Source organism: Levilinea saccharolytica, from assembly GCF_001306035.1.
In the GTDB taxonomy this organism is placed as follows: Bacteria; Chloroflexota; Anaerolineae; order Anaerolineales; family Anaerolineaceae; genus Levilinea; species Levilinea saccharolytica.
This window is the reverse complement of record NZ_LGCM01000058.1, coordinates 1-55,610: the sequence shown is the minus strand read 5'-3', so window position 1 is coordinate 55,610 and position 55,610 is coordinate 1. Positions and strand designations below refer to the sequence as shown.

General features: G+C 61.5%; 57 protein-coding genes (1 of these 57 running past the window's edge). 34 read left to right on the top strand and 23 right to left on the bottom strand.

The genetic code is table 11. From position 1 onward, the window contains the following. Nucleotides 1–2, bottom strand: a 2-nt sliver of a protein-coding gene (locus ADN01_RS15665) for a methylated-DNA--[protein]-cysteine S-methyltransferase (protein ID WP_062416819.1). 541 nt of this gene lie to the left of the window's left edge; only 2 of the gene's 543 nt are visible here; the start codon is cut by the window's left edge — 2 of its three bases fall inside, at nt 1–2; its stop codon lies beyond the left edge, outside the window. A gap of 293 nt (nt 3–295) precedes the next feature. Continuing rightward, the gene (locus ADN01_RS15660) at nt 296–1,168 is read right to left on the bottom strand and encodes a DegV family protein (protein ID WP_062416818.1); all 873 of its coding nucleotides are present in this window, start codon (nt 1,166–1,168) and stop codon (nt 296–298) included. Between the two features lie 187 nt (nt 1,169–1,355). Between ADN01_RS15660 and tyrS the strand changes: the two genes are divergently transcribed. Continuing rightward, entirely contained in the window at nt 1,356–2,636 is a 1,281-nt protein-coding gene (gene tyrS / locus ADN01_RS15655) for a tyrosine--tRNA ligase (protein WP_062416817.1), read from the top strand. Nucleotides 2,637–2,720: 84 nt separating this feature from the next. On the opposite strand, the gene ADN01_RS15650 is transcribed toward tyrS, so the two are convergent. From ADN01_RS15650 to ADN01_RS15635, 4 genes are all read right to left on the bottom strand, one after another. Beyond that, a complete protein-coding gene (locus ADN01_RS15650; protein ID WP_062416816.1) occupies nt 2,721–3,185 on the bottom strand; it encodes a GNAT family N-acetyltransferase in 465 nt (154 codons plus the stop codon). 9 nt (nt 3,186–3,194) lie between these two features. Further along, entirely contained in the window at nt 3,195–3,602 is a 408-nt protein-coding gene (locus tag ADN01_RS15645; protein ID WP_062416815.1) for a GNAT family N-acetyltransferase, read from the bottom strand. Between the two features lie 75 nt (nt 3,603–3,677). Next, a complete protein-coding gene (locus ADN01_RS15640; protein ID WP_082142571.1) occupies nt 3,678–6,128 on the bottom strand; it encodes a diguanylate cyclase in 2,451 nt (816 codons plus the stop codon). A gap of 59 nt (nt 6,129–6,187) precedes the next feature. Beyond that, nucleotides 6,188–7,564, bottom strand: a complete 1,377-nt coding sequence (locus tag ADN01_RS15635) for a tetratricopeptide repeat protein (protein ID WP_075071269.1) — start codon at nt 7,562–7,564, stop codon at nt 6,188–6,190. A 128-nt stretch (nt 7,565–7,692) separates the two neighbouring features. Between ADN01_RS15635 and hpt the strand changes: the two genes are divergently transcribed. Genes hpt through ADN01_RS15610 form a run of 5 tightly spaced genes read left to right on the top strand, consistent with a single transcriptional unit; the run spans nt 7,693 to nt 10,802 of the window. Beyond that, nucleotides 7,693–8,259, top strand: coding sequence for a hypoxanthine phosphoribosyltransferase (gene hpt, locus ADN01_RS15630; protein ID WP_062416811.1), 567 nt, complete (start codon nt 7,693–7,695; stop codon nt 8,257–8,259). An 18-nt stretch (nt 8,260–8,277) separates the two neighbouring features. Next, the gene (locus tag ADN01_RS15625) at nt 8,278–9,273 is read left to right on the top strand and encodes a hypothetical protein (RefSeq protein ID WP_062416810.1); all 996 of its coding nucleotides are present in this window, start codon (nt 8,278–8,280) and stop codon (nt 9,271–9,273) included. Between the two features lie 40 nt (nt 9,274–9,313). Beyond that, complete coding sequence (locus ADN01_RS15620; RefSeq protein ID WP_062416809.1) at nt 9,314–10,270, top strand: aldo/keto reductase; 957 nt, start codon at nt 9,314–9,316, stop codon at nt 10,268–10,270. 32 nt (nt 10,271–10,302) lie between these two features. Continuing rightward, a complete protein-coding gene (locus ADN01_RS15615) occupies nt 10,303–10,599 on the top strand; it encodes a DUF1232 domain-containing protein (RefSeq protein WP_062416808.1) in 297 nt (98 codons plus the stop codon). After that, on the top strand, nt 10,596–10,802 hold the full coding sequence (locus ADN01_RS15610) for a dodecin (RefSeq protein ID WP_062416807.1): 207 nt from the start codon (nt 10,596–10,598) through the stop codon (nt 10,800–10,802). The genes ADN01_RS15615 and ADN01_RS15610 overlap by 4 nt, the downstream gene beginning before the upstream one ends. Before the next feature lie 74 nt (nt 10,803–10,876). Here the strand turns inward: ADN01_RS15610 and ppk2 are convergent, their stop codons facing one another. Further along, nucleotides 10,877–11,761 carry a polyphosphate kinase 2 gene (ppk2, locus tag ADN01_RS15605; RefSeq protein WP_082142570.1) on the bottom strand — a complete coding sequence of 295 codons (885 nt, stop codon included), beginning with the start codon at nt 11,759–11,761 and terminating at the stop codon, nt 10,877–10,879. 264 nt (nt 11,762–12,025) lie between these two features. On the opposite strand from ppk2, the gene ADN01_RS15600 reads away from it, so the two are divergent. The 10 genes from ADN01_RS15600 (at nt 12,026) to ADN01_RS15555 (ending at nt 23,838) form a co-directional block, all read left to right on the top strand. Next, the gene (locus tag ADN01_RS15600; protein WP_062416806.1) at nt 12,026–12,535 is read left to right on the top strand and encodes a MarR family winged helix-turn-helix transcriptional regulator; all 510 of its coding nucleotides are present in this window, start codon (nt 12,026–12,028) and stop codon (nt 12,533–12,535) included. A gap of 11 nt (nt 12,536–12,546) precedes the next feature. Then, nucleotides 12,547–14,322 carry an ABC transporter ATP-binding protein gene (locus ADN01_RS15595; protein ID WP_062416805.1) on the top strand — a complete coding sequence of 592 codons (1,776 nt, stop codon included), beginning with the start codon at nt 12,547–12,549 and terminating at the stop codon, nt 14,320–14,322. Further along, on the top strand, nt 14,319–16,151 hold the full coding sequence (locus ADN01_RS15590; protein ID WP_075071268.1) for an ABC transporter ATP-binding protein: 1,833 nt from the start codon (nt 14,319–14,321) through the stop codon (nt 16,149–16,151). Before ADN01_RS15595 ends, ADN01_RS15590 begins: the two co-directional genes overlap by 4 nt. A gap of 628 nt (nt 16,152–16,779) precedes the next feature. Continuing rightward, nucleotides 16,780–17,403: a MerR family transcriptional regulator gene (locus tag ADN01_RS15585; RefSeq protein WP_075071267.1), complete on the top strand. Its 624-nt coding sequence runs from the start codon at nt 16,780–16,782 to the stop codon at nt 17,401–17,403. A gap of 3 nt (nt 17,404–17,406) precedes the next feature. Further along, the gene (locus ADN01_RS15580; RefSeq protein WP_075071266.1) at nt 17,407–19,347 is read left to right on the top strand and encodes a vWA domain-containing protein; all 1,941 of its coding nucleotides are present in this window, start codon (nt 17,407–17,409) and stop codon (nt 19,345–19,347) included. A 74-nt stretch (nt 19,348–19,421) separates the two neighbouring features. Then, entirely contained in the window at nt 19,422–20,450 is a 1,029-nt protein-coding gene (locus tag ADN01_RS15575) for a hypothetical protein (protein WP_062416802.1), read from the top strand. A gap of 25 nt (nt 20,451–20,475) precedes the next feature. Continuing rightward, nucleotides 20,476–20,766, top strand: coding sequence for a hypothetical protein (locus tag ADN01_RS15570; RefSeq protein WP_062416801.1), 291 nt, complete (start codon nt 20,476–20,478; stop codon nt 20,764–20,766). A 539-nt stretch (nt 20,767–21,305) separates the two neighbouring features. Then, nucleotides 21,306–22,202, top strand: coding sequence for a hypothetical protein (locus tag ADN01_RS15565; protein ID WP_147238951.1), 897 nt, complete (start codon nt 21,306–21,308; stop codon nt 22,200–22,202). A 4-nt stretch (nt 22,203–22,206) separates the two neighbouring features. Beyond that, entirely contained in the window at nt 22,207–22,941 is a 735-nt protein-coding gene (locus ADN01_RS15560; protein ID WP_075071265.1) for a hypothetical protein, read from the top strand. Between the two features lie 27 nt (nt 22,942–22,968). Then, nucleotides 22,969–23,838, top strand: coding sequence for a GNAT family N-acetyltransferase (locus ADN01_RS15555; protein ID WP_062416799.1), 870 nt, complete (start codon nt 22,969–22,971; stop codon nt 23,836–23,838). On the opposite strand, the gene ADN01_RS15550 is transcribed toward ADN01_RS15555, so the two are convergent. Genes ADN01_RS15550 through ADN01_RS15540 form a run of 3 tightly spaced genes read right to left on the bottom strand, consistent with a single transcriptional unit; the run spans nt 23,835 to nt 25,676 of the window. Next, nucleotides 23,835–24,344, bottom strand: a complete 510-nt coding sequence (locus ADN01_RS15550) for a hypothetical protein (RefSeq protein WP_075071264.1) — start codon at nt 24,342–24,344, stop codon at nt 23,835–23,837. The two genes, ADN01_RS15555 and ADN01_RS15550, sit on opposite strands and share 4 nt — an antisense overlap. Next, a complete protein-coding gene (locus tag ADN01_RS15545; RefSeq protein ID WP_062416797.1) occupies nt 24,344–25,168 on the bottom strand; it encodes a hypothetical protein in 825 nt (274 codons plus the stop codon). Before ADN01_RS15545 ends, ADN01_RS15550 begins: the two co-directional genes overlap by 1 nt. 34 nt (nt 25,169–25,202) lie before the next feature. Continuing rightward, nucleotides 25,203–25,676, bottom strand: coding sequence for a nucleoside deaminase (locus ADN01_RS15540; RefSeq protein ID WP_201778696.1), 474 nt, complete (start codon nt 25,674–25,676; stop codon nt 25,203–25,205). A 371-nt stretch (nt 25,677–26,047) separates the two neighbouring features. Between ADN01_RS15540 and hisG the strand changes: the two genes are divergently transcribed. From hisG to ADN01_RS19815, 9 genes are read left to right on the top strand one after another with little or no spacing between them, the layout of a single operon-like run. After that, on the top strand, nt 26,048–27,061 hold the full coding sequence (hisG, locus tag ADN01_RS15535; RefSeq protein ID WP_062416796.1) for an ATP phosphoribosyltransferase: 1,014 nt from the start codon (nt 26,048–26,050) through the stop codon (nt 27,059–27,061). Nucleotides 27,062–27,075: 14 nt separating this feature from the next. Further along, nucleotides 27,076–28,404, top strand: a complete 1,329-nt coding sequence (hisD, locus tag ADN01_RS15530) for a histidinol dehydrogenase (RefSeq protein ID WP_062416795.1) — start codon at nt 27,076–27,078, stop codon at nt 28,402–28,404. Beyond that, nucleotides 28,401–29,498, top strand: coding sequence for a histidinol-phosphate transaminase (gene hisC, locus ADN01_RS15525; protein ID WP_062416794.1), 1,098 nt, complete (start codon nt 28,401–28,403; stop codon nt 29,496–29,498). Before hisD ends, hisC begins: the two co-directional genes overlap by 4 nt. Further along, nucleotides 29,495–30,106 carry an imidazoleglycerol-phosphate dehydratase HisB gene (hisB, locus tag ADN01_RS15520; RefSeq protein ID WP_062416793.1) on the top strand — a complete coding sequence of 204 codons (612 nt, stop codon included), beginning with the start codon at nt 29,495–29,497 and terminating at the stop codon, nt 30,104–30,106. The genes hisC and hisB overlap by 4 nt, the downstream gene beginning before the upstream one ends. Then, on the top strand, nt 30,103–30,720 hold the full coding sequence (gene hisH / locus ADN01_RS15515) for an imidazole glycerol phosphate synthase subunit HisH (protein ID WP_062416792.1): 618 nt from the start codon (nt 30,103–30,105) through the stop codon (nt 30,718–30,720). The genes hisB and hisH overlap by 4 nt, the downstream gene beginning before the upstream one ends. An 8-nt stretch (nt 30,721–30,728) precedes the next feature. After that, on the top strand, nt 30,729–31,475 hold the full coding sequence (locus tag ADN01_RS15510) for a 1-(5-phosphoribosyl)-5-[(5-phosphoribosylamino)methylideneamino]imidazole-4-carboxamide isomerase (protein WP_062416791.1): 747 nt from the start codon (nt 30,729–30,731) through the stop codon (nt 31,473–31,475). After that, a complete protein-coding gene (gene hisF / locus ADN01_RS15505; RefSeq protein ID WP_062416790.1) occupies nt 31,469–32,236 on the top strand; it encodes an imidazole glycerol phosphate synthase subunit HisF in 768 nt (255 codons plus the stop codon). Before ADN01_RS15510 ends, hisF begins: the two co-directional genes overlap by 7 nt. Then, nucleotides 32,236–32,568, top strand: a complete 333-nt coding sequence (hisI, locus tag ADN01_RS19820) for a phosphoribosyl-AMP cyclohydrolase (protein WP_062416789.1) — start codon at nt 32,236–32,238, stop codon at nt 32,566–32,568. Before hisF ends, hisI begins: the two co-directional genes overlap by 1 nt. 2 nt (nt 32,569–32,570) lie before the next feature. After that, nucleotides 32,571–32,849, top strand: coding sequence for a phosphoribosyl-ATP diphosphatase (locus ADN01_RS19815; protein ID WP_201778695.1), 279 nt, complete (start codon nt 32,571–32,573; stop codon nt 32,847–32,849). On the opposite strand, the gene ADN01_RS15490 is transcribed toward ADN01_RS19815, so the two are convergent. Then, on the bottom strand, nt 32,846–33,214 hold the full coding sequence (locus ADN01_RS15490; protein WP_062416787.1) for a DUF3592 domain-containing protein: 369 nt from the start codon (nt 33,212–33,214) through the stop codon (nt 32,846–32,848). The two genes, ADN01_RS19815 and ADN01_RS15490, sit on opposite strands and share 4 nt — an antisense overlap. 179 nt (nt 33,215–33,393) lie before the next feature. Between ADN01_RS15490 and ADN01_RS15485 the strand changes: the two genes are divergently transcribed. Next, on the top strand, nt 33,394–34,968 hold the full coding sequence (locus ADN01_RS15485) for a M50 family metallopeptidase (RefSeq protein WP_062416786.1): 1,575 nt from the start codon (nt 33,394–33,396) through the stop codon (nt 34,966–34,968). Nucleotides 34,969–35,085: 117 nt separating this feature from the next. On the opposite strand, the gene ADN01_RS15480 is transcribed toward ADN01_RS15485, so the two are convergent. From ADN01_RS15480 to ADN01_RS15460, 5 genes are all read right to left on the bottom strand, one after another. Next, nucleotides 35,086–36,309, bottom strand: coding sequence for a carbohydrate ABC transporter permease (locus ADN01_RS15480; protein ID WP_062416785.1), 1,224 nt, complete (start codon nt 36,307–36,309; stop codon nt 35,086–35,088). Between the two features lie 9 nt (nt 36,310–36,318). After that, nucleotides 36,319–38,001, bottom strand: a complete 1,683-nt coding sequence (locus ADN01_RS15475; protein ID WP_062416784.1) for a carbohydrate ABC transporter permease — start codon at nt 37,999–38,001, stop codon at nt 36,319–36,321. A 146-nt stretch (nt 38,002–38,147) separates the two neighbouring features. Continuing rightward, a complete protein-coding gene (locus ADN01_RS15470; RefSeq protein ID WP_075071263.1) occupies nt 38,148–39,548 on the bottom strand; it encodes an ABC transporter substrate-binding protein in 1,401 nt (466 codons plus the stop codon). 109 nt (nt 39,549–39,657) lie between these two features. Further along, nucleotides 39,658–40,665 (bottom strand): LacI family DNA-binding transcriptional regulator, encoded by a 1,008-nt coding sequence (locus ADN01_RS15465; protein WP_062416780.1) that lies wholly within the window; start codon nt 40,663–40,665, stop codon nt 39,658–39,660. Between the two features lie 150 nt (nt 40,666–40,815). Further along, the gene (locus ADN01_RS15460; RefSeq protein ID WP_062416779.1) at nt 40,816–42,876 is read right to left on the bottom strand and encodes a hypothetical protein; all 2,061 of its coding nucleotides are present in this window, start codon (nt 42,874–42,876) and stop codon (nt 40,816–40,818) included. Between the two features lie 137 nt (nt 42,877–43,013). On the opposite strand from ADN01_RS15460, the gene ADN01_RS15455 reads away from it, so the two are divergent. From ADN01_RS15455 to ADN01_RS15445, 3 genes are read left to right on the top strand one after another with little or no spacing between them, the layout of a single operon-like run. Beyond that, complete coding sequence (locus tag ADN01_RS15455) at nt 43,014–43,250, top strand: hypothetical protein (RefSeq protein WP_062416778.1); 237 nt, start codon at nt 43,014–43,016, stop codon at nt 43,248–43,250. Between the two features lie 30 nt (nt 43,251–43,280). Further along, entirely contained in the window at nt 43,281–43,754 is a 474-nt protein-coding gene (locus tag ADN01_RS15450; protein ID WP_062416777.1) for a nuclear transport factor 2 family protein, read from the top strand. A 45-nt stretch (nt 43,755–43,799) separates the two neighbouring features. Beyond that, complete coding sequence (locus tag ADN01_RS15445; RefSeq protein ID WP_062416776.1) at nt 43,800–45,734, top strand: DUF5671 domain-containing protein; 1,935 nt, start codon at nt 43,800–43,802, stop codon at nt 45,732–45,734. Here ADN01_RS15445 and ADN01_RS15440 read toward each other — a convergent pair. The 3 genes from ADN01_RS15440 to ADN01_RS15430 all read right to left on the bottom strand — a co-directional run bounded on the left by ADN01_RS15440 (nt 45,731) and on the right by ADN01_RS15430 (nt 47,917). Further along, nucleotides 45,731–46,504, bottom strand: coding sequence for an ABC transporter permease (locus tag ADN01_RS15440; protein WP_082142566.1), 774 nt, complete (start codon nt 46,502–46,504; stop codon nt 45,731–45,733). The genes ADN01_RS15445 and ADN01_RS15440 overlap by 4 nt on opposite strands. Next, nucleotides 46,482–47,381 (bottom strand): ABC transporter ATP-binding protein, encoded by a 900-nt coding sequence (locus ADN01_RS15435; protein WP_062416774.1) that lies wholly within the window; start codon nt 47,379–47,381, stop codon nt 46,482–46,484. The genes ADN01_RS15440 and ADN01_RS15435 overlap by 23 nt, the downstream gene beginning before the upstream one ends. A gap of 98 nt (nt 47,382–47,479) precedes the next feature. Further along, nucleotides 47,480–47,917 (bottom strand): GbsR/MarR family transcriptional regulator, encoded by a 438-nt coding sequence (locus ADN01_RS15430; protein WP_062416773.1) that lies wholly within the window; start codon nt 47,915–47,917, stop codon nt 47,480–47,482. Nucleotides 47,918–48,223: 306 nt separating this feature from the next. Between ADN01_RS15430 and ADN01_RS15425 the strand changes: the two genes are divergently transcribed. Further along, on the top strand, nt 48,224–48,568 hold the full coding sequence (locus ADN01_RS15425; protein WP_062416772.1) for a protease inhibitor I42 family protein: 345 nt from the start codon (nt 48,224–48,226) through the stop codon (nt 48,566–48,568). A gap of 59 nt (nt 48,569–48,627) precedes the next feature. Here the strand turns inward: ADN01_RS15425 and glpX are convergent, their stop codons facing one another. From glpX to frr, 4 genes are all read right to left on the bottom strand, one after another. Further along, nucleotides 48,628–49,614, bottom strand: a complete 987-nt coding sequence (gene glpX / locus ADN01_RS15420) for a class II fructose-bisphosphatase (protein WP_062416771.1) — start codon at nt 49,612–49,614, stop codon at nt 48,628–48,630. A 116-nt stretch (nt 49,615–49,730) separates the two neighbouring features. Next, nucleotides 49,731–50,537, bottom strand: coding sequence for a phosphatidate cytidylyltransferase (locus ADN01_RS15415; RefSeq protein WP_062416770.1), 807 nt, complete (start codon nt 50,535–50,537; stop codon nt 49,731–49,733). Then, nucleotides 50,518–51,276, bottom strand: a complete 759-nt coding sequence (locus ADN01_RS15410) for an isoprenyl transferase (protein WP_062416769.1) — start codon at nt 51,274–51,276, stop codon at nt 50,518–50,520. Before ADN01_RS15410 ends, ADN01_RS15415 begins: the two co-directional genes overlap by 20 nt. A 13-nt stretch (nt 51,277–51,289) precedes the next feature. Further along, complete coding sequence (gene frr / locus ADN01_RS15405; protein ID WP_062416768.1) at nt 51,290–51,847, bottom strand: ribosome recycling factor; 558 nt, start codon at nt 51,845–51,847, stop codon at nt 51,290–51,292. Between the two features lie 156 nt (nt 51,848–52,003). Here frr and ADN01_RS15400 point away from each other — a divergent pair, with 156 nt between their 5' ends. The 4 genes from ADN01_RS15400 to ADN01_RS15385 all read left to right on the top strand — a co-directional run bounded on the left by ADN01_RS15400 (nt 52,004) and on the right by ADN01_RS15385 (nt 55,474). Further along, nucleotides 52,004–53,188 (top strand): sensor histidine kinase, encoded by a 1,185-nt coding sequence (locus ADN01_RS15400; protein ID WP_062416767.1) that lies wholly within the window; start codon nt 52,004–52,006, stop codon nt 53,186–53,188. Continuing rightward, a complete protein-coding gene (locus tag ADN01_RS15395; protein WP_062416766.1) occupies nt 53,185–53,844 on the top strand; it encodes a response regulator in 660 nt (219 codons plus the stop codon). Before ADN01_RS15400 ends, ADN01_RS15395 begins: the two co-directional genes overlap by 4 nt. Nucleotides 53,845–53,955: 111 nt before the next feature. Continuing rightward, nucleotides 53,956–54,825 carry a hypothetical protein gene (locus ADN01_RS15390; RefSeq protein ID WP_062416765.1) on the top strand — a complete coding sequence of 290 codons (870 nt, stop codon included), beginning with the start codon at nt 53,956–53,958 and terminating at the stop codon, nt 54,823–54,825. Between the two features lie 7 nt (nt 54,826–54,832). Next, nucleotides 54,833–55,474, top strand: a complete 642-nt coding sequence (locus tag ADN01_RS15385) for a ribonuclease HII (protein WP_062416764.1) — start codon at nt 54,833–54,835, stop codon at nt 55,472–55,474. Nucleotides 55,475–55,610 lie beyond the last annotated feature (136 nt).

Here is a 55,610-nt window from a genome sequence, read left to right as displayed (position 1 = left end):
ATATGCCGTCCCTCCGTGCTGAGGGTAAGTATATCAGAGACCCCCACAGCGCACACCCGGCGGTGGGGGGAGTTTTTGGCGCGGCATCCGGCCGAATCTGGCAGTTGTTTGCAGAATTGTTGGGAGGGCGTAGGGTAAACGTAGGGTAAACGTCATGCAGGAATCTGATGGTATTGGTAATATATTTGCAAGGGCGACTTCTCTTCTTCTCCTCCTTAAGAGAGCGCCGGGGTCGGCGTCCCCGGCGCTCGCTAATTTAACCGATAAAAATCAACCCCTTCGGGGGCTGATTTTTTTAAGCGCCGCCCGCCTCTTCGCAGTACCCCGCCAAAGCCAGGGCGCGCGGGCCGGTGTGAATGCCCAGCACCGGGCCGGTGGTGTTGACGATGATCTCCACGGGGTGAAAATCCGCGGTGATGCGCTCCGCCAGCTGCTGGGCTTCCTCGGCCACGCCGCCGTGCAGCACGGCGATGCGCATGGGCAGCGAGGTATCCAGGCGGCTGAAGAACTTCTCGTAAAACACTTCCACAGCCTTGCGGTGGGTGCGCGCCACGGCGATGGGCTCTACCACCCCGCTTTCGTGATTGACCTGGATAATCGGCTTGATGTCGAGCATATTGGCCAGCAAGCCAATGGCTTTGCCAATCCGCCCGCCCTTGCGCAGATATTCGACTGTGTCCATGCACACATACTGCACCAATGAACGGCGCACTTTTTCTGCAACGGCCAGCATGCCCTGCACATTCACCCCCGCCAGCCGCGCCCGCGCCACCGCCAGCACCTGCCACCCCAGGGTCATGGTAGGCCCTTTGGTGTCAATCACATGCACCGGCAGCGAAACCTGTTGGGCGGCCTGCAAGGCGGTTTGGTAGGTGCCGCTCATGCCGGAACTGAGGGTCAGGGTCACAATTTCCTCGGCGCCCTCGGCCTGCGCCCGCTGGTACAGCTCCACAAATTCCAGCACGCTGGGCTGAGAGGAGGTGGGGATGGGGTAGCCCTGGGCCAGCCGGTCGTAGAACTCCTGGGGTTGAATGTCGATGCGGTCCCGCAGCTGCTCTTCGCCCCAAATGACCCGCAGCGGTTGGACGTAAATGCCGTACTGATCAATCATCTCCTGCGGTAAGTCGCAGGTGCTGTCGGTAATAATTGCCACGCGAGAGTCGTGCATGCCGTTCCCTTCCTGTTTCGCCGGATCTAATGTTAATGAGACCATTATACGACCTTTGACCGCCCTGCGCGAAGTGGGCAGTTTAAAACCTGGCCGGATAGCGGGTTTCAGGCGCGGGAAACCGTGTTAAAATCAAACGATATTCCGGCCAGCCCTGCCCCGGGCGGCCCATCGTAGGAAGGGAAACATGTTTGCAAACGCTTTTGAAGATTTGAAGTGGCGCGGTATGGTGTATGACCATGTCGAAGGCGTCCAGCAGCTGCTGGACAGCCAAAAGATCACGGTCTACAACGGCTTTGACCCTACGGGCGACAGTCTGCACGTCGGCCATATGGTCCCGTTGATCGCCCTGGCGCGCCTGCAGCGCTATGGGCACCATCCCATCGCGCTGGCCGGGGGCGGAACCGGCATGATCGGCGATCCCAGCGGGAAGGCGCAGGAACGTCAGCTGCTCAGTCTGGAGCAGTTGGCCGCCAATGTGGAGTCCATCAAGGGCCAGTTGGCGCATTTCCTGGATTTCGAAGTGAAATCGAACCCTGCCCGCCTGTGGAACAACGCCGATTGGCTCGTACCGCTCAATCTGGTATCGTTCCTGCGCGACGTTGGAAAGCACTTCACTGTCAACTACATGCTGGCCAAAGATTCCGTGCGCACTCGCCTGGAACGGGAGGACGGTTTGTCCTTCACCGAATTCTCTTACATGTTGATGCAGTCCTACGATTTCCTCTATCTGTACGACCGCGCCGGCTGCGTGCTGCAGACCGGCGGGAGCGACCAATGGGGCAACATCACCGCGGGTGTGGAGCTGATCCGGCGCATGCGCGGTGGGCAGGCTTTCGGCATGGTGTATCCGCTGATCACCAAATCCGACGGCAGCAAGTTTGGCAAGACTGAATCGGGCAGTGTGTGGCTTTCGGCGGAACGCACCTCACCCTACCGTTTCTACCAATTCTGGCTGAATACGGACGACCGGGATGTGGTGAACTACCTGAAGTACTTCACCTTCCTGCCCAAGGGTGAGGTTGAAGCCCTGGCCGAGGCCACCGCGCAGCGCCCCGAACAGCGCGAAGCCCAGCGCAGCCTGGCGCGGGTGATGACGGATACCGTCCACGGCCCCAGCGCCCTGGCGCGCGCCGAACAGGCCACCCAGGCCCTGTTTGGGGGCGACATCAGCAGCCTGGATGCCGCGGATATCGCCGACGTGTTCGCCGAGGTGCCCGCCAGCGAGCTGCCCAAGAGCCAGTTGGAAGGCGAAGGGCTGGCCGTTGTGGACCTGTTGGCCGGAACCAGCCTGGTCAAATCCAAGGGCGATGCCCGCCGCAGCATCAGCGAGGGCGGTTTGTCCATCAACAACGTGCGCATTCAAGATCCGCTGCAGATGGTGACGGTCAGCGATCTGTTGGCCGGGCAGTTCATCGTCCTGCGCAAGGGCAAAAAGAACTACCATCTGGTGCGCGTGCTGTCTTAGGCGCATCCCTGCTGAAACCATTCGCCAGCCCGCGGCAGAGAACACCGCGGGCTGGCGTTTTTTTAACTTTTCGTCCGGCAGGGCTTAATCTGAATGGCGCACGAACACGTTCAGGGTGCGCCCATCCACTTCGATGCTGTGATCCCAATGAAACCCCAGGCGGGGGGTGGCGGCCAGGGAGAGATGGTTAAAAGCCCCCACCCAGGCTTCCACTGTCAGGCCGGGGGGCAGCTTTTCAAAGGCCTGTTCCACCAAAGACCGCCCCAACCCGCGCAGGCGGTACTCTTTGTGCACCAGAATGGACGCATAGGGGTTTCCCTCGGAACGGTAAATGCCCACATACCCGATTAACTGGCCTTGCGCGCTTTCGGCCACCACCACCGAGAGGGCCTGTTCACCGAACAAGCGCTGGTGCGCCTTTTCCAGGGTGTCAATTTGCCCGATGGGGATGGTGCTGGCCCAATCGGATTCACTGGCAAAATGGAGCGAAAGATCCACTAATGCAGCTTCATCCTGCGGCTCTGGAGTGCGGATACGAAACATGTTCATAGGGCGCGGTCACTCCGTGAAGGGATAGCGGTAATAATTGGTCTGCGGTTGGGTAAACCCCAGGCGCTGGTACAGGCGGTTGGCCGCGGCGCGGGCGGGGCGCGAGGTCAGCTCCACCGATTTTGCACCGCGTTCGGCCGCCAGGGCCAAAGCCCAGCGCGTGAGGGCCTCGCCAATGCCGCGCCCGCGCGCCGCCTGATCCACGACCACATCCTCCACCCAGGCGCGCACACCGGTAGGCGCGGGGAACACCGCCAGGGTCAGCACGCCCACGATCCTGCCCTCCAGGCGGGCTGCCAGCAGGCTCACCGCGGGGGAAGAAAGGATGGAGGCCAGCGCAGCCGCATCCGGCGCGGGCAGGCTGGGGTTCAATTGCGGCATCAAGATTTGAAAAGCCGAAACCAATTCATCATCCATCGCAGATAGGATTGAAATGGTTACATCCGAGGGGAGGGTTGGGTAGGGGTAGCGCGGCATCGCTAAGCCCTTTCTTTACAATAATGATCCATCCACCATCACATCCGTGCCCCCGCCCACCTCCACCGAAACCGCGTTGCGCCCGGCGCGTTTTGCACGGTACAGGGCGGCGTCGGCGCGCTGCAGAAGCTGATCGAGGGTTTCGCCGTGCAGATTCAAGGCGGCAACCCCCAGGCTGGCCGTCACTGCAGCCGTGCCCTTGAGGGTGGGGATTTGCAGGTTAAAGACTTCCTGCCGCAGCCGTTCGGCGGCCGTGCGCCCTTCTTCCAAATCAATTTCGGGCAGCAGCACGCAGAATTCTTCGCCGCCGTAACGCCCGATCAGATCGCTTTTGCGCAGGGCCGACGACAGCGCCCGCGCCACCTCGCGCAGCACATGATCCCCCGCGGAGTGGCCGAAGGTATCGTTGATGTCTTTAAAGTGGTCCAGGTCAATCATCACCGCCGAAAGGGGCGAGCCGTAACGCTGGGCGCGGATCACCAGGCTCTCCGCCTGATAGAAAAAGTGACGGCGGTTAAACAGGCCGGTGAGGGTGTCGGTGACCGCCAGGTCGTTCAGCTGCTCAAACAGGCGTGCGTTATGAATGGCCAACGATGCCTGCTGCACATACAGATTCAGCAAATCCATGCTGGCCGCGTCAAAGGTGCTCGGCCGGTAGCTGCCCAATGCCACCGCGCCCAACAGCACCCCGCCCGACAGCATGGGCGCGCCGACTGCCTCTTCCAGCGCGATGGTGGCGTAGCGTGGAGAACGGTTCTCCCAGCCTTGGTAACCTTTCACCAAGAGCGGCTGTTTGGTTTTCGCGGCAAGCCCCATCAACCCTTCGCCCATTTCCACAATATCGCCGCTGGTGTCCTTCTCTAGACCGCAAGAAGAAACCACCCGCAGATGGTCGGCTTCCGGCTCATATAAAACCAGCTCACCAGTGTCAGCAGAAAGCAGGCTGCGGGCGTTTTCCAGGATTTTTGAAAGGAGAGATTTCAGGTCAAATTCTGTGGCCAGCTCCACCCAGATCATGCGCAGCGCGTCCAGCTGCTTCACGCGGATGCGTTCAGCTTTGAGCAGTCCTTCCAACTGTTTATCCACCCGAACGCGCTCGCTGATGTCGCGGATGGCGGCGGCATGTACCATGCGTCCCTTCCATTCAAAAGCCTTCCCGATGATCTCCACCGGAAACACCGTTCCGTCTTTGCGGCGGTGGTAACGCACGGGAACCAGCACCTGGCCGATTTCGGTGCTGTGTGTGGCGGTGCGGGTTTCTTGCGGCTGAGCGGAGACATCCGTGTTTTTCAGGCTGAGCAGCTCTTCGCGCGTGTACCCATACATGGGCGGGCCGGCTTCGTTCACATCCAGTATCTGACCGGTTTCATTGTCAATGATAAAGATGGCGTCGGAGCTGACCTGCACCAGGGTGCGGAACTTGAGTTCGCTGTCCTGCAGGGCCAGTTCGGCCTGCTTGCGCTTGGAGATATCGCGCAGCAAGATCAAATGCCCCACAAAAGCGCTGCGATTTTTCAGCGGGATGGTGCGCGCTTCCACAAACCGCCCGGGGGAAAGCTCAATTTCGCTTTGCGGCACGGGGTTGGCCACCAATGAGTCCAAAAACGGCAGGGCGGCGCCTACTGGCCGGCTGATGACTTCTTCTTTGGGGTTTGAAAGCATAGAGCGTGCCGCCGGGTTGATATCCAAAATGCGGTTCGCGGCGTCCATCACCACCACGCCGTCCTGCAAGGCTTCAATCAGCGCAGCGCGCGCCACCGGCAGCAGCACATAGCTGCTGTCCCAGGCCACCGCCAGGCCGTACACCAGGGCAGCCAGCCCCAAACCCGCGGGGGTCAGATCCAGGCCGTTGAGCTGCTGGCGAAAGATCAGGTAAGCCAGGTTGGCCGCCACCGGCAGCGTGCTGATGCCCAGCAGCAAAGTCACCTGGCGGCGGTGAACGCTGAGCGGGCGGCGCAGCTCCTGCACCATCCACACCCAGGAAAGGGCCACCAAAAAATAGGTGTAAAACACGTTCAGCCAGAACCAGGGACCGTGTTCAAAGTGCAGAGGCCCGGTGGCGCCGCCCGCCGAAAGAGTCACCCGGCTCCAAACCAAACCGTGAGCGTCATTGGTCCAGGTCAGGATCAAGGTCACCATGGGCAGCACCGCCAGCCAGCGGATGCGGGGGAGCTGCAGCCAATTGCTTTGATGGGTGGCTTCGGCCACCAGCAGCGCCCACAGCAAAGGCACCCACACAATGCCAAGATACTGCACCTGTGCCCAAAACAGCTTTTGGGTGAAAACCTGTGTGCCCCACTCCAGGCTGTAACCCACCTGCCAGGCGATGAGCGCCACCAACAGCATGCAAAATTGCGGCCGGGCCAACATGGCCGGGCGCAGGCGAGCCAGCACCAGCAAACCTAGCGGGATGACGGCTGCCAGCAGGATCAATCCTGAGAGAGGCGTGAGGTGCCAGTTCATCATTTTTTATTGTAGCACGGCGCACAAAAAAACCAACTGGTTGACACGCCGCGCAGACGCTTCTAGATGGGCCGAACTTTTCGCCCGCGCCCCCACAGCATCACCGCGGCCGCCGGCAGGGCCAGGGCGGATGCGCAGCCCGGCAGACGCGGACCTTTGGCGCTGGGCGGCACGGGCGGGGTGGGGCTGGCCAGCAGGGCCTCAATGGGGATCTCGGTCGGTTTGGCTGTGGGCGTGGCCGTCAGAATCAAATAATCCGCGCGGGAACCGTCCCACCGCACCAGATCGGGGGCCGAAAGCCCCACCTCCTGCAGCAGATCCAGCGCCTGGGTCAGTTTGGGGTCAATTTCCAGCGCGCGGCGCAGTTCCAGAACCGCACGGCGGGCGTCACTGTACTGCGAAGCGAAAATGCCCTGGTCGCTCCAATAGGCCCGCAGCCACAGCAAATCGGCAAAGCCGTAATGCCACAGCGCATCTTCCGGCAGCAGCTCGACGGATTTTTCATACGCGCTGACGCTTTCCGCGTACATTTCCTGTGCCGCCGCGTCCATGCGCATGCCGCGCCGCAGCCGCAGCACGTCTTTCAGCGCCTTACCCAGCCGTCCCCAGCCTTCGCCGTCGCGCGGGCTGCGCTGGGTAGTTTCGCGCTCTTTCAGCACCTTTTGCCAGGCGTCGGGCATGGTCACCAGCACGTTCAGGTTATCCTGCGGGCCGGGTTCCAGGTCTTCGAACACCCAGCGGATGGACTGCCCGGTAAAGACCCCCCCAGGGGTCATCCCGCCAAAGCCCACGCCTTCATCGAAAATGACGTTCTCTTGGCTGGCGGGGTAGGGCAGGCGCACCTCCAGCTCGGCTTTGCCGATCGTCCCCTGCCAGCCCGCGCCCGTTTCCAGGATATAGCGGAAGGAGACGTTGGGGAATTCTCCCATGCCGTCGCAGCCGTAGCGCACCCACAGCACCACTTCCTCGCCGGGCGGGAAGGTCACGTCAAAGGCGGCCCAGGGCAGGGGCGTGTCTTCGTATTCGCTGGGGTTGGGGCTTTCCACGCGGCGGGTGGGGACGCTGCGGTTGTTGACCTTGACCTCGATGCTGCGGATCTCTGGAAAGCGGCCAAAGCCGTCGGAAGAGCCATTCCAGAAGGAGAGCGGGAAGCGCACGGTCATTTTCTCTTCGGCGCTGCCCAAATTGCGCAGGTTAAATACCGCCTCCACCGTGGCTGAGCCTGGGGCAGCCCCATTGGGCTTAGGCAGAACCGTCAGGGTCACCTTTTCGGATTCCATGCGCACCTGGGTGATCTCTGCGCCTGGGGCGGGGTTGGCCCCCGGCGGCCAATCCGGCGGGGCCACATCGGCCTGAACCGGCAGGGCAGCCTGCCAAAGCAGGCCGAAAGCCAAAGCAAAGACGGCAACACCACGGATGAAGAGGGTAAGTTTTCGCATGGCGCACTCCGGGGGAATGGGTGAGTATATGGAGCATTGTACTCGAAATAAACCCAATGATTTCCATCGAAAGGGATTCGCTGATACAATCATTTTGCGGAACCGCAATTTTAGATGAGGAGCAAGCGATGACGGCTCATGATTTTTCCTACGACTTTATCGGCGAAATTCTCTTTTCGCAAGAAGAAATCGAGCGGCGTGTGCAGCAGTTGGGCAACACCATCACCCACGATTACCGCGGCTCGGAAAAGCTGCTGCTTTTGGGCCTGCTGCGCGGCAGCGTGATGTTCATCACCGACCTGATGCGCAAGGTGCAGCTGCCGCTGACCATGGACTTCATGTCGGTGTCTTCCTATGCCGGGGCCGAATCCAGCGGTTTCATCCGCATCGATTCCGACCATAAAACCAATATCGCCGGTTGGGATGTGATCCTGATTGACGACATTGTGGATACAGGCTACACCATCGCCACCATCCGCAAGCTGCTGCTGGACCGTAAACCGCGCAGCCTGAAGGTGTGCGCCCTGCTGGACAAGGTGGAGCGCCGCAAGGTGGACATCCCCATTGATTACTGCGGCTTTCAAATGCCGGACTATTTTGTGGTGGGCTACGGCCTGGATATTGATGAAAAAGGCCGCAATCTGCCCTATATCGCCTCGGTAGATTTGGACAAATATCACAAGATCTACGGCTGAGTCAGCCAGGAGGCGTGTATGGATGAATTTCTGCGCAAGCTGCAAGCCTGGTGGCGCTCGCTGTTCGCCGCGCCCACCCCGCCCGCACCCCCGCCGCCCACCGGATGGGAGATTCAGCCGGTGGAACGCAAGGTGCTGGCGATTTTGTTTGACCCCCTGGTGCCTTCGCACGACAACCAGCCCCTCTCGAAAGTGATGCGCTGGAACGACCCCGAAGCCCTGATGAACGCCTACATTCAAGACCTGCAGACGGTCAGCGGCGGCTATGTGCGCTATACCATCACGGAGCGCATCACCACGCATGCCTTCCCCATTAAGGCCGACGGGTTTCGCTACACCCCAGAGGAATATCTGGCGGTGATCCGCGGGGAAAGCAGCGCCCACCAGCCCGACTGGCTCGATTACCACCGTCTGGTGGCCGATTTTAACCTGGTGGAACGCGTCAACCGCGGGGACGCGGACGAGATCTGGCTGATGGGCTACCCCTACGCCGGCTTTTACGAATCGCGCATGGCCGGGCCGGACGCATTTTGGTGCAACGCGCCCGCCTTGGAAAACGCGGGCAGCTTTAACCGCCGCGTGATTTTGATGGGCTTCAATTTGCAGCGCGGGGTGGGCGAGATGTTAGAGGCCTTTGGCCACCGGGCGGAATCGATCCTCCAGCATGTGTACAGCACTGCCAGCGGCACGCCCAACTTTTGGGAGCGCTTCACACGCTACGACAAAAGCCACCCCGGACAGGCCGAGGTGGGCACTGTGCATTACGCCCCCAACAGCCGCACCGATTATGAATGGGGCAACCCCACCCCCGTGCTCACCCGCTGCCGCACCTGGAACGATTTTCCCCAGCTGCGCGGCGAGGCGGTGACAGTGGGCTGCGCCGAATGGGGCGGCGGCGACATCCGTCAGCACCACCTGTGGTGGCTGGGGTATTTTCCGCGCCAGGCAGGTTTCACCGGCAGCGTGGCCAATAACTGGTGGCTGTATGTGATTGATCCCAACCAGGTGCGCTGAGCGCGCGCTGGATTTTGAACCTGAAGGAGAGCATAACCGCATGGAATATCGCAATTTAGGCCCCTCTGGGCTGCGGGTATCCGTCATCGGACTGGGCACCAACCGCTTTGGCTCCAAGCTGGATCAGGCGGGGGTGAACGAAGTCATCGCCGCGGCGCAGGATCACGGCATCAATTTCCTCGATTCGGCCAATATCTACACGGATGGGCGCTCCGAAGAAACCCTGGGCGTGGCCCTCAAGGGCCGCTGGAACCGTTTTGTGCTGGCCACCAAGTTCTATTTCGAAACCGGCGAGGGCATCATGGAGCGCGGGGCCTCGCGCTACAACATTTTCAACGCGGTGGAAGACAGCCTGCGGCGTTTGCAGCACGACCACATTGATCTGTATTACCTGCACCGTTGGGATGAGACCACGCCGATTGAAGAAACCCTGCGCGCACTGGACGACCTGGTGCGCATGGGCAAGGTGCGCTACATCGGCGCATCGGCGTTTGCCTCCTGGCAGCTGGCCCACGCCAATCTGCTGGCGGAAGTGCGCGGCTGGACGCCCTTCATCGCCCTGCAGTCGCATTATCACATGCTGGAGCGCGGGGTGGAAACCGAGGTGCTGCCCTACTGCCGCGCGCACGGCACCGGTTTTGTGCCCTATTTCCCCCTGGCGGGCGGCTTCCTCAGCGGCAAATATCAGCGCGGACAGGCCGCCCCCGCCGGTTCGCGCGGGGAAAGCAGCACCTATGTGCAGCAGTACATGACGGACGAAAACTACGACCGCATTGAAAAGCTGGACGCCTGGGCCAAAGCCCGCGGCCGCGGCTTAAACGAGCTGGCTCAGGCCTGGCTGCTGGCTCGCCCCGAGGTGCGCTCGGTCATCACCGGCGCCACCCGGCTGGATCAACTGCTGGCCAATGTGAAAGCCGCGGACTGGAAATTGAGCGAGAGCGAAATGGCCGAGGTGAACGCCCTTTTGGACAATGCGCCGCGCGGTTTGGTGGAATAAGCCAGACCTCCGGCGGAAAGGTGAGATCGGATATGAGCGAATCCAAAGAAATCGACAAACCCCTGCTCACTACCCCCCTCAGCCAGCGCGGCTGGCCGGTGTGGGTGGTGTACACCCTGGCGGCGCTGGGGGCGCTGTATCTGCTGAACCCCACCGCCGGAATCCTCGAATTCCTGCCCGATAACATCCCCTTCATCGGCAATTTGGATGAAGGCGCCGCCTTTATGCTGGTTTGGGCGGGCCTGCTGGAATTTTTTGAAGGGCGCAAGTACCGCAGCGCCCCACCGGAAACCCCCAATTCTCAACCCCCTACGGAGGAAAACTCATGAGCACCAGTGTGTATAAGAAAATTGAGTTAACCGGCACCTCGTCGGTCAGCATTGAAGACGCCGTGCAAACCGCCATCCATAAGGCGGGCGAATCGGTGCGCGGGATGAGCTGGTTCGAAGTGGTGGAAACCCGCGGCCGTATCGAAGGCAGCCAGGTGACCCAATGGCAGGTGACGGTGAAGGTCGGCTTCGCCGTAGATTAGCCCCCTGCTTTCCATTCAGCAGATCTCACCCAAAGCTGGGGCGCGGCCGCCCCAGCTTTGGATTTAAGCACGCCTCAGGCGGCTTTTTCCGGCAGGTAAAGCTCGGGAACAAAGGTCTGGTCGGTGATCGGCGGGCGCACATAGCCGTGTTCTTCCTGGCGCGGGGGCAGCTGAATGGGTTCGGGGGTCAGGTCCTGGTAAGGGATCAAACTCAGCAGGTGGCGGATGCAGTTCAGGCGGGCGCACATTTTGTTGTCCGCGTTGACCACATACCATGGGGCCTGTTTGATATCGGTGTGGGCGAACATTTCATCTTTAGCGCGCGAATATTCCACCCAGCGCGAGCGCGACTGCACGTCCATCGGGCTGAGCTTCCAGCGCTTGGTGGGGTCGGCGATGCGCGCCTGGAAGCGCTTTTCCTGTTCTTTATCGCTGACCGAGAACCAGTACTTGATCAAAATGACGCCGGAGCGCACCAGCATGCGCTCAAATTCGGGCGCGGAGCGCAGGAATTCGCGGTATTCATCGTCGGTGCAGAAGCCCATCACGCGCTCCACCCCGGCGCGGTTGTACCAGCTGCGGTCAAAGAGCACCATCTCACCCGCAGCGGGCAGGTGCACCACGTAGCGCTGGAAATACCACTGCGTTTTTTCGCGCTCGGTGGGGGTGGGCAGCGCCACCACGCGGCACACGCGCGGGTTCAGGCTTTCGGTGATGCGCTTGATCACCCCACCCTTTCCGGCGGCGTCGCGGCCTTCAAAGATCACCACCACCTTCAGCCCCTGGGAACGCACCCACTCCTGCAATTTGACCAGCTCAATCTGCAGGCGGCGCAGCTCTTTTTCGTAGGTTTTTTTGTCAATGGTCACGGCGTCGGGCTGCGGCGGGGGGCCGGCCGGGGCGCGCGCAGGAGCTACCTCTGCTGACTTCTTGTGAGCCGCTTTCTCTTTTTTTGCCATCGAACCCTCCCTAACCTGCGGGTAAACATGCGGGCGGCTGTGATCAAATGTGGGTGTGGGGAATGAAACGGTATCTTTATTATAGGGTTGAATCGCGGAAAAGAGCTCTTTGGGTATGGGGCAATTCATTCACCCATTTGCGCGAACGGCGGCTGCCTCTGCTCAGAACCCTGCGCTGGAAAGCCCCCATTCCCCTGGACAGATTCACATGGAATGCTATAATAGTTAAGTACCTTAATTACTTTGCCCTCCGAGCCGCCCCTTATGCCCGAAAACCCGCCCAACGCAGACGAACTGCTGCACATTTTACTGGATCAATTCTGGGATACTTTTCCCCCCACCTGGAACCACATTCGGGTCAACATCCGCGCGCTGGCTGCCCGCCAGTTTGATCTGACCGTGGAACAGTTCCATGTGCTGCGCCTGATCCGCAAAGGCATTACCTCCGCCAGCGAATTGGCCGAGGTCAAGCAGATCAGCCGCCCGGCCGTCAGCCAGGCGGTGGATGGGCTGGCAGAACGCGGCCTGGTGGTGCGCCGCACCCATGCCCAGGACCGCCGCCGCGCCCAATTGGAGCTGACCCCTGCCGGGGAGGCCCTGCTGGACACCATCTTCCAACACAACCGCGCCTGGATGGCGGAGAAATTGACCGGGTTGTCGGCGGAAGAGATGCGTGCCGTCATTCAGGGGTTAACCGTGCTGCACCAGGTGTTCAACCCCTCTTCTCAATTCGATAATATGAAGCCGCCCGCGACCGGCGGCCATCCAAAATAGGCGGTAGACCCATGCGCGCTTTGCAAAAACTGCTGCGATTCGTAAAACCGTATTCCAACTATGCCCTGCTGTCTTTGCTGCTGCTGTTCATCATGGTGTTTCTGGAACTGGCCATCCCGCGCCTGATCCAGCGCATCATTGATCAGGGCATCAAGCAAAACAACTTGACCGTGGTCTGGCAGACTTCGCTGCTTATGCTGGGGATCTCTCTGCTCAGCGCATTGGTGGCGGTGGGCAACAACATTTTCTCGGTGCGCACCGGCGAAAGCGTGGCCCGCGACCTGCGCGACGGCATCTTTGTGAAGGTGCAGCAGTTTTCCTACGGCAATTTGGACCGCTTCACCACCGGCAACCTGCTGGTGCGCCTGACCAGCGACGTCGGCGCGGTGCAGCGCCTGCTTCAGGTTTCGCTGCGCATTGGCACGCGCGCGCCCATGCTGATGATCGGCAGCCTGATCCTGATGTTTAACACCAACCGCCAGCTTTCGCTGACCATGGTTCCGCTGCTGCTGGTCACTTTGGCCATCATTGTGGTCTTCAGCATCCGCATGGAGCCGTTGTTCCGCGTGGTGCAGCAAAAACTGGACCGGCTCAACACCGTGCTGCAGGAAAATATCGCCGGGGCGCGCCTGGTGAAGGCTTTTGTGCGCGCCGATTTCGAGAGCCAGCGCTTCGGGGCCGCTAACCAGGATTTCACCGACCGCACCGTGCGCGTGATGCAGTTCATGTCGGCCATGTCGCCTATTTTGACCCTGTTCGTGAACGCCGGCATCGTCACCGTCATTTGGGCGGGCGGCTTGCAGAGCATCCGCGGCGAATTGACCGTGGGCGAGATTGTGGCCTTCACCAACTACATGATGACCACCATGACCCCGCTGACGATGATGACTGTGCTGTCGAACACCTGGGCCAACGGCATCGCCTCGGCCCAGCGCATTCATGAGGTGCTGGACGCCGAACCGGAGGTGCAGGAAGCTCCTAACGCGGGGCGTCTGCCGGAGGACATCCGCGGGGAAGTAGTGTTTCGCGATGTCGGTTTTCAATATCAGGGCAGCAGCAGCGCCGTGGTGCTGGATGGGATTAACTTGCGGGCGGAACCCGGCCAGACGGTGGCCATTTTGGGGGCCACAGGCGCCGGAAAGACCACCCTGGTGAACCTGATTCCGCGCTTTTATGACGTGACCCAGGGGCAGATCACCATTGACGGAGTGGACATCCGCAGCCTGCAGCAGGATTCGCTGCTGGCGCATGTGGGCATTGTGCCGCAGGAGAGCGTGCTGTTTTCGGGCAGCGTGCGCGATAACATCCGCTACGGCCGCCCCCAGGCCAGCGATGAAGAGGTGACCGCCGCCGCCCGCGCCGCGCAGGCCCACGAATTCATCCTGGAACTGCCCAACGGCTACGACACGCGTGTGGAAGAGCGCGGCGTCAACCTTTCCGGCGGCCAAAAGCAGCGTATCGCCATCGCCCGCGCCCTGATCACCCAGCCGAAAATCCTCATTTTGGACGACAGCACCAGCTCGGTGGATGTGGAGACCGAAACCGAAATTCAAAACGCGCTGGAAACCTACCTGCACGGCCGCACCAGTTTTGTGGTGGCCCAGCGCATCAGCACCGTGCTGAACGCGGACAAGATCATCGTATTGGAGAAGGGGCACATCGCCGCGCAGGGAACCCACGCGGAGCTGATGCGCACCAGCCCCATTTATCAGGAAATTTACGATTCACAGCTGGGCGGGGGCTTGCAGGAAGCGCAAACCCCGACCCTGGGGAGTGTGCAATCATGAGCAACTTACCAGTCACCACCCGCCCCAACGATCTGCGCAGCCGCATGCAGGGGCGCATGCCGGCGGGCGCCGCCCGCATTGAAAAAGCCCAAAACCCGCGCCACGCCCTGCTGCGGCTGCTGCCCTACCTGCGCCCCTACCGGGGGGCGCTGCTGGGGGTTCTGGCCCTGGTGCTCACCTACACCCTTTTGGGTCTGGTGGCCCCCTACCTGCTGGGCGTAGCCATTGACCGTTTCATCAGCCAGCGGGACGCTGCCGGTCTGGCGCGCACAGCGCTGACCATGCTGGGGGTGTACGCGGCGGCCAACCTGTCGCAGGCGGCGGCCAACTGGGTCATGGCCAATCTGTCGCAGCGCGCCCTGCAGGGCCTGCGCCGCGAATTGTTTGCCCATTTGCAGTCCCTTTCCCTGCGCTTTTTTGACACCCACCCCGCGGGCGAGCTGATGAGCCGCCTGACCAACGACATTGAGGCCGTCAACCAGGCCATCTCGCAAAACGTTACCGCCCTGCTGGCCAGTGTGCTTTCGCTGGTGGGCATCCTGGCCGCCATGTTCATTCTCAACCCCTGGCTGGCCCTGGCCACCCTGATCATCGTGCCCCTCACCTACTGGTTCACCGAATTTGTGGCACGCTACACGCGCAAGGGCTTCCGCGACTTGCAGCAGCACCTGGGCGGGCTGAACGGGGTGATGGAAGAGGCCATCAGCGGCCAAAAAGTGGTCAAAGCCTTCCGGCGCAATGATTCTGTATTGGAGGCCTTTCGCCAGCAGAACCAGGCCGTTTATCAGGCGGGTGTGTATGCCAACAGCTATGCCTTGCTGCTGATGCCGCTCACCAGTGTGCTGGGCAATTTCTTTGTGATCGTGCTGGCGGGGCTGGGCGGCTGGCTGGCTTTGCTGGGTCTGGCCAGCGTGGGCACCATCGCCACCTTCATTCAATACGGCCAAAACTTCACCCAGCCCATCCGCCAGCTGGCCAACATGTACAACGCCATTCAGGCCGCCTTGGCGGGGGCCGAGCGCGTGTTTCAGGTGATGGATGTGCGTGCCGAGGTGGAGGACGCCCCCGAGGCCCAGCCGCTGCGCGCCGCCCAGGGGCATGTGCGCTTTGAGCATGTGCGCTTTGGCTACCATTCCGATCACCCCGTGCTGCACGATTTCAGCCTGGAGGTGCCCGCCGGACAGACCATCGCCCTGGTGGGGCCCACCGGCGCGGGCAAGACCACCATCATCAACTTGCTGACGCGCTTTTACGATATCCAATCCGGCCAAATCAGCGTGGACGGGGTGGACATCCGCCAGATTCGCAAGGCCGACCTGCGCCGCCAGTTGGGGCTGGTGCTGCAGGACACCTTCTTGTTCGCCGATACCGTGATGGAAAACATCCGCTACGGGCGGCTGGAGGCCAGCGATGAGGAGGTGATGCGCGCCGCGCGCCTGGCGGACGCGGATCACTTCATCCGCCAGCTGCCTCAGGGGTATGAAACCCGCCTGTCGGAGCGGGCCAACAATTTGAGCCAGGGGCAGCGCCAGCTGTTGGCCATCGCTCGCGCCATTTTGGCCGATCCGGCCATTTTGATTCTAGACGAAGCCACCAGCAGCGTGGACACTCGCACCGAGCTGCGCATTCAGAAATCCCTGCTGCGCCTGATGGAGGGCCGCACCAGTTTTGTCATCGCCCACCGTTTGAGCACCATCCGCGACGCGGATCGGGTGGTGGTGATTAACGACGGGCAGATTGTGGAGCAGGGCAGCCACCCGCAGTTGTTGGCTGCGCGCGGGTTTTACCATCATTTGTACCTCAGCCAGTTTAAGGGCCAGACCATTTAGCAGGGCGTCATCGCGGGGCCTTTGCATGTCATCGCGACCCAGCTCACCATGTCATCGCGACCTGCCCACCATGTCATCGCGAGCCGCGAAGCGGCGTGCCCTCGCACTTCGAGGGCGCGGCGATCTCTACCTCGGCTTTCTCCCTTCCCTCAGGGTAGAGATTGCTTCACCCCCAAAGAACGGGGGTTCGCAATGACATCTGGGCTTGTTGTCACCGCCCCCCTTTGCATATCATCGCGACCTGCCCGCCGTGTCATCGCGAGGGCGGTTTTTGCCCGAAGCGATCTCTACCTCGGGGCAGCACGGGCGCGTCTGAGACGCGCCCCTACAACACGCCCCTACAACACGCCCCTACAACACGCCCCTACAACGCGCCCCTACAACGCGCCCCTACAACGCGCCCCTACAACGTGTCCCTACATCACACCCCTACAACGTGCCCCTACAACACGCCCCGATCATGCGCCCAACCCAAACGGTGCGTTCGATGCACCCAAATGCACCCTGCCCGCTGGTCATATTAGAAACAAACCAGGGTTGCAATCCATAGAAATTGTCACTTGACATTTTACAGTATAAGTGTAAAATTACAGTTATACTGTAATTATCAACTCCCGAAGAGAAAGTCATGTCAAATGAATTCACATTAGACGACCTCGTAAATCTCAGCGGATTACCTCTCCGTACGATTCGCTTTTACGTACAAGAAGGTTTGCTCGAAGGCCCAGATACGCGGGGAAGGTTTTCTCTTTATTCTCAAAGACATCTGGATCGCCTTCAAGTCATTAAGCGATTAAAAAAATTAAGACTTCCTCTTCAGGAAATTCGCAACCTGTTAGCTTCCATGACGCCAGAGGAAGTTAACCGCCTGTATCCCGAACAGGATGTTCAGAGCCCTTACGCGAGACAGGGCGCTGAAGTGGAATCGAAACCTTTGCCGGCTTCTGGTGCCGGGGCAAGTGCTCTTGAATACATCCGGAATCTTGAGTTGGCGCGTAGAAACATTCAGTTAGTCGGGGAGGCGTCAGAATCAAATACATCCCAGGAAAAAAGACCGGCAAGCAGCGGTTTGGCGAACGAGAACGAACAAATTTTGGCAGGTAGGGTTCAGCAAAATTGGCGCAAGATCATAATTTGCGAAGGGGTTGAACTGCACTTGCTGGAAGGCATAAGTGCGGAAGATGATCCAAAAATCAAGCAATTATTGATGTATATCGACCAACTCTTTGATGACAAAGCACAAAAGGGGTAGCTCATGCCAGAAGAAAATGTAGTGAACCAAAAGATGACTCTGCAAGTATTCACCGATAAGCCGGTAATTGCTCAGGACGGATGCTGTGAGCGCGTTCTGGAAATAACTCTAACCGCGCCGAAAAGAAGTGAAAAACTGGAACGCGCCCCCCTCAACTTGAGTTTTGTTCTGGATCGAAGCGGATCCATGTCGGGGGAGAAGCTGCAATTTGTGAAACAGGCCGCCGCTCATGTCATTGATTTGCTGAGTGAGCAGGATCATGCGTCCGTGGTCGCCTATGATGACCATGTCACGGTCATAAGCGCATCCCAGAAAATGAGCGCAGAGAATAAAGCCCTGGTCAAGACCCACATCCACAGTATTTTCCCTGGCGGCAGCACGAATTTATTCGAGGGTTGGCTGAGGGGGTGTCACGAAGTTGCCACCGCAGCCACAGAGCAGACGATCAACCGCACCTTGTTGCTGACTGACGGCCTGGCCAATGTGGGAATCAAAGACGTTGAGGAGATTTCGACCCATTGCCGTGAATTGTTCAAACGGGGAGTCACGACGTCCTGCTTCGGAGTGGGCCTGCACTATAATGAGCATATGCTGGAAGCCATGGCAAACAATGGGGGAGGAAATTTCCATTTCTTGGAGACGCTTAACGCCATTCCCGTGGTGTTCGAACGCGAATTTGAAGAGCTGATGGATGTTTCAGCGCGGAGTGTTGAAATTAAAGTAGATTTACCCCAGCCCGTCAAAACGAAGGTGTATTCCGGTTGGTCGTTCGAAAAACATTATGACCATTTGATGATTTTTCCTGGCAACCTATATTCTGGCCAAACGCTATCCATTTACATTGAGCTTCATTTTGATCAGGGTTTGGATTGTGACGAACTGGTAATTCCAGTTCTTGTGCGCGGCAGAGGGGAGGGAGACGCTTTCTATGAAGAAAGAATGGAGCTTACACTCAAGGCCGTTTCTTCTGAAGAAGAAGCCAACACAAAGTTTGATTCGGACCTCATGGAACGTTTCACTTCTGTTGATTTGGCAGAGGTGGCCAACGAAGCGCTGAAATTAGAAAGAAGTGGGGATCGAGCGGCCGCTGCACTGCGATTGAATGATTCTGTTCAAAGACGCCAATCCCATATGTCCACCAACCTGAAAGACAAATATGCTCATCTGTCCAGGGAATTACAATCCAGGATGAGCGAGGAGATTCGTAAACGCCGTCATCAAGAGGAATACGAAACCAGGCGCGGGCGAGAAAGATTTCGGGATTATCGGGTGGTGTTTGACAAGGGATACCCGATCGTCAAAATTGACGGCGCAAATGTGCTGATTGACACCTGCACCACCAAAAGCACGGGAAACCGGCCGGAGTGGTTTTTCCTCGACCGCATTTATCCCTTGCTGCCCGACTTTAAGGCGGGAAAATTGGAATACCTGAGCAGCCTGCTGCATACTCGCGTGGATATTCTACTGGGCACAGATATTTTGCATGAATACTTTGTAACCATGGATGCAGTCAACAGCAGGGTACATTTTTCCGGGCGGCCGTTGATGGATTCGGATCATGATGCAACTATGGTCTCCACCTGGAGAGCGCAGGTCGCCCCCTGCATGGTTGCCCAAACACCCTGCCGTATGTTTTTGGACAGCAGTTCCAGGCTTTCCTACGTTGAACGATCTTTAACAGCAGGGCTTACCCCGCTCAGAGAAGAAACTGGCTATCACCTGGAGACGGGTGAATTTTCGACGCCCATTTACCAGGTGCCGGTCAACCTGGGGGGGATCAATTTTGAGCTGCGCTGCGGCGTACTTCCAGAACCATTTGAGCGGGAGCTATTTGAAGATAAACGCAATGGGATCATCGGGGCTGAATTGTTGCATAAATTTGTTGTGGCCTATGATTTCCCTTTGAAGAAGTTAAGATTGAGAACGCCGGCATCCGCCGCTTGATTTTGTGACAACCTTTAACCACGTTGGGAATTGTTGCGATTTTTTCCACCACCGGATCCAATACAGAGGCGAAAATGAAAATTGAAATTGGCGAGTCACTCATCTATTCATGGCTGCGGCATGTCAAACAATGCCAGGTAGTTCAAACCAATTGGAAAGCATCTCCGAAATGGCCAACCAAAGATGTTGATTCTTTGGCCCCCATGAGAAAAGCGATTGAAGATAAATTCAATGCTGTAGGGTTAAATATCTTCCATGGCAGTTCCACTCCCCAGTTGTTGCAGCAGGCCGAAATTGATGCCATCGGCGTATCGCATGTGCACGGCGATGATGGGCAGATCCAGCGCTGCTATCATTTTGTGGATGTTGCGTTCCATAAAGGGGGATTAGGATATGGGTCAAAAGAAGAAACGACTTCGCGTGTTTTAAAGAAATTTATCCGGTCGTATTTTATCTACCTGACTTATTTTGATGACGGCTCAAAGGGGACTTTTTACTTTATTACCCCGAAAATGAGCGATGAAACTTTGTGGCAGCCCATGAAGGACCATCTTTCGAGTGTGTTAAAGGTATTTCATCAGTTAGGAAAAGAACCTGATTTTCAAGTGTTGGCCAATGATGATTTTTGCGAGGATGTCCTCACACCGGTGATGGAGTTAAGTGGTGAAATCGCGGACACAAGCGAGTTGTTTCTGCGCAGTTACCAACTCTGGAAAATGTTTGAGAACGGGCCAAAACCGATTAAACCAAAGTCAACCATGCCACCAAAATCCACAACGGCTCCTGTGGATTCGCTGATAGAAAACGGTGAAGAGAAAATTGGCCAGCATGTACAGAACCGTCTACGAACCTTGATTGAAAAAAACATGCTTGATGGGGATATGATTGGGAAGCTATTGGACGCAGGGTACAGTAAAGCAAAATTTAATCTCAATTTCCCATTTCTGCGCAGAGTGGCAGAAGGTCGGAAGGATAAGAAGGGCCGCTCAAGATATTACGCAAAAGCATGGCAAATTCAAGGATTATCCTATTATTTTTGCAGTCAGTGGTTTGAAGGGCAGAGGTCACAATTTGACGTCTGGTTTGATGAAGTGAACAAATAAACGGACATTGAAATCAGGAGGCAAAATGGACGACATGGAACTGGAAAAGGCCATAAAATCGACCGGAAAGGCATGCTTTGTTAAATACTATGAACTCTTTCGGGATCCAACCCGATCGAACGGAGATCTGGTCGAGCTGTTGATGAGGCAAGAGAGGTATGCAGAACAAGCCAGCTGGACCAGGGTGTCGCTATCGAGAAAAATCATCCGGTCTGGGAACGGGCCTAAGATCCTGAGGGAAATCCTCCAATCTGATAAGTTGGATGACGACATTATCAATAAGGCGAAGGAATTATTGCGGAAATATCCAGTCTGAGAATCGCGTGATTCCAGCGGGCAAACCCTATTAACGACAGGGTTTGCCCGTTGCGTGCCCGCAGTGACACCTCTTCCCTTGCATGTCATCACGACCACCGCCCACCATGTCATCCCGAGGGCGGTTTTTGCCCGTACCCTCGCACTTCGAGGGCGTGGCGATCTCTACCTCGGCGCATCCTCTTCCCTCGGGGGAGAGATTGCTTCGACCGGAAACCCACCGGTCTCGCCCTCAAAAAGCGAGGGCAGGCAGTGACATGCAAATAAAATGTCATCGCGACCCAGCCCACCATGTCATCGCGAGGGCGTTTTTTGCCCGAAGCGATCTCTACCTCGGCTTTCTCCCTTCTCTCGGGGCAGCACGGGCGCGTCTGAGACGCGCCCCTACAACACGCCCCTACAACGCGATCCCCCAGCGGTGCGTTCGATCCACCCGAACGGCACCCTACCGCCGCCTGTCCCCATCCACCCCGCCGAATCCGGGCGGATTTCCCCGCAGGCGAAGTATAATGAATGAAAATCCTGAACGAGGTTGCCTGCATGTCCGCTTTTCCCGCCCACTGGTCTGTGAACACCCTCCAGAACCCCAGCCTAACCGTCACCTACCTCACCCGCGGCGCCATGCGCATTGTGGGCCTGTCTACCCCCGCTGCTCCCGAAAACTGGCTGGCGGTTTTGCCCGCCACCGCCTGGGAGACCCCCTACGGCCCCTTCCAGGCCTACGGCGGCCACCGCTTTTGGCACGCGCCTGAAGCGCACCCCCGCACCTACGTTCCCGATGCCCCCGAAATGGACATCACCCCCCTGCCGGACGGGGTGCGGCTGGTGCAGCCCCCCGAAGGCCCCACCGGCCTGCAGAAAAGTCTGGAACTGCGCCTGGACGCCCAGCGCCCGCGCTTGACCGTGCTGCACACCCTCACCAATCGCAACCTCTTCGCCGTAGAAGCCGCCCCCTGGGGCATCACCCAGCTGCCCTTGGGCGGCACGGCCGTCTTACCCCAGGGCGCGCCGGTGACCTCCGAATTCACCCCCAACCGCACCCTGACCCTGTGGCCCTACACCCGCTGGGACGACCCGCGCCTGAACCTGCACGGTGATCTGCTGCTGGTACAGGCTCAGGCCGCTCTGCCGCCCTTTAAGGTGGGCTTCCCCAACCACGCCGGTTGGCTGGCCTATCTGCGCGGGGAGACCCTCTTCATCAAGCGCTTCAGCCGCCAACCCGGCGCCGCCTACACCGACCTGAACAGCAACGCCCAGGTGTACGTCAACGATGCCTTCATCGAATTGGAAAGCCAGGGGCCGCTGACCCGCCTGGAACCGGGGGCCTCCGTGCAGCACAGCGAAGTGTGGGAAATGCACGCGCCGGTACACTGCCCGCCCACCCCCCAGGCCCTGCGCGGTCTGCTGGCCGAACTGGGCTGCCCCAGCGGAGGATAGGCCCATGCCGGCCCGCTGGCGCGCGCTGTGGACGGCTCTGATCCCCCTGCTGGTGGTGCTTGGGGTGGGCCTTGCCTGCAATTACCCCACCCAGCGCGCCCGCCCCACCCCCGGCCTGCCGCCTTACCTGGAGCTCTTCCCCGAACTCAACAGCCCGCCCACCACCCCCAGCGCCGCGCCGGTGCTGCAGTGCACCCCGCCGCCCTGCGGGCCGGGTGAGGTCTACGACTGCCCAGGCGACTGCCCAGGCGGCTGCGGCACGCGCTGCGCCACCCCCACGGCCGTCCCCCTGGCGCGCGCCTGTCCCATCCTGGCCACGCGCACCCCGCCGCCCAGCGCGCCCACCAGCCAGCCGGGCGTGTTTGTGGACCCCCATTTGGAATTGTGCGCCGACCGCCTGGAGCTGAAGGTTGGGCAAACCGTCACCGTGCGCGTCTACACCGTGGATTTGGGGCTGCCCGTGTACAACCTGGTGGCCCTGGGCAAGGACGGCACGGGGGTGATGATGGCCTCGGTGAATTATGAGAACAAAGCCCGCCTGTCCACCCCGCCGGGGCTGCCCCTGCAGGTGATCGAGGTCAGCGCCGAGATGCGCCAGGCGGTTTTCACCCTGCGCGCCGCGGCGGCCGGAGAGGCCGAGCTGTGGATCAGCGCCACGGGTGAGGTGCACTACGGCTACCCCGGCCCCGCCACCTATACCGGCGTCAGTTCAGACCGGCTGGTGCTGACCATCCGCTAACCCCCACCCCCGAAGGAACACCCCACTATGAAAGTGACCTTTTATACCGATACCCGCGCCTTCCGCGCACGCACACTGGATTCGTTTCTTCAGCAGGAAGCCTTCAATGGGCTGATTTTGGGACTGACGGAAAACGTGATGGTCCACCCGGAGCGCTACGCCCCGGATGTGCTGCGCGCCGCGGTGGAAAACGCCAGCGGAGATCTGGTGTTGGCCGCGCTGATGACCCCGCCGCACAATTTGATCCTACATGCGGCCCAGCAGGACGGCCTGGGCGAGGCTCAGATTGCCCTGGCCGATGCGCTGCAAAGCGCGGGGTGGCAAGTTCCAGGGGTCAACGGCCCGGCGCAGCTGAGCGGCGCGTTTGCCCGCCTATGGGCCCAGCGCACCGGTCAAACGCCCGCGCTGGCTATGCACGAGCGCGTGTACGAACTGCGCCGGGTGGTGCCGCCGCCCCAGCCCCCCAGCGGATGCATGCGCCTGGCGCAGGAAGCCGAGATCGAATTCCTGGCGGACTGGTCGCAGGCCTTTGAGGTGGAAGCCATCGGCGCCGCCCGCGATTGGGAAGACCTGCTGCGGCGGACGCGTTTTCGCATTGAGGACGGCAGTCTGTTTGTTTGGGAAAATGAAGGCCAGCCGGTGAGCATGACGGCCACCACGCGCCCCACGCGCAGCGGCATCACCATTGGGCTGGTGTACACCCCCACCGCCCAGCGCCGCCGCGGCTACGCCAGCGCCCTGGTGGCCGCCGTCAGCCAGCGTATGCTGGATTCAGGCCGCCAGTTCTGCACCCTGTTCACCGACCTGTCGAACCCCACCTCCAACGCCATCTACCAGCAGATCGGCTATGTGCCCGTGGGCGATTTTGACGAGTACCGCTTTCCCCCCGCCGCCTAAGGCAGCAGAATCACCCAGCTGGAAACCAGGTCTTCCAGCCCGCCGTCGCGCATGGAGAAAATCGCCACAGACAGGCGCGCGTTGGTGCGCTGGCTGACGCTGTAGGGGATGTTGAGATCAAACGGGCCGGGAAAGCCAATATCCTGAGCGTGGATGGTAGCCGGGGCGCTGAAGAGGATGTTGTCCTCTGTGCCGCACACCGCATCCGGGGCGCCTTCGCCGCCCTCGCCGCACAAATACACCACCACCGTATTTTCAAAGGCCGGGCCGCCGTAGCCCATCATGGTGAAGCCGCCCCCGCTGATCTCTTCCCCCGGCTGGGGGGAGGTGATGCGCAGGCGCGGCGCGGCCTGGGTGGGGGCAGCGGTGGCGGGGGGCGGGCAAGGCGCGCAGGCCACCTGGGGGCAGGGGGTGGCGGCGGCAGCCGGGGGGTGGGGCACGCTCCACGAGCAAGCCAGGCTGACCCCCGCCAAAATCACGCAGAATCCCATCCAACGCATTTTCATCACGGCATCTCCTCTGCACTCAAAGGCGGGTACGGGCGGCATTCCGCCTCCAGATCCGCGCCCGCGTACAAACAGGCCAGCAAACGACCGTTGTCAAAATGCGCCACCACCACCGACATTTCGTAATCGGGGCGGTTGGGGCGCGGGATGGCAAAGCGCTCCAGGTTGCGCGATTCCCAGGCCAGCTGATATTGGGGGGTAGCGAGGCTCAGGAAGTCGGGCACATCCGGGGCTTGCAGCGGCACAGGCAGCGTCTCGGGCGAAGCGGCTTGCAGCCCGGCCCGCAGCAGGGCATCCATGCGCGTCAAGGCCTCGCGGCCTTCGAGCGGCAGGAAGGAAATCATCCCCAGGCCCACCGCCATCGCCACCACGGCCACCGTGCGCCAGATGCGCACAAAAAAGTTGACCTTTTGCCCGCGGTGCAGCTGCAGTTTGTCCAGGGTCCAGCGGAAGATGATTAAGACCGGCGCCACCATGCCCGTGAGGGGGATATACAGAAAAAGAGTCGTGGCAATTTTGCCCATGCGCAGCTCCGGCGGGGTGCTGCCCGACACCAGCAGGCCAATGCCCACAAACAAAGCCGCCACAATGCTGCCGTAAATCCAGCCCACCGCGCCGGTGGGCGGCCACCCGGTGATCCAGCCCAAAACTAGGCCGATGGCGCCCGCCAGGGCAGTGTTGAGCACAGGCCCAAAGGGCGGCTGATACAGGGATAAACCCGGTAAGGCGAACTGATTGGCGTACTGGGTGGTGAAACCGTAGATCAAGCCGAGCACCAGCCCAAAAATTGGGCCGAGCCAACGGCGAAAAGCAGTATCCGACATACGAACTCCTATGAGATAAGAATTTCAGGCAGTTTTACCAAAAACCGCTGTGAACCTCGCGAGCCTCCGGCAGATCCACCGGGCCTTCCACCGCCACCGTGTGCAGCAGCCCGCGCGCAAAAACCTCTCGGCAAGACAGCACCAGGGCGTCGTGTTCCGTGTTCGGGCCGATCATCTCGCGCAGTTGGTCTTCACCCAGGGCAAACACCACCCGCCCCACCGCTCCCCAATAAATCGCCCCGGAGCACATGGGGCAGGGTTCGGTGCTGGCGTACAGGGTGCAGGTGCGCAGAATTTCGGGGGAGTAGCGCGCCGTGGCCTCCCGCATCAGGTTGGTTTCGGCGTGCCCGGTGCAGTCGCGCTCCGTGATCACGGTGCTTTCGGCTTCCAGCAGGAGACCGCCGTTTTTATCCACCAAAACCGCGCCAAAAGGAAGGTTGCCGTGCTGGCGCGCCTTTTGGGCCACCGAAACGGCCCAGCGCAAATAATACAGATCCATGTCGTTCATCGCGGCTCCCTTCCCGTTTCAAAAAGACCGCAGCGCGGTTGAAGTTGCTGGCATAAGTATAACCAGTTTTGCGCCGGAAGGGGGGAGGATTCCCGCCCGCTGCGCGCTGAGCCGGGAACTTTTCCGGCGGATCCAATCTTGTGTACAGGCTTAATCATCCAAAATCGCGCCAGCGGTTGACAAATCCACCCGCGGGCAGTAGAATGCCACACAATGAACGCCATTTTCTGCCAGTTCCATCATCATACCAGCCGCCCCCCTGCCTGACCGGAGGTCTGGTTCGTTTTACGTACCTGACAAAGCACATCTAACCCCCCGGTCTGCCGGGGGGTTTTTATTTTCTCGAAGTTCCGTTCTGAAAGGATCGAAGGATGACCGAACCCAACCCCGCCATACGCCTCTCGCTGCCCTCCAAAGGCCGCCTGGCTGAAGACTGCCTGTCTTTTCTAGCGGCCTGCGGGCTGCCCGTATATAAGCCCAACCCGCGCCAATACGAAGCCGTGCTGCCGGCGATTCCCGACCTGCACGTGCTCTTCCAGCGGCCCGTGGATATCGCCGTATCGGTGCGGGACGGCTCTGTGACCTTTGGCATCACCGGCCGCGACGTGGTGGAGGAATTTAAAGGCGAAAACAGCGACGTGATCCTGCTGCACAACGCGCTCAATTTTGGCGGCTGCACGCTCAATCTGGCGGTGCCGGAAGACTGGCAGAACGTGCTGTGCGTGCCCGATCTGACGGACCGCGCCCGCCAATTGGGCCGCCCGCTGCGCGTGGCCACCAAATACCCCAGCCTGGCCGGGCGCTTTTTGGCCCAGCACAATGTGCCCTACCAGCTGGTGCACGCTGAGGGCACCCTGGAAACCGCCCCCGCCATCGGCTACGCCGACCTGATCTGCGACATCGTCTCCTCCGGCCAAACCCTGCGCGACAACCGCCTGCGGCCCCTGCCGGATGGGGTGCTGCTGACCTCGCAGGCGGTGCTGATCGCCAACCGCGAGGCCCTGCGGCGCAACCCGGCCGCCCTGCCCGCCGCCCGCCAGCTGCTGGAATACTTTGAGGCTTACCTGCGCGCCAGCGACAACCTGGCCGTGTTCGTCAACATGCGCGGGGATTCGCCCGAGGCCATCGCCCAGCGCATCTTCCAGGAATGCCACATCCACGGCCTGCAAGGCCCCACCATCTCGCGCGTGATCCTGCCCCAGGACTCGCAAAGCTGGTACGCCGTGAACCTGATCGTCCCGCGGCGAGATTTGTTCCAAACCATCCAGGATCTGCGCCGCATCGGCGGTTCGGGCGTGGTGGCCGTGCCGGTGACCTACATTTTTGAAGAAGAGCCGCCGCGCTACACCGCCATGCTGGCCGCGCTGAACGACCCCAACGCTTAAATACGGAGACCGCCATGACCCTCTTTCCCATTCTCGATGTACCCACCGCCCAAACCAGCCTGCTGCTGCGCCGCCCGCCGGATGAAATCCCCGTGCCGCCCGCGGTATCGCAGCGCCTGGCCGAGCTGTTTGGCGAAGCCCTGACCCCCGCCCAGGCTGTGCAGCGCATCCTGCGCGATGTGCGCACGCGCGGCGACCAGGCCGTGCGCGACTGGGGTCAGCGGCTGGACGGCGCCGCCCCCGACTCATTGCGCGTGCCGCCCGAAGAACTGCGCCAGGCCCTGGCGGAGCTGCCCGCAGACCTGCGCGCCGCTTTGCAGGAATCGGCCGACCGTGTGCGCACTTTTTACCAACGCCAGCCGCTGACTTCATGGATCACCAACGCCAGCGGCGGGACACTGGGCCAATGGGTGCGGCCCATCCGGCGCGTGGGTCTGTACGTGCCCGCCGGAACCGCCCCGCTGCCCTCCAGCGTCATCATGAGCGCCGTGCCCGCCCAGGTGGCCGGTGTTCCAGAGATCGTCCTGGCCGCGCCGCCCGCCCGCGGCACGGGGCGCATCGCCCCGGTGATTTTGGCCGCCGCCGCCCTGCTGGGCATTGACGAGGTCTATGTGATGGGCGGGGCGCAGGCCGTGGCCGCCCTGGCCTACGGCACCCCCAGCGTGCCGCCGGTGGATAAGATCTTCGGCCCCGGTAACCTGTTTGTCACCCTGGCCAAGCGCGAGGTGTACGGCCTGGTGGGCATCGATTCCCTGGCCGGGCCCACCGAAACCCTCATCATCGCCGATGACTCCGCCCGCCCCGATTGGGTGGCCGCCGATCTGCTGGCCCAGGCAGAGCACGACGTGCTGGCCTCCGCCGTGCTGCTGACCCCTTCGCCCCGCCTGGCCGAAGCCGTGCGCAGTCAGGTGCTGAGCCAGATGCAGACCCTCAGCCGCATCAGCATCCTGCAAACCTCGCTCAGCCAAAGCAGCGGGGCCGTGCTGACCCGCGACCTGGACGAAGCTGCCGCGCTGGCCAATGCCTTTGGCGCCGAACACCTGTGCCTGTCGGTGGCCGACCCCTGGCGGCTGGCGGAAAAAATCACCTGCGCGGGCGGGGTCTTCCTGGGGGAACACTCCTGCGAAGTCCTGGGCGATTACGCCGCCGGCCCCAGCCATGTGATGCCCACGGGTGGATCGGCGCGCTTTTCCTCGCCGGTGAACGTGTGGGATTTCGTCAAGCTCATCAGCCTGGTGGCGCTGGATCCGCAAACCGCCGCCCAAATCAGCCGGTCGGCCGCCCGCCTGGCCGATGCGGAGGGGTTGGATGGGCATGCTGCCGCCGCGAGGATGCGCCAATGATGCCCCTGCCCGCCCGCATTCTGGACCTACCGCCCTATACCCCCGTGGAGCCGCTGGATGTGCTTTCGGCGCGCTGGGGGCGCCCGGTGGACTCCCTGGTCAAGCTGGACGCCAACGAGAACCCCTACGGCCCCGCGCCGCGCGTGCGGCAGGCGCTGGCCGAGCTGCCCTGGGTGCATATTTACCCCGACCCCGAAAGCCGCGCCCTGCGCGCCGCCCTGGCGGATTTCACCGGTGTGCCCGCCGAGCATCTCCTGGCGGGGGCAGGCGCGGATGAGCTGATTGACCTGCTGCTGCGCGTGCTGCTGGAACCCGGCGACCGGGCGGCCTTTTGCTCGCCGACCTTCGGCATGTACGCCTTCGGGGCGCGCCTGAACGCCGGTCAGGAGCTGGATATCCCCCGCCGCGCAGATTTTTCGCTGGATCTGCCCGCCCTGCAGGCCGTGTGCGCGCAGCAGCGGCCCAAAGTGCTCTTCTTGGCCAACCCCAACAACCCCGACGGTCAGCTCCTGGGACCGGAGGAGATCGAAACCCTGCTGGCGCTGCCCACCCTGGTGGTGCTGGACGAAGCCTACATTGAGTTCAGCCACAGCCTCAGCCTGGGCGCGGCCCGTTCCTGCATTCAGCAGGTGCCCCAGCGCGATAATTTGATCGTGCTGCGCACCTTCAGCAAATGGGCGGGGCTGGCCGGTCTGCGGGTGGGCTACGGGGCCTTTCCGGGCTGGCTGCTGCCCGCCTTGTGGAAGGCCAAGCAGCCCTACAACGTCAACGCCGCCGCCAGCGCCGCTGCCCTGGCCTCGCTGGAAGAGCGCGTCCTGCTGGGTGAGCGCGTGGGGCAGATTTGCGCGGAACGTGAGCGCCTGCGCCAGGCCTTGAGCGCCTTCCCCGGCCTGGAACCGCTGCCGAGCGCGGCCAATTTCATCCTCTGCCGCGTGTCGGCCCGCCCGGCGGCCGAGCTGTACCAGGTCTTGCTGGAACGCGGCATTCTGGTGCGGCGCTACGCTGCCCCCCGCCTGCAAAACTATCTGCGTATCAGCGTGGGCCGCCCCCAAGACAGCCGCGCCCTGCTGGACGCACTGGAGGAACTGCTATGACCCTTTCGCCTGAATCTGAGCGCAGCGCCGAGGTGCGGCGCCAAACCGCCGAAACCGATATCACCGTGCGCATTAATTTGGACGGCAGCGGCCAGCACAAGCTCGCCACCGGCGTCGGCTTTCTGGATCACATGCTGGCGCAGTTGGCCTGCCACAGCCTGGTGGACATCGAGGTGGAGGCGCGCGGCGACCTGCACATTGACGCCCACCACACGGTGGAAGACTGCGCCCTGGCCCTGGGCAGCGCCTTCCGGCAGGCCCTGGGGGCGCGCACCGGGATCCAGCGCATGGCCTCGGCCTGGGTGCCGATGGATGAAGCTCTGGCCTTTGTCGCCCTCGACTTTTCCGGCCGGGGGGTAGCGGTGATTGAGGCCGAATTCAGCGCGCCCAGCCTGGGCAGCCTGCCCACCAGCCTGATCGCCCACTTTTTGGACTCCTTCGCGCGCGAGGCCGGGGTGAACCTGCACGCGCGCATCTGCGCCGGGCGCGATGATCACCACAAGGCCGAGGCCCTGTTTAAAGCCCTGGCGCGCGCCGTGCGCGAGGCCGTGCAGCCTGACTCGCGCCGCGCGGGTATCCCCTCCACGAAAGGCAGCCTGCAGCCATGAACCCGCGCCGAGTCTCTCTGATGGATGCCGGAACCGGCAACCTGCGTTCGGTGGAAAAAGCCCTGCGCGCCGTGGGGGCCGAGATTGAAATCGTGCGCCGCCCCGAAGATCTGCGCCCTGAGCAGCGCATTCTGCTGCCGGGGGTAGGGGCCTTCGCCAGCTTTATGGCCGGGCTGCGTGCCGCCGGGTTGGATCAGGCCGTGCGGCAGGCCGTACAGCGCGGCGACCCGCTCTTGGGCATCTGCGTGGGCATGCAGGCCCTGTTTGAAAGCAGTGAAGAAATGGGCGAATGCGCCGGGTTGGGGCTGCTGCCGGGCCGAGTGGTGCGCTTCCCCGATTTGCCGGGGCTCAAAATCCCCCACACCGGCTGGAACAGCCTGCGCCAGACCCAGCCCAGCCCCCTGCTGGACGGGCTGGGGCAAGAGCCTTATGTGTACTTTAACCACAGCTACCTGTGCCAGGCCACACCAGAAGACGAGGCCGCCGAAAGCCTGTACGGCCGGGCTTTTGCCAGCGTGGTGCAGCGCGGACGTTTGTACGGCGTGCAGTTTCACCCCGAAAAGAGTCAGCGGGTGGGGCTGCGTATTCTGGATAACTTTTTAACCCAAGGATGAGGTGACCCATGAGCGTATTTATTCCTTTCCCCGCCATTGATTTACGCCGCGGACAGGTGGTGCGGCTGCGCGGCGGCGCCCCCGGCAGCGAAACCGTTTTCAGCAGCGACCCGGCCGACTGCGCCCGGCGCTGGATTGAGGCCGGAGCGCGCTGGCTGCATGTGGTGAATCTGGACGGCGCCTTTGGTGAAGACGATGTCGCCAACCGCGCTGCCCTGAGCGGCATTGTCAAAACTGCCGCGGAACTGGGTGCAGCCGTGCAGTTCGGCGGCGGCCTGCGCACCGAAGAGGCCGTACGCGCCGCCCTGGAGGCCGGGGTGCAGCGCGCCGTGCTGGGCACCAGCGCGGTTGAAAACCCCGATATGCTGGCGGGCGTGCTGGAACGCTGGGGGCCGGAGCGCATCGCCGCGGGCGTGGACGCGCGCGACGGGGTGGTGTATGTGCGCGGCTGGCGCACGGGCAGCGGCTTTGACCCCCTGTCGGTGGCCCGCCGCCTGCAGGACGCGGGTGTGCGCTGGGTGCTGTACACCGATATCGCCCGCGACGGGCTGAACCAGGGACTGAACCTGAGCGTGGCCCAAAGCCTGGCCAGCGGCACCGCCCTGAACGTGGTGGCCTCTGGGGGCGTGCGCAGCCTGAGCGAGGTGGAAGAAGCCCGCAGCGCCGGCCTGGCGGGCGTCATCGTGGGGCGCGCCCTGTACACCGGCCAAGTGGATCCCCAGGCGCTGTTTGCCCTGGAAACGCCCGCATGTTAGCCCGCCGCATCATCCCCTGCCTGGATATTCACGCCGGTCGGGTGGTGAAGGGGGTCAACTTCGTCCACCTGCGCGACGCCGGAGACGCCGTGGAACAGGCCGCGGCCTACGATCAGGCGGGGGCGGATGAACTGGTCTTTCTGGATATCAGCGCCACGGTGGAGGGCCGCGGCACGCTGGTGCAGGTGGTGGAGCGCGTGGCCGAGCGGGTGTTCATGCCGCTGACGGTGGGGGGCGGCATCCGCACGGTGGAGGATATGCGCCGCCTGCTGCTGGCCGGGGCTGACAAAATCAGCCTGAATTCCGCCGCCGTGCGCAGCCCGCAGCTGATCGCCGCGGGGGCCGAGCGCTTCGGCAGCCAGTGCATGGTGCTGGCGGTGGACGCGCGTCAGCACAGCCCAGGACGCTGGCAGGTGGTGATTGACGGCGGGCGCACCGACACCGGCCTGGATGTGGTGGACTGGTGTCAGCAGGCTGTGGCTCTGGGGGCGGGCGAGATTCTTTTAACCAGCATGGACCGCGACGGCACCCTGGCAGGTTACGACTTGGCGCTGACCCGCGCCGTGGCCCAGGCCGTGCCCGTGCCCCTCATCGCTTCGGGCGGGGCGGGGCGCTGGCAGGATTTTGCCGATGTGCTCTCCAGCGGCGGCGCGGATGCAGCCCTGGCGGCCTCGCTCTTTCACGACGGCGTGCTGGCCATCGGCGACCTTAAGCAGCGGTTGGCCGAGGCTGGCCTGCCGGTGCGGCGGGAGGTGCGCTGATGCCCCCCATCCAATTTGACGACCGCGGGCTGATCCCGGCCGTCTTGCAGGACGCCGACAGCGGCCAGGTGCTGATGCTGGCCTGGATGAACGCCGAGGCCCTGCAGCAGACCCAGGCGCGCGGGGAGGTGGTTTTTTGGTCGCGCAGCCGCCAGGAATTGTGGCACAAAGGGGCCACCAGCGGCCACACCATGCAGGTGGTGGAACTGCGCCTGGACTGCGACAGCGATGCCCTGCTGGTGCGCGTGCGTCCCAACGGCCCAGCCTGCCACACCGGCGCGGTCAGCTGTTTCTTTCAATCCCTGCCAACCCAGCACCAGAACGAGGAATGAGCATGAACATCAACCAGTTATTTGCTGTCATCCAGGCGCGGCGCAGCGCCCCGCCGGAAGAATCCTACACCGCCCGCCTGACGGCCGCCGGTGAGGATGAAATCTTAAAGAAAGTGGGGGAAGAAGCCGTGGAAGTGATTTTGGCGGCCAAAGGACAGGGACAAACCCGCCTGGTGGAAGAGCTGGCCGATCTCACCTATCACACCCTGGTGCTGCTGGCCGCGCGCGGGCTGACCCCCCAGGATGTGGAGGCCGAGCTGGCCCGCCGCCACGCGGGCTAAATCTCCAAACAGCACTCGTGCGGGTCTTTGGGGTTGTAATGCACCATCACCCGCCGCCCCACCGGGTAACGGCGCAGCACGCGCTGCATTTCGGCCTTGGTTCCATTCAGCACCGGCTGATCCCAGCGCAGGCGTTCGCCCCGGTAAATAAAATGGCCTACGCTGAATTCGTAGGCGATGTGGGCGCGGTAGGCCCCCGAGTCATCTCCCAGCCAGCGTTCGATGACTGCATGGGTGATGTGCCCGTGGGTGGTGGGCCAGGCGGAGCGCGGGTTCATCCGCTCCCAGATGTAGAGCAGCAGCCGCACAAAGATGACGGCCAACACAAGAATTCCAGCAACCAGCAAGAGGGTGATTGAATCCACGGCGTCCCTCCGGGCGAAAGCGGTTGTGTGGGTGTGTAATGTTATTATAGCGCGCACAAACCCGCCCCGCACCGGTCAATTTGGCCGCAGCGCCCCCTCCATCGGCATTTCTGGGTACACTTAAGCGGTGGGGACTGTTTGAGGCGATGACACCGGGCGATCAGCTCATGGGAGGATGGATGAATATAGCCAAAAAAACGTGGCAGATCGGGCGGGTGGGCGGCACTGAGATCCACCTGCATATTTCGATGCTGTTGGTGATCCCCCTGATTTACTTCTTGTTCCGCCCGCGGGTGTGGGAAGACGTGCTGATTGATTTAACCTGGGCGCTGGGGCTGTTCGCTTCCATTCTGCTGCACGAGCTGGGCCACGCGCTGACCGCCCAGGCTTTTCAGATTCAGGTGAAAAAGATCGTCTTGTGGCCGCTGGGAGGCATCACCCAGTTGAGCCGGGAGGCCAAAAAACCCTGGCAGCGCTTCGCCATCTCGGCCGCCGGGCCGGCGGTCAGCCTGGTTTTGGCGGCGGCCTTTTGGGCGGCCTGGGCCTTCTCCGCCGTACCGGGGGAATGGTATTTGCTGGAAAACCTATGGAAACTGCGGCTGCATGATCTGCTCAACGTCCTGGCATTGACAAACGGCATCCTGGCGGTCTTCAACCTGCTGCCTATCTTTCCGCTGGACGGAGGGGGCATGCTGCACGCCCTGGGCGAGGGCTTGTTTGGCAAGCGCACCGCCAACCTGATCAGCCTGGTGGTGGGCGTGCCCGTTCTCATCGGGCTGACGGCCTTCAGCGTGGTGCAGCGCGATTACATTATGCTGCTGTTTTGCGTTTTGATGGCCCTGGGGCTGGCCAGCCTGAACCCGCATTCGCAGCGCTGGCTGAATCTGGCGGTGAATTACCTCTTCCGCCGCTCCTCGTACCATTACCTTCAGGAAGATTACGACGCCGCCATTCAAATGTACACCCAAAAACTGGCCGCCCAACCCCAGGACGTGAACAGCCGCCTGGCGCGCAGCGCGGCCTATATCAACCTGGGCGAAATCGCCCAGGCCAAAGCAGATTTGGAACAGGTGCTGCAAATGGACCCCCAAAACATCCTGGCGCTGGAACTGCGCGGGGAACTCTTTGCGATGGACAAAGATTACCCAACCGCCCTGGAGCACTACCAGCAGGTGAAAGCCCTCAAACCCGATTGGGGGGTGCCCTATCTAGACATGGGCGGGGCATACCTGGAGCAAGGCGACCCCGCGGCAGCCCTGGGCGAGCTGGATCAGGCCGTTGCGCTGATGCCGGAGTTTCCCCTGGGCTATCTGGTGCGCTCCATGGCCCATTACCATCTGGGGGATCGGGCCGCCGCCCACCGCGATCAAGCCGAGGCCCTGAAAATTTCCCCCCAGCAGGCGCTGACCGTCAACGAAGTCAACCTGTCCCTGTACCGCAATGAGCTGGATTGGGCGCTGGATTTCTTCGGCTGGGTGCTGGAAAAATACCCCAAACAGTGGATGGCCTACCAGGGGCGCGGGGATGCGCTGGCGGTGAACGGGCAGGAAGAGCGGGCGCTGGAAGATTACAACCAGGCCGTCCGATTGGCCCCGCGGCAGCCGGTGCTGTATTTGCGGCGCGGGGCGGCGTACCAGCGCCTGGGCCGCGTGGAAGAGGCCCGACAGGATTTTCAGCAGGTGCTGGCGCTCAAGGCCAAATCCCACCTGCGCCGCCGGGCTGAGGCGCAATTGGGATTGATGACGACAGGATAGATCCGCAGATTGCGCGGACTTCTCAGATGGGGGGAAACTTAGCAGACGGGGTTAAATGCGCCTGGGGTTGGTGGAGGCCAACCCCAGGCTAACAGCGTAGAACCACCCCGAAGTATTTTAGCCTTTGACACCCGAGGACATGGCGCTCTCGATGAAGAAGCGCTGCCCCAGGATAAAGAGGATCATGGGCGGCAGGATGGAAATGGCCGCGCCCGCCAGGATGATATTGCCCTGATCCGACGCCCGACCGCGCAGCATGTTCAGCGTCAGGGTCAGAACGTGATTGTCGTAATTGCCTGTGTTAATGATCACCAGCGGCCAGAAGAAGCTGTTCCAGGCATACAGGAAGGTGAAGGTGGCCAGGGTGGCCAGGGCCGGGGCGGCCGCGGGCAAGAAGATGCGCCACAGAATTTGCAGGCGCGAGGCCCCGTCAATCAGCGCGGCTTCCTCAATCTCTTTGGGCACGGTGATGAAGAACTGGCGCATGAGGAAGGTACCGTAAGCCGTGAACACCCAGGGGAAGATCAAGGCCGCCAGGCTGTCTACCCACCCAAATAATACCATCAATTGATACAGAGGGATGATGAGCATCACAAAGGGGATCATCATCGTGCCCAGATAGACCACGAAGAGCTTGTCGCGCCCCGGGAAACGCAGGCGGGCAAAGGCGTAGCCGCCCAGCACCGAGGTGGTCACCTGCCCAATGACCACAAAGAGGGTCACCAGGGTGGTGTTGGTGAGGCTGCGGCCCATGTTTTCCAGGGTCATCACGCGCACGTAGTTTTCCGGGTTCCAGGTGATGCGGTTGACCGGTTCGCTCTTGCGCACATTTTGAAAGACTTCTTCGCTGGGATTATCGGGGTTAATAAAGCGGCCCAAGGCGGTTTTGCCCACCTGCACCATCGAAACGATCTGTCCATCCACGGGCACATCCAGCAAAGGCTGTTCCTGGCCGTCCACCACAGCGGTCTGGCCGTTGGGAACCGCCAGCTCCAGCGGCACCGCCACGGTTTGATCCAGCGCATCGGGGGGCGCATACACGCCCGCGGGAACCGTCTGCTGTGCCAGGGCAAAGGCCAGCCGCTGCCCATCCTTTTCGACATAATACATCGGCAGGGGGTCGGGGTAGCCTTCCACCTGGACGGTGGATTGTTCGCGCGGGAAGAAGCGCGGGGGATAGTTATAGGTGTCGTCCGGCGTCTTCAGAGACGTGGCGAACATATATAAGAAGGGGAAGAGCATCACCAGGGCAAAAGCCGAGAGGATGATGTAGGCCAGGGCGTTGGTCAGCCAGCGGCTCCATTGGGTCTTGGTAGGGGAATGGAAGCGAGATGAGTTCATGGCGGCCTCCTACATGTCGTACCCGCCGCCGGTGCGGCGCTGGTTGCGGAACTGCAGCAGGGTCACGAGGAAAATCACCGTGAACAGCACCCAGGCGATGGCGGCGGCATACCCCTGGCGGAAGCGCTGGAAACCGTTCTGATACAGATACAGCACAATCGTCAGGGTGGAATTGGCCGGAGCCCCCGGTGGGTTGGTCATGATAAAGACCTGTTCAAAGACCTGCATGGCTTGAATGGTGGTGGTGGTGATCACGAAAAACGTGGTGGGAGCCAGCAGCGGCAAGGTCATGTGCCAGAAGCGCGCCCAGGAGCCCGCGCCGTCCACCGTGGCGGCTTCGTAAATTTCTTTGGGGATGTTTTGCAGCCCCGCCAGGAACAGCACGGTGTTAAAACCCATCGTCTGCCAGGCGGACATGATCACAATGGCCAGCATGGAGGTGCGCGCCTCAGACAGCCAGCGGATTTGCGGATCCACCAGAGCCGCCCCAAAGGTGCCGTTGAAGAAGGTCACCGCCAGGGTGATAAAGTAGTTGATGTACCCGATGGAGGCGTTATACAGCCACTGCCAGATGAGAGCGATGCCCACGGTGGCGGCGATGGAAGGCACGAAGTAAATCGCGCGGAAGACCTTCATGCCGGGGATTTTGCTGTTGAGGATGTTGGCCAGCAGCAGGGCCGGCACGGCGCTGAGCGGCACGGTGAGGATCACAAACAGGAGGGTGTTGCGCAGCGAAATCCAGAACAGGGCGTCTTTGGCACCCAGCAAAAACTCTTTTCCAAAAAAGTTGAAGCGCAGCAATTCCGAAAAGATCGAGCCGTCCATGACCTCGGTCATCAACTGACCGGCGTAGTCCAGCGGCTGCAAATTCAGGGTGAAAATGTTGGCATAATTGCGCAGTCCGATGAAATTCTGGTTGCCAAAGGCGTCCCAATCGGTGAGCGAAACGAAGAAGGAAAACAGCAGCGGGAAGGCAAAGAACACCAAAAAACCGAGCAGGTTGGGGGAGAGGAAGAGGTAACCTTCCAGGGTTTCGGTGTGTGCGTTGCTGCGGTTCAGCGCAATTCCCGAATCCTCGCGCCATAAAGCCCACACCATGAACCCAAACACCAGGGTCAAGAACAGCGCGGCCGCGGCCGTGGGCTGGGCAAACTGACGCGCCAGATAGAGCAAGCCGTCCACCAGACCCACCAGAAACAAAAAGACGATAAAGCTGGCCAGGGCCACGTATTTGCCGATCTTCTTGAGCAGAATCTCCGTATCAATGCTGGCGTGAAAACGGTCGCCGCTGGCGGAGATCAGATAGCCCAGGAACACGCCTGCCAGCGCCCACAGACCGCGGCTGAAGGTGTCTGCCAGGGCGTCCACGCCGGTAAAAATCCCCAAAAATTGAAACAGAGCCAAAAGCGAAACGATGAAACCGAGATAATTGGTCACCAAAGAAAGCGAGCGGCCCACGCGTTTGCGCTGGTGCAGGAACCAGGCGGCCGCTGCGGAAGCGCCGGTAAAAACCAGCAGCAGAACCCCGGCGGTGATGCGCAGCCAGGCGGGTAAGTTGAGAACGATCACCCCAGCGGCGATCAACACCACCGCGGCCAGGCCCGCAAGCGCGGCCACAATATGCCAGAGGGTGGCGGATTGGATCAAACGCTGGGTGAGACGCGTAGAACGCACATCCAAAGCAGGGGTCATCAGGCGGCCCTCCATGAGATTCGAGAAAGCTCACAAGACCAACAACATTATACAGCGGTGCAATACCAGTGGGGTTTACAGCAGTTCAAAGAAATTTCCTTCCCTGCCCGAAACCGGACAGGGAAGGAGGAAGAGAAGTGAAATTCTTATTGAGCGAAAGCTTTGTTGGCTTCCGTGCAGATCTTGGCCTTGAAGTCTTCGATGGTCATTTCGCCGTTCATGACCGAGCTGATCATGGGGCCCATGACGGCATCATAATCCGGCCAGGAGCCAGCCCACAGCGGACCTTCGGCGGTGGGTTTGTTCTTGGGGTCAATGCCGTTCAAGAAGGCCTGGTTGTTGGCAGGCGGGGTGAAGGTCAAGAAGGCGTCAAAGGCTTCCTGGCTGACCCGGCTGGGGATGTTGGCGCCCAGAGCCGAGATCTTGCCCTGCGTTTCGGCAGTGGTCAGAGCCTGCACCAGTTTCCAGGCTTCTTCGGGGTGAGCGGTCTTAGCGTTGACCACATAAGCGCCCCAGAACAGCCAGTTACCCTGGCCGTTGGCGCCGGTGGGCAGTTCCACCACGTCCCAATTGAACTTGGCGTTAGCGCGAACGCCGGGGGTGGCCCAGCGGCCGTTCTGGAACATGGCAACCTTACCCGCCATGAAGGGGGGTTCGGAGTCTTCGCCGTAGGGCACGGCCACTTTTTCGTCCACATACAGCTTGCGTTCGAATTCCAAACCAGCGATGGAGGCATCCGTATCCAGGGCGCAGGCCGTGCGGTCTTCGTTAAAGAAACCGCCGCCAGCGGCGTTCAGCCACACACCGTAGGGGCCCCACCAGGCATTGGCGCCGTAACCGTAGATGTCCGAGCCGAGGGCGGTGACTTTCTTGGCCACATCCAGGAACGCTTCCCAATCCCATTTGCCTTCTTTGGCCAGTTCGCGCGGATCATCCGCACCGGCTTCGGCAATCAGGTCCAGGTTGAGGTAGAGCACGAAGGTGGAAACATCGCGAGGGAGACCCCACAGCGCGTCGCCAGCTTTGTTGGTGGTGGGGCTGAAGGTCATGTGGAACATGGGGCCTTCGTAGAAATCGGTGGTCTTGAAGCCTTCGGTCTTGTCGGCCATGGCCTTGAGGTCCATGATCAGACCGCGCTTGGCAAAATCAGCCACGTCGGTGCCGGGGATCCAGAACACGTCCGGGGCGGTGCCGTTGGCGATTTCGGTCTTGAGCACGTCCTGGTAGCTGGAGGATTCCGAGCCGCCGGGTTCGTAGGCCAGGGTGATGCCTTCCAGGGAAGCGTCCAGGTCCTGGCTGATGCTGGAGTACAGATCAATTTCAGCCTGGTTGTCGGGGCGGGTGCGCCAGCGCAGGGCCACTTCCGCAGGGGCTTCGGGAGCCTTGGTGGGTTCCACAGCGGCTTCGGGGGCCTTGGTGGGCTCAACCGCGGGGGCAGCGGGTTCGGCGGGGGCCGCAGGGGCGGGGGTGGCCGCCGGGGCGCAAGCCGCCAACAGCATGGCCGCCATAACCATCAGGCTTAAGGCAAACAACAGGTTCTTCTTCATGGTTCTCCTCTTAAAAATTTTTCGATTGAGAATTGGGTCATCCCCAGCGGGTCAGGCCCAACTTTACACAATATGGGAACAGCGAAAAGGCACTCGAACGAAAGGATCATCACCTCCTTTGATGCGGGGCGGTAGAGCCGCGCGCCACCAACTGGGTGGCCAAGCGGGTGTGCTTTCCGGGGAGTTCGGGAGTCTGCAGCAGCTCCACCAGGCGCAGCACAGCCTCGCGGCCCAAACCTTCTGTGTCCTGGCGGATCGTAGTGAGCGAAGGGTCAAAATAGGAAGCCAGCGGCATATCATCAAAGCCGACCACCGCCAAATCTTCGGGGATGCTCAGTCCCGCGTCGCGCGCGGCGCGGATGACGCCCACGGCCATACGGTCGTTCTCAGCAAAAATGGCCTGGGGGCGGTAGTTCCAAATTTTTTGAAAAGCGTGGTAGCCCGAAGTGGCCGACCAGTCGCCTTCGGCGATCAAATCTGCGTCCAGGGTTTCCTGCGCGGCGCGCACGGCCTCTTCGTAACCGCGGCTGCGCTCCTGCGAAGTGATCTCCTGCTGCGGGCCGGTGATGAGCCCCACGCGGCGGTAGCCCAGGCTGTAGAGGTAGGTGGTGGCGTCGTAGCCGCCCTGGTAGTTGTCAATGTCCACGGTTTGCAGCGCGCCCGAAGGGTGGGGGGCGCTGACAAACACGGAGGGGATGGTGGCGGCGATGGTGGCCTGGTAGCTGTCGAGGCAGGGGCTGATGACGATGATGCCGTCAATGCGCTGGTGCCCCACCAACTGCTCGATCACATTCTCGAAATCGCTGTCCAAAGCGGCGGCCGCCGCCAGGGTGAAGTAACCGTGCTTGCGGGCTTCGCCTTCGGCCCCTTCGATGATGCTGGCAAAGGTGAAGTCGGTCAGGTTGGGGGCCACGCAGGCCAACATGCAGGTGCGTCCCTGGGCCATCGAGCGGGCGATGGCGTTGGGGCGGTAGCCCAGGGCAGCGATGGCTTCTTCAACCTTCTCGCGCGTTTCGGGGTTGACCCGTTCAATCCCGTTAATCACCCGTGAGACCGTTTGGTGCGAAACCCCGGCCAGGGCAGCAACATCTCGAATGGTGGGACTGGAACGTTTCATCCGTACAGGTCGCCTATGAAAACAAGCAGTGGGGATATGTTACCGGTCACGTGACCGGTAACATTAATATAAAAGATTTTTGAAGGTTTGTCAATCCCCCAACTTGCCTTTCAATGGGATTTTTTTAACGTTTCGCGGCGGCCTCAGCCCCTAGGGGCAAAACGTCTCCACCAGGCGGGCCTGCCCCTGCGGATATTGTTCCCCCCATCCGGCCCCGTCCGCCTGAAACAGCGCGCAGGCCTGATGCCGCAGGAACGGCTGATCCTTCACAATCACCGCCAGCTGGCGCAAGGCGTCTTCCCGCCCCAGGTAAGCATAGGCCTGGATGAAGGGCATCCACTCCACCCAATCCACAGGGTGAAGCTTGGCCTGGATGGCCTCATCCCCCAGGCGGGCTACTTCCTCCCAATCGCCGCGTTGACGCGCCAGGTCGGCGCGCTGATAGGTGTAGCACCAGGTGTGGGGCGGCTCCGGCCCAAAAATGGCCTCAGGGGGCCGGTGCGGGTCGGCCTCGGTCAGCACCGCCGACGGGTCAGAGCGGCGGGCGATGATCTGCATCTCATAGCCTTCCTGGTCGGAAAGCTCCGGCTGCGCGCCCTGAATCAAGTGCACGCACGAGCCCTCGGTCGGCATCGAAAGGGCCAGCACCCGCCCATAATCGCGGGTCACTTCCAGGCCACGGCGGTCCACCGTTTCGGTCACGCCCTCACCGCGCAGGATGTTTTGCACCGTGGTGCGGTTCAGCACTGCCGCGGGCAGAGAGATGGGCGTGGGACTGCCGGTTTTCTTTTCGGGGTAAAAGATCAGGTTGGCCGGCCCCCACACAAAGTAATCCTCGGCGATGCCGCTGTTAGGGTAATCGGCCACCAACACCGTGCCCGGCTGGATCTGCGGGGCGCGCCAGGAAACCTGCCACCAAAAATTGCGCAGCGAGCGCCATTCGTTGACATATTGGGTGGCGTTGCCGAAATGGGCAAAGACAGCCGCGCCCACCAGCACCGCGGCCAGGCCCAGGCGCAGCCGCTGTGATTTCAGCATGGAAAGCAGGCCAGCCAACATCAATACCGCGCCCAAAGAACCCGGCAGGGTGAAGCGGCTGTAGGTGGGGAAGAGAATGTGGCGGTCGCCCAGGGTGACGGGGGCCAGGCTGGCCAGCACGCTCAGCGCGCCGATCGCCAGAGCTTCCCAGGCCCAGTTATTAGAAGAGGAATCCTCCTCCTGTGCTTGGGGACTGTCCGCACCTTTGGAGCGGTTGAGCCACCACACCACGCCCGCCAGCAGCAGCGCCGCCGCCGCCCCCAGAGCCATGCCCATCAGGCTGTCGCGCAGCCGCAGCCGGAAGGCGCTCTGATACAGCGGCACGCCCCAGGCCAACACGGTCACATTCCAAAAATCCTGAAGCCAATACACCCCAAACCACAGCCCGCGCATCAGCGGCGATTCAGCCAGATGGCTGAACATGGAACCGATGTCCGTGGCGGCGCGCTGGCTGCTGAAAAAGAACATGCGCCAGATCAAGAAGCCCGCGCTCACCGCCCAATACGGAGCTGCCCGCAGCGCGCCCCGCCGCAGACGCGGCAGCAGGCGCACGCCCGACTGCCCCAGGGCCGCCAGAATCAAGAAGCGGAAGACCTCCATGCCGATGTAGTACTCCATCAGCAGCAGCCCCGCCAGGGAAGACAGCGCCGAAAGCACAATCAGGCCTGCGCGCAATGCCCGCCGTTCGGTGGTGAGAGCCGCCACCGACCCGGCGGTCGAAAGCAGAATCAGCGCAAAACTGACCAGGTGCGATTGGTAATCCACCGCGTTGGGTTGATCCAAAAAGCCGGGGTACACAGCGAAGAGAGCCGCCGCCAGCAGCATCAGGCGGTTTTGGCGCGGCCAGACCTGCCGCAGAGTCCACAGCAAACTGAGGGTGCTGATCAGGCGCAGCGCGTAGGCGCTGTAGCTGTACCAGGGGGCCTGCGTGCCGAAAAGCTGATAGGCCGCCGAGACCAAAAACGCGCGTGCCGGGCGGTCAATGGCAAAGACATCCGTAAATTTCGCCGCCCCTTGGGTAAAACCGGCGTACATCAGGTACCAATCATCGTTATAAAAGCCGAACTGGGCCGCCAGAGGCAGGTAAGCCAGGGCGGAAAGCAGCGCCAGCAAGCCGACGGCGGCGATCGTTTCCAGGCGTTTGCGTTTCGGTTGGGGTTCGGGTGCGGACATACGCGCCTCTGCACAGCAAAGATGGCCACATTATACCGGATGTGCCGCCCGGCAGGTGAGGTGCGCTCGTAGATCAACACTTGAATAATTCGAAAAAATATCCTACAATTACGGTACTTTACAAGAGGAGCGGTGCGATGGACTCTGCCGATGTCATCCGGTTTCTTTTAATCGCCGTGATCGCTGTCCTGTTTATCCTGGCGATGCTCTCCCTGCGCCGGCGAAAAGTGGGGCTGTTAGAGTTCTGCTGCCTGGGTGTGCTGGCCCTTTTGGTGCCGCTCTTAGGCCCCTTCCTGGTCATCGCCCTGCGCCCTGGGCGCCCGCGTGCCTCCGCCCCTGCCCATGCCCCGCGCCCGCAGCGCGTCAACGGGTGACCCATCGATCGTACCCTATCTGGAGTCTCTATGAAACAGGACCGTTTTCTCATGGCCATCCTGGCCGGGATTGGCATCTTGGTGGTTATCTCCCTGACCATCTTCCTGGTGCGCCGCCAACAGATCACCTACCTGCCCGAAGATACCCCCAGCGCGGTGGTGCATAATTACGTGGTAGCCCTGCAATCGGGTGATTTTGAACGCGCCCACGGCTATCTGGCCGAGGCCGCCGGACGCCCCAGCCTGCAAGCCTTCCGCGATGTCTTCCTGACAAAGCAGCTGCAGCCCGGCCAGGCCAGCCTGAAGCTCGGCGAAACCTTCATCAGCGGGGAGCAGGCCACCGTACAGCTCACCGTGATCCAGGGCGATTCGGGGCTGATGGGTTCCAGCTACCGCCAGAACGACCGCGCCACGCTGGAACAGCAGAACGGGACCTGGAAGATCCGTTACCTGCCGTATCCCTATTTCAATTGGGATTGGTTCCAGGAAGAGCTTAAAAAGTAAGCGGCGCAGCGGCCGTCTGGATTCATCACGCACAAGGAGCAGCCCATGCGCACCGTTCGGCGCTTATATTTTTACCTGATCGCCCTCATCAGCCTGGAAGTCATCGTGTGGGGGGTGATTAACCTGGCCCGCACCCTGTTTGATGTGCTGCCGCTGGGCGGGGTCAACCTGTTGGCGGGGGGGCTTTCGCTGGTGCTGGTGGGCGTGCCCATTTTCGGCATCCATTGGGCCGTGGTGCAGCGAGACGCCCGCAGCGACGAGGAAGAACATACCTCGCGCATCCGCGCCCTGTTCTTATACGCGGCCCGCTTTGGGCTGCTGGTTCCGGTGGCCCAAAACGTGCTGGCCATTCTCAACCGCGCGCTGATCACGTGGATGGGGCGCGGCCTGGATTCCCCCCTGGTGGGCGGCGGGCAAACCCTGGCGGATAACCTGGCGGCTGTGGCCGTCAATTTGATCGCATGGGCCTATATCGAACGCGTGCTGCGCGGCGATTGGCAGGCGGCTGCGCCCAGTGGGGAACTGCCCGAAGTGCGGCGGGTGTACCGCTACGCCTGGGGCATTTACAGCCTGGGGCTGGCAGTTTTCGGCTGCCAGCAGCTCATCCGCTTTATCTTCACCACCCCCGAAGGGCTGAGCGACCTGACCGCGGCCTGGCTGGCCAACGGCATTGCCCTGTGCGCGGTGGGGGCGCCCCTGTTTGCCCACGCCTGGCTGGTCATCCGCCGCGGGCTGGACGAACACCCCAGCGAACGCCGCTCCCTGCTGCGTCTGGGGGTGCTTTTTGCCCTCAGCTGGGTCTCGCTGGGGCTGGGGCTGCTGTCTTTGGGGAATCTGGCGGCTTCGCTCATCCGCTGGGGCCTGGGCGAAGCCAACCAGCTGGAACTGTGGCTCAACGAAAAGGCCAACTGGCTGGCGGTGATGATCATCGCCGGGGTGGTGTGGGCCTATTTCTCGCGGCAGTGCCGGCAGGCCGTGCGGGATGAAGGTGAAATTCGGCGGCGCGAGGGGCTGGAGCGGCTGTACGATTCCCTCCTGTCGCTGGGCGGGACAGCCGCCACCTTCTTCAGCCTGTGGGGTCTGCTCAGCACCGTCACTGAAATCCTCATCAACCAGCCCGCCACCCTGGGCGGTCTGCGCGACACGCTGAGCTATTCTCTGGCCGGGCTGGCCATCGGCCTGCCCTTGTGGCTGCGGCCCTGGGGACGGCTGCAGGCCCAGGCGCGCGCCTTTGGCGATGAGGGCGATCACGCCCGCCGGTCGGTGGTGCGCAAGGCTTACCTATATCTGGTGCTGTTTGCCAGCGTGGTGGGCGGCATGGCCGCGGGCGGGGCGCTGTTCTTTCTGGTGCTCTCCGCCGTGCTGGGCAGCCCCGACCCCAATTTTTGGCTGGAATTTGCGCGCCGCGCCGAGGTGCTGGCCCTGCTGCTGGTGTGGCTCAGCTACCATCTGGGAGCTTTGCGCAGCGATGGGCGCGCCGCCCAACAGGCGGTACACGAACGCCAGGCGCTGTTCCCCGTGCTGGTGATTCAGCCGCAGGGCGAAGACAGCTTCAATGAGGCGCTGACCCACGCCCTGCAGCAGCAGGCCCCGCGTCTGCCGGTGACCCTCTTCAAGCTGGGCGTCCAGGCCTTCAGCGACGAGTATTACCAGGCCAAAGCCGTGCTGCTGCCCGCCGCATTGGCGGCCAACCCGCCCGAAGCCCTGCGCCTGTGGCTCAAAGAATATCAAGGACAGCGGGTGCTCATCCCGCTGGAAGCTGAAGGCTGGGTTTGGCCGGGGACGCCCCTGCGCAGCCCGCGCGAACTGGCCGTGGAGACGGCGCGAGTGGTGCGGCAGATGGCCGAAGGCCAGCCCGTGCGCACGGCGGCGCCGCTGACGGCCTGGGTGATCGTCGGCTACGTGCTGGCCGGTCTGTTTGGCCTGCAAATGCTCTTGGTATTGTTCGGTTTGGGAATGTCGCTGTTGGGGGTGGACTAAAGTTCCAGATCGCGGCGGTTAAAGCCCACCCAGGCCGCCGCCAAACACAGCCCCGAAAGACCCGCCAATACCCAGCCTGCCCCCGGCAGGCTGGTTTGCGTATAGTGGAAGGGGGACAGCCAGGAGAAGAAGGAAAGCGCGCCCTCCGCGGGGCTCAGGCGGTGCAGGATATAAAAGAGGACAAAAGCTCCCGCGCCCACCCAACGGCTGAGGTTGGGGCGGCCGGTCAGCGCCCCGGTCAAAAAGGCCGCGCTGCCCCACACCAGCGCCAAGAGGGTATTCAACCCCACCGCGCGCAGCAAAAACCCCGGCGCCAGCCCCAGCGCCAGGCTGAGGTTGGCCAACAGCAAAACCCCCGCCAGCCAGGCCCCCAAAACGGCCATCGCCAGCCACAGGGCCGCGTATTGGGCCAGCAGCAGGCGGCTGCGCGGCATGGGCGCGGCCAGCAGCAGGGTCAGAGTGCGGCGGCGCTCTTCGCCCGCCAAAAGCCCCCCCGCCAGCCAGACGGCGAAGGAAGAGGTCAGCAGCGGGTAAGGCAGAGCAAAACCGCCCGCCCACAGCCATCCCTCCAACGCAGCAGGCGGAGTGGGAACAGCCCCCAAGAAGGCCACCACCTGCCCCATGCCCTGCGCCAGCGGCCCGTCGGACAGGTGAAAGCTGGTCAAAAGGTGCCCCGTCCAGAAGAAAAGCGCCAGCCCCCAGGCAAGCAGGGGCCAGCGCGCGCGCTGCACAGCGCTGTGGAGCAGATCAGGCAGCACAGGTAATCCCATAGTCACGGCGGAAGACCTCTTCCAGGCTGAGCGACTGGCTGAGCATATCGGTGATGCGGTACTGGCTGGCCAATTTGAGCAGGGTATCGGGATCGCCGCGCACCGTGCAGGACAGGGAATGGGGGGTGATGTGCAGATCCTGCAGATTGGGCAAGGCGTCAAAGGCACCCAGCGGAACCGGCGTGGCGAAGCGCATTTCAATGCGGCGCAGGGCGCGGGCGCGCAGGTGTACCCCGCGTTCCACGGCCATCACCTGTCCGCCGTACAGCACGGCAGCGCGGTCGCACAGACGTTCCATCTCGCACACCGAGTTGGAGGCCAGGAACACCGTGCGCCCTTCCTGGCGCACCTCGGCGATCAGTTGATAAAGGGCTTGCTGCGTGGCCAAATCCAGGCCGCGGCTGGGCTCATCCAGCAAAATCAGTTCGGGGCGGTGCATGAAGGCTTGAATCAGCCCCACCTTGCGGCGTTCCAGGGCGGGCATGTCGCCGATCTTTTGGTCCACATCCAACCCAAAGCGCTCAACCAGGCCGTCCACATAGGCCCAATCCAGCTTACCGCGCAGAGTCTCAAAAGAGCGCAAAGCCGCGCCGCCGGTTTGATGGGCGAAGAAATCAAATTCCCCCGGCAAATAGCCCACCTGGCGGCGGACTTTCAGGCTGTCCTGACGGCTGTCCAGGCCCAACACCAGAGCGCGGCCCGAGGTGGGGCGCACAAAATCCAGCAGTAAGCGGATGGTGGTGGTTTTGCCGGAACCGTCTGGGCCCAGGAAGCCAAAAACCTCTCCCGGTTCAACCTCTAACATCAGATCGCGGACGCCGAGATGGCGGCCGTACATCTTGGTCAAATTTTCGGTGCGGATCACCAGATAGCGCATCGCTCGCCTCCTTCACAGGGACTGCGGTTTCAAACAAAGCGCCGGTTGGAGCGGAGGTCCAACCGGCGCTGGAAACGCGCAGGGGGCGGCAGGGCGAATCAGGACCCTGGACCGGCCAAGACCTCCGAACGGGATTGCCACTCGTCGCGGGTGCGCTGGAGGATGGTTTCCACCATGCCCACCCAATCCATGAGCGATTGCAGGCGCGGTCGGGCGGGATGGTCTGGATATAAGCCCTCCAGGCCCTCTTCCGCCAGTTCCTTCAAGGGAAGAATGGCAGCCAGGCGCATTTCGAGCGTGTTCTGCCAGGCGAGATCCGAAAGGACGTAGTAGTCCACCCGATCCCCCGGCAGGGACACCTTCTCGACCAGTTCAGCCATGAGCAGCGTGCGTAAATTGGTTGAAACGCTGCTGCGGCTGACCTGAAGGGCCTCAGCCATCTCTTCTGAAGATACCGGCCGCGGCGTTACCAGGAGATAACCAACGATGCGCCCGCCGATGCGGGACACGCCGTAATCCTGGTAAAGCAACCCCATATTTTCAACGAACTGGGATAACGTCTGTCTATCCTCCCCCTTCGAGGGAGGATTATCCGCAGACTCACCCGAGCTTTCCAGCTCCATCCAAACGCTCCTTCACAAAATCCAAAAAATGTTTGTTTATTTTCTGGCTAACAACGCTTGGGCACTCTCACCCGGTAGTATTATAGTTGTTCCCGTTGTTTCTGTCAATACTGAAACAACTGTATTTGCTGTAAATACAGAATCGCATGAAATGAACACAAAGGCACTTGACGCATCCGCTGCAACCTCCCTATAATGAATATGGAAGGAGGATGGACGATGGATTCCAACCTCGATACAACCCATATTTTGGCTGAAAGCGACCGCGGCAAGAAGATTGAGCTCCAAGCAGGTGAAAGCATCACCGTGGTGCTCACCGGGAACCCCTCTACCGGTTTTGATTGGACCGTTGCCGAGATGAACCCCGATATTCTGAACCTGGAAGAGCGCCAGTTCCAGCCGGCCAGTCCGTATGTGGGCAGCGGCGGGCAGGTACGGCTGCATTTTTGCGCGGTGGGTTCGGGCCGCACGCGCCTGAAACTGCACTACCGCCGCGCATGGGAGACGGAAAAACGTCCTTTGCGCACCTGGTACGTGACCCTGCAAATTCAAGAAGAAGATTAAAGAAAACCCCCCGGCGGATTTGCGCCAGGGGGCAAACAGGCGTTTTCAGCGCAAAGGCGCTAGTACTCGATGGCGCTGATTTGGGTGAGCTTGGACAGGCGGTGGGTGGAAGTGATGCGGCGCACCGTGCCGGTCAGCCCGCGCATCACCAGGCTGTCGGTCACTGCCCCGCCCGCGAAGTAATCGACCCCGCGCAGCAAATCGCCGTTGGTCAGGCCGGTAGCGGCGAAAAAGACATCTTCCGAAGACACCAGGGTATCCATGGTCAGGACTTTGTGAAAATCAATGCCCGCCTCGTCCCCGCGGTGGCGCTCTTCGTCGTTGCGCGCCACCAGCAGACCCTGAATATTGCCGCCCGCCGCGCGCAGGGCGCAGGCCGCCAAAACGCCTTCGGGGGTGCCGCCAATGCCCAGCAGCACATCAATGCCCGAATCCGGCAGGGCGGTCATCAAGGCCCCGGCCACATCCCCATCGGGTATCAGGCGGATACGCGCGCCGCAGCGCCGCACCTCGGCGATCATATCTTCGTGGCGGGGGCGGTCCAAAATGACCACCGTCAAATCTTTCACATCTTCCCCTCTGGCCTTGGCGACGGCATGGAGGTTGTCGGTAATGGAAGCACGGATATCAATCACATCCCGTGCCTGAGGGCCGACCGCGATTTTCTTCATGTACACATAGGGACCGGGGTTAAACATGGTGCCGCGCGGGGCCAACGCCACGGTGGTGATGGAATTTTGCAGCCCCAGCGCCAGCGGGCGCGTGCCGTCAATGGGGTCCACGGCGATATCCACCAGCGGCGGGTCGCCAGTGCCCAGCTTTTCGCCATTGTAGAGCATGGGGGCCTCATCTTTTTCGCCCTCGCCGATCACAATGACTCCATCCATTTGGATGGAATTGAGCACCAGGCGCATGCCGTTGACCGCAGCGCGGTCCGCGGCGATTTTATCTCCGCGGCCCATAAAACGGCCGGCCCCCAGGGCAGCAGCTTCGGTCACCCGGACCAATTCCAGAGCCAGGTTACGAGTGGGGCGAGTGTCAATCATTGCAATCCTCCTCTTCCATAGGCCAGCCCGCGGGCGAACTGGATCAGTTGGGAAACGTTACAATGCAGACAATGGCGTTCGATTGAGGCAACACTAATATTCAGCTGTAAAAAGGGCTAACTCAGCCACAGCACCAGATAGTACCCCAGGGTGACTGCCCAAATCCACGAATCCACGCGGTCCATGATGCCGCCGTGGCCGGGGAGGAGTTTTCCAGAATCTTTGACCCCGAACTGGCGCTTGAGCATGCTTTCGCCCAAATCGCCCAGGGGGGTGAGGACGGCCATGACCAGGCCGATTTGCAAGCCGTGCAGGGGGGTGACGGCCGGGGCGCGCAGATGCCACAGGGCAGCCAGAAGCGGGGTCAGCAAGACCGCCGCGGCCACACCGCCCAGGTAGCCTTCCCAGGTCTTTTTGGGGCTGACGCGCGAACACAGCAGGCGCTTGCCAAAACGGCGGCCGATGATATACGCCCCCGCGTCTGCCACCCACACCGCAGGCAGCACCACCAACACCCACCACTGTCCGTCGGGCAGGCTGCGCAGGGAAATAAAATAGGCCCCCAACCAGCCCAGATACAGCACGCTGGAGAGGACCATGCCAAAATCACTGGCGGAAGTCTGGCTGCCGCGCTGCTGGGCCACCACCTGAAAAGCCATCGCCAGCAGAACAATCAGCGCGAGGATCCAATCAGAATGGGCGAACCCCCAGGCCTGACGCGCCAGGATAAGGGCCACCACCCCGGCCAGGGGCAGCACCGCCGCCGAACCGCGGGCGCCGGGGTGAAAAATGCGCACGTATTCCCAGGCGGCCACAGCCATCACCGCGGCGATCAGCCCGGCAAAGGGCCAACCGCCCCAGGCGGTGAATCCCACCACCAGGGGAACCAAAACAATGATGACTTTAAGCCGGTTTGCCAGCATGGGCTGCATTGTCCTCGAAGCATTTGGACAGGCGCCCAAAGCGGCGGTCGCGTTTGCTGTAATCTTCTAACGCGGAGCGCAGCGCCTCTTTATCAAAATCGGGCCACAGGGTGGGGGTGACGTACCATTCCGAGTAAGCGGCCTGCCAGATTAAGAAATTGCTGATTCGCATTTCACCAGAGGTGCGAATGATTAAGTCGGGGTCGGGGATCCCAGCCGTGAAGAGGTGTTGGCTGACGGTTTCTTCGGTCACCGCTTCGGCGGGCACGCCCGCACGGATCATATCTCGGATAGCGCATACGATCTCATCGCGGCCGCCGTAGTTCCAGGCCACCGAAAGCACCAGGCGCTGGTTATCACGGGTCATTTCCACCGCCGCTTCCACCTTCTGGCGCAGGCTGGGTTCCAGGCGTTCCAGGCGGCCAATATGGCGCAGCTGCACGCCTTCCTGGTGCAGCTCGGCCAACTCCTGCTCAATCACCTGGGCCAGGATGTTCATTAAGCCGTCCACTTCTTCCTGGGGACGGCCCCAGTTTTCGGTCGAGAAGGCGTAAATCGTCAGGTATTTGACCCCAAATTCCACACAGGCGGTGATGATGCGGCGCAGGTTTTCGGTTCCGGCGCGGTGGCCGACCATGCGCGGCATCCCGCGGGCAGCGGCCCAGCGGCCGTTGCCGTCCATGATCACAGCGATGTGATTGGGGATTTTTAACTCAAGATGGGGAGCTTCTTCACTCATGAGCGGGTGTGCGTTAGACCTCCATGATTTCCTTTTGCTTGCGTTCTTTAACCACGTTCACCTGTTCGACGAAGCGGTCGGTCAACTTCTGAAGCTCTTCTTCCCCGTTTTTCAGATCGTCTTCGGAGATCATTTTTTCGTGTTCGAACTCGCGCAGGTCTTTGATCAGGTCGCGGCGCACATTGCGCACGGCCACATGGGCTTCTTCGGCGCGGTTATGCACCACCTTGGCCAAATCGCGGCGGCGCTGCTCGTTGAGGGGCGGCAGGTTCAGGCGGATGGCCTTGCCGTCATTGTTGGGAGTCAGGCCCAAATCCGAAGCCAGGATGGCGCGTTCAATGGGCTTGATCATATTGGTTTCAAAGGGGCGAATGAGAATCTGGCGAGGTTCAGGAATACTGATACTGGCCACCTGCATTAAGGGTGTGGGCGAGCCGTAATATTCCACCTGCAAACGTTCCACCAGGGCGGGTGAGGCGCGGCCCGTGCGAATTCCAGCCAGGTCTTCTTCGAGCGCCTGAATCGCACCTTTCATGCGCACTTCCGCTTCTTTGAGGGTTTCTTTGATCACATTTACCTCCTCGGTGCTTTAAATGGGGGCCAGGCTGTCCGGCCCATTTTAACGGCCAGATGCGTTAAGCATACCTTAATTTCAAAAAAAAAGCTATGCCTGCCCGCCTGCCATCAACGGGGCTGCGCGGGGGTGGGACATGCTATAATCCACGGTATGGCACACCAGGAGAGAATCATCAATACCACCGGCGACAGCATCAATGTGGCCTTCACTGTGGTGGTGCTGGCCTCCTATTTTGCCACGTTTTCGGTGCTGCCCACCTCCAGCACGCTGGAAATCGTCCTGCTGGTGGTGATCGGGATTGTGTACATCACGGTGGGCACCTACGGCTATATGGCTTGCTCGCGCCACCCATCGCGGGCTTTGCGCCTGGCTTATTTTGTGCTGCAAATTCCCCTGGGCGCGGCGATGGTGTATCTGGGCAAAGGAGCGGGCTTTAACGCCATGGTGCTGCTGCCGCTGGCCGGACACAGCGTCTTTCTGCTCACCTCCGGCTGGATGTTGGTGTGCAACGCGTGGGTTGCCCTGGCCTATGTGGCCGCCATCGGCCTGGCCAACGGTGATTTTGCCAGCGTGCTGGCGGGCATGCCGGTGTTCATCGCCGGTCAGGTGTTCATCGTGGCCTTCACGCAGATGGCTGTGGGCGAAGAGCGCTCCCGCAACCAGGTGGAACGTTTGCTGGCCGAGCTGGAAAACGCCAACCAGCAGCTGCGCATCTACGCCAGCCAGGTGGAAGAGCTGACCATCAGCCGCGAGCGCAACCGCCTGGCGCGCGAGATCCACGACGGCCTGGGGCATTACCTGACTTCAATCTATATGCAGATTCAAGCCGCGCGGGCGGTGGCCGACAGCCAGCCCCAGCGCGCCCAAGAATCGCTTTCCAAAGCCCAGAATCTGGCCCAAGAGGCTCTGGCGGATGTGCGCCGTTCGGTTTCAGCCCTGCGCGCCCCCGAAGAGGACCTGCCCCTGGCCCAGCGCATCGGCGAAATGCTGCGCACCTGTGAGGCCAGCGGCATGCAGGCTGAGCTGGAAGTGCGCGGAACCCCGGCCGACCTGCCGCCCGCCGCCCATCTGGCCCTCTACCGCGCCGCGCAGGAAGGGCTCAACAACGCCTGCAAACACGCCCAGGCCAAACACCTGTGGGTCGTGTTGGATTACACACAGAAAAACAGCGTCAGCCTAAACATCCGCGATGACGGGCTGGGCAGCTCCGAAAACCCCGGCGGCGGCTTTGGTCTGATTGGCATTCGCGAACGCGTGCAGCTTTTGAACGGCGATTTTCGAATCACCACCCGCCCTGGAGGCGGCTTTCTCTTGGAGATCACCCTACCCCTATGAACCATCCCATCCGTATTCTGTTGGTTGACGACCAGGCCCTGTTTCGTGAAGGGTTGAACACCCTGCTGTCTGTGCAGCCCGACTTTGAGGTGGTGGGGGAAGCCAGCAACGGTGAAGAGGCTTTGCGCCTGGCGGTGCAGCTTCAGCCGCACGTGATCTTAATGGATCTGCGCATGCCCGTGCTGGACGGCGTGACGGCTACCCGGCGGCTGCGCACGCTGCTGCCCGACTGCCGCGTGATCGTTTTGACCACCTTTGACGATGACGAATTTGTTTTCGACGGTCTGCGGGCAGGCGCGGTGGGCTATTTGCTGAAAGACGTGTCTTCCGATAAGCTGTTCGAGGCGCTGCGCGCCGCCGCGCGCGGGGAATATTTCCTGCTGCCCTCCATCACCGCCAAAGTGATCGAGGAATTCGCGCGGGTTTCACCCGTGGCCCGCGTGCCAGTGGAACCTTTGGTAGACCCGCTTTCCGCGCGTGAAATTGAGATTTTGCGGCTGGTGGCCACCGGCGCCAGCAACAAGGAAATCGCCGAAATGCTGGTGATTGCCGAAGGCACAGTCAAAAATCACCTGACCAATATTTTGGCCAAGCTGAGCGCCAAAGACCGGCTGCAAGCCGTGCTGAAGGCGCGTGAATTGGGGCTACTGAGTTAAAAAAGGTCATAACCGCAGGCCGCGCCGCCGCAGGCGGCATATGCCTGGGGGTATGACTTGAGACACATGGTTTTCCATTCACCTTTTGCTATCCTTACGAACAGTGACACGATGAGCACCGAAAATCCTGAAATCACCCCCACCCCCAGCTCGCCAAAGAGTGCTGGCGAACTGCTGCGCACTTTCAGCGGCATCTTTTTGATCTTGTTGGGCGTCATTTTCTTGCTCGATTTCTACTTCAAGACAGGATGGCTGACGTTGATTCTCTTACCAATCCCCGGTGTGTTGTTATATGCAGGCGGCTGGCGCGGCCAACGCTTTGGGCTGGTGATCACCGGCAGCCTGTTGGGCGGCCTGGGGTTGGCAATCTCGTTGGCGCTCAGCCAGGCCCTGAATTTCAGCATTGAACAGCGCATCGGCGCCGGGCTGCTGGCCTTCGGCCTCAGTTGGGGGCTGATCACCCTGGCCTCGCTGCGGATGACGGCGCGCACCGCCTGGTGGGCGCTCATCCCGGGTGCAGCCCTGGCTGGAACCGGGCTGACCTTTTTGTTCAGCTCGCTCAAACTGGTGGATTTTATCCTCTACATCGGCTTCCTGCTGGGGCTGGCTTTTCTCGGTTGGGGATTGGGCGAGCGCCTGTTTGGGCTGATCATTCCGGGCTGCCTGCTGTCCAGCATTGGGCCGGGGGTGTACCTGGCCTGGAGCTCGCAGACGCCGGAAAACCCGTTGGCGCGCACCGGCATCATGCTGGTGGCCTTTGCCCTGGGCTGGGTGCTGATCACGGTGTGTTCGCGGCGGGTGACTCACCAGTTCGTGTGGTGGCCGCTCATCCCCGGCGGGGTGCTGGCGATGGTGGGCTGGGGGCTGTACATCGGCGGCAACCCATCGAACGCAGCGGCCTTCATCGGCAACACCGGCTCGCTGGCCATGATCCTGTTTGGAGTCTATCTGCTGCTCATGCGGCGCGGCATTCAACGTTGATCCGGCCATGCGCTGTTCACCCGACCTGAGTCAGGAGAGCGCCCTGTGGGCGGCGGGGGTGGTGCGCGCCGCGGGGTTAGACGAGGCTGGCCGCGGCGCCTGGGCTGGGCCTGTCTCGGCGGCGGCGGTCATCTTACCCCCCGATGCGGCGGTGCTGGAACGGCTGAAGGGTGTGCGCGATTCCAAGCAGATGACGGCGCGGCAGCGGGGGGAGTGGGCTGAGCGCATTCGCCAGGAGGCTGCCGCCTGGGGGGTGGGGTTTGCCTCCGCTGAAGAAATTGACGCCCAGGGAATTTTACCCGCCACACGCCTGGCCATGCAGCGCGCCCTGGCCGCCCTCTGCATCCCCCCCCAACATTTGCTCATTGACGCCGTACGCCTGCGCAGCGTGCCTCTGCCGCAAACCTGCCTCATCCGCGGGGACGCCACCTGTTTGAGCATCGCCGCGGCTTCGGTGCTGGCCAAAACCGCCCGCGATGCGCTCTTGACGGCGCTGGAAGCAGAATTCCCCGGCTACGGCTTTGCCCAACATAAGGGCTACGGCACGGCGCTGCATCAGACTGCCCTGCGCACCCTGGGTCCCTGCCCTCAACACCGCCGCAGCTATGCTCCCGTACGCCTGGCCGAGGCTGGTTGGCCCCTCCCTTAAACACCAAACGGGGCTGTCCAAAAAGTAACAATGGGCAGCCCCTTCCCAAAATAAAGCAAGCGTGATTCAATAGGGGGATGAAAAGAAGACCAACAGCGCCCGTATTCAAACCCTACGTGATGCACCAAGCCTCATT

Coding starts and splice junctions, on each gene's coding strand:
- ADN01_RS15660 (WP_062416818.1), bottom strand. CDS start 1,168: ATGCACGACTCTCGCGTGGCAATTATTACCGACAGCACCTGCGACTTA.
- hisG (WP_062416796.1), top strand. CDS start 26,048: ATGACCGAACCCAACCCCGCCATACGCCTCTCGCTGCCCTCCAAAGGC.
- ADN01_RS15475 (WP_062416784.1), bottom strand. CDS start 38,001: ATGACCCCTGCTTTGGATGTGCGTTCTACGCGTCTCACCCAGCGTTTG.
- ADN01_RS15450 (WP_062416777.1), top strand. CDS start 43,281: ATGAAACAGGACCGTTTTCTCATGGCCATCCTGGCCGGGATTGGCATC.
- ADN01_RS15650 (WP_062416816.1), bottom strand. CDS start 3,185: ATGAACATGTTTCGTATCCGCACTCCAGAGCCGCAGGATGAAGCTGCA.
- hpt (WP_062416811.1), top strand. CDS start 7,693: ATGACGGCTCATGATTTTTCCTACGACTTTATCGGCGAAATTCTCTTT.
- ADN01_RS15555 (WP_062416799.1), top strand. CDS start 22,969: ATGAAAGTGACCTTTTATACCGATACCCGCGCCTTCCGCGCACGCACA.
- ADN01_RS15485 (WP_062416786.1), top strand. CDS start 33,394: ATGAATATAGCCAAAAAAACGTGGCAGATCGGGCGGGTGGGCGGCACT.
- ADN01_RS15480 (WP_062416785.1), bottom strand. CDS start 36,309: ATGAACTCATCTCGCTTCCATTCCCCTACCAAGACCCAATGGAGCCGC.
- ADN01_RS15540 (WP_201778696.1), bottom strand. CDS start 25,676: ATGAACGACATGGATCTGTATTATTTGCGCTGGGCCGTTTCGGTGGCC.
- hisB (WP_062416793.1), top strand. CDS start 29,495: ATGACCCTTTCGCCTGAATCTGAGCGCAGCGCCGAGGTGCGGCGCCAA.
- tyrS (WP_062416817.1), top strand. CDS start 1,356: ATGTTTGCAAACGCTTTTGAAGATTTGAAGTGGCGCGGTATGGTGTAT.
- hisH (WP_062416792.1), top strand. CDS start 30,103: ATGAACCCGCGCCGAGTCTCTCTGATGGATGCCGGAACCGGCAACCTG.
- ADN01_RS15465 (WP_062416780.1), bottom strand. CDS start 40,665: ATGAAACGTTCCAGTCCCACCATTCGAGATGTTGCTGCCCTGGCCGGG.
- ADN01_RS15470 (WP_075071263.1), bottom strand. CDS start 39,548: ATGAAGAAGAACCTGTTGTTTGCCTTAAGCCTGATGGTTATGGCGGCC.
- ADN01_RS15595 (WP_062416805.1), top strand. CDS start 12,547: ATGCGCGCTTTGCAAAAACTGCTGCGATTCGTAAAACCGTATTCCAAC.
- ADN01_RS15545 (WP_062416797.1), bottom strand. CDS start 25,168: ATGTCGGATACTGCTTTTCGCCGTTGGCTCGGCCCAATTTTTGGGCTG.
- ADN01_RS15440 (WP_082142566.1), bottom strand. CDS start 46,504: ATGGGATTACCTGTGCTGCCTGATCTGCTCCACAGCGCTGTGCAGCGC.
- ADN01_RS15395 (WP_062416766.1), top strand. CDS start 53,185: ATGAACCATCCCATCCGTATTCTGTTGGTTGACGACCAGGCCCTGTTT.
- ADN01_RS15615 (WP_062416808.1), top strand. CDS start 10,303: ATGAGCGAATCCAAAGAAATCGACAAACCCCTGCTCACTACCCCCCTC.
- ADN01_RS15565 (WP_147238951.1), top strand. CDS start 21,306: ATGTCCGCTTTTCCCGCCCACTGGTCTGTGAACACCCTCCAGAACCCC.
- ADN01_RS15610 (WP_062416807.1), top strand. CDS start 10,596: ATGAGCACCAGTGTGTATAAGAAAATTGAGTTAACCGGCACCTCGTCG.
- ADN01_RS15585 (WP_075071267.1), top strand. CDS start 16,780: ATGTCAAATGAATTCACATTAGACGACCTCGTAAATCTCAGCGGATTA.
- ADN01_RS15635 (WP_075071269.1), bottom strand. CDS start 7,564: ATGCGAAAACTTACCCTCTTCATCCGTGGTGTTGCCGTCTTTGCTTTG.
- hisC (WP_062416794.1), top strand. CDS start 28,401: ATGATGCCCCTGCCCGCCCGCATTCTGGACCTACCGCCCTATACCCCC.
- ADN01_RS15390 (WP_062416765.1), top strand. CDS start 53,956: ATGAGCACCGAAAATCCTGAAATCACCCCCACCCCCAGCTCGCCAAAG.
- ADN01_RS15445 (WP_062416776.1), top strand. CDS start 43,800: ATGCGCACCGTTCGGCGCTTATATTTTTACCTGATCGCCCTCATCAGC.
- glpX (WP_062416771.1), bottom strand. CDS start 49,614: ATGATTGACACTCGCCCCACTCGTAACCTGGCTCTGGAATTGGTCCGG.
- ADN01_RS15510 (WP_062416791.1), top strand. CDS start 30,729: ATGAGCGTATTTATTCCTTTCCCCGCCATTGATTTACGCCGCGGACAG.
- hisD (WP_062416795.1), top strand. CDS start 27,076: ATGACCCTCTTTCCCATTCTCGATGTACCCACCGCCCAAACCAGCCTG.
- ADN01_RS15455 (WP_062416778.1), top strand. CDS start 43,014: ATGGACTCTGCCGATGTCATCCGGTTTCTTTTAATCGCCGTGATCGCT.
- ADN01_RS15570 (WP_062416801.1), top strand. CDS start 20,476: ATGGACGACATGGAACTGGAAAAGGCCATAAAATCGACCGGAAAGGCA.
- ADN01_RS15425 (WP_062416772.1), top strand. CDS start 48,224: ATGGATTCCAACCTCGATACAACCCATATTTTGGCTGAAAGCGACCGC.
- ADN01_RS19815 (WP_201778695.1), top strand. CDS start 32,571: ATGAACATCAACCAGTTATTTGCTGTCATCCAGGCGCGGCGCAGCGCC.
- ADN01_RS15560 (WP_075071265.1), top strand. CDS start 22,207: ATGCCGGCCCGCTGGCGCGCGCTGTGGACGGCTCTGATCCCCCTGCTG.
- ADN01_RS15590 (WP_075071268.1), top strand. CDS start 14,319: ATGAGCAACTTACCAGTCACCACCCGCCCCAACGATCTGCGCAGCCGC.
- ADN01_RS15385 (WP_062416764.1), top strand. CDS start 54,833: ATGCGCTGTTCACCCGACCTGAGTCAGGAGAGCGCCCTGTGGGCGGCG.
- ADN01_RS15400 (WP_062416767.1), top strand. CDS start 52,004: ATGGCACACCAGGAGAGAATCATCAATACCACCGGCGACAGCATCAAT.
- hisI (WP_062416789.1), top strand. CDS start 32,236: ATGCCCCCCATCCAATTTGACGACCGCGGGCTGATCCCGGCCGTCTTG.
- ADN01_RS15410 (WP_062416769.1), bottom strand. CDS start 51,276: ATGAGTGAAGAAGCTCCCCATCTTGAGTTAAAAATCCCCAATCACATC.
- ADN01_RS15645 (WP_062416815.1), bottom strand. CDS start 3,602: ATGGATGATGAATTGGTTTCGGCTTTTCAAATCTTGATGCCGCAATTG.
- ADN01_RS15430 (WP_062416773.1), bottom strand. CDS start 47,917: ATGGGGTTGCTTTACCAGGATTACGGCGTGTCCCGCATCGGCGGGCGC.
- hisF (WP_062416790.1), top strand. CDS start 31,469: ATGTTAGCCCGCCGCATCATCCCCTGCCTGGATATTCACGCCGGTCGG.
- ADN01_RS15625 (WP_062416810.1), top strand. CDS start 8,278: ATGGATGAATTTCTGCGCAAGCTGCAAGCCTGGTGGCGCTCGCTGTTC.
- ADN01_RS15415 (WP_062416770.1), bottom strand. CDS start 50,537: ATGCTGGCAAACCGGCTTAAAGTCATCATTGTTTTGGTTCCCCTGGTG.
- ADN01_RS15550 (WP_075071264.1), bottom strand. CDS start 24,344: ATGAAAATGCGTTGGATGGGATTCTGCGTGATTTTGGCGGGGGTCAGC.
- ADN01_RS15640 (WP_082142571.1), bottom strand. CDS start 6,128: ATGATGAACTGGCACCTCACGCCTCTCTCAGGATTGATCCTGCTGGCA.
- ADN01_RS15460 (WP_062416779.1), bottom strand. CDS start 42,876: ATGTCCGCACCCGAACCCCAACCGAAACGCAAACGCCTGGAAACGATC.
- ADN01_RS15435 (WP_062416774.1), bottom strand. CDS start 47,381: ATGCGCTATCTGGTGATCCGCACCGAAAATTTGACCAAGATGTACGGC.
- ADN01_RS15580 (WP_075071266.1), top strand. CDS start 17,407: ATGCCAGAAGAAAATGTAGTGAACCAAAAGATGACTCTGCAAGTATTC.
- ADN01_RS15600 (WP_062416806.1), top strand. CDS start 12,026: ATGCCCGAAAACCCGCCCAACGCAGACGAACTGCTGCACATTTTACTG.
- ppk2 (WP_082142570.1), bottom strand. CDS start 11,761: ATGGCAAAAAAAGAGAAAGCGGCTCACAAGAAGTCAGCAGAGGTAGCT.
- ADN01_RS15620 (WP_062416809.1), top strand. CDS start 9,314: ATGGAATATCGCAATTTAGGCCCCTCTGGGCTGCGGGTATCCGTCATC.
- ADN01_RS15575 (WP_062416802.1), top strand. CDS start 19,422: ATGAAAATTGAAATTGGCGAGTCACTCATCTATTCATGGCTGCGGCAT.